Genomic DNA, 54,753 nt, shown 5'->3' with positions numbered 1-54,753 from the left:
TGCGGTCAACTTCGCGCATGCTCATGGTCACCAATCCCTGTCCGTGCATCGCTGCCTCCCGTAGCGCCCGGCGAAACTCGGAGCCTACGGGGAGACAGCCTCAGGTGACATCTCTAATCATCGCAAAGGTGACATTACTAATAATGGCCAACACAACAATGTCCGCATAATGATTAGAAAGTCGAATCAAGCTTTAGGCTGCTGTCAGCACGCTGGAACCCAGTCCCGGCGCGGCTTGACGAGTGACAGCAGCAACTTAAAACCCTTGGAAAAAATTTCCAATCCCTTGCGCTTTGCGTCCTCCGCCGCCAGGGTCATCAGAGCGTCGCGGGGGTCAACGCCTGCTTCTTTCGCTAGGACGAGTGCCTGGGCATATTCCGGCAGTCGGTCGCCTCGCACGTAGCGATTCAGCGTGACCTGCTGCATTCCCATGTCTCTCGCCGCCTGGTTGACGCTACGACCGTGTAGCGCCCTTTCGATCAGTTCTCGGTAGCTCATCTATTACCCCACTTTAGTTGGGCATTGTGCTGGTTATACCGCTTGGTTTAGCCTCGCGCTATACCAGTTGGTCTTAGACCGCCTGGCTATGGACCGAAGAATAACCGGTTTACGACCAAAGAGGGGTTGAACCATGATCCGCATCGAAATCGAGAGCACAGAAGTCAAGCAGCGTGGCGGCATCAGCAATGGCCGCGAATGGAAGATTCGCGCCCAACAGGGCTGGGCCTTCCTCTGTGACCAGGCCGGCCAGCCGAACCGCCACCCGACCCGCATTGAGGTCCGCATTGATGAGGGGCAGGCTCCCTACGCCGCTGGTGTCTACACGCTCTCGCCGGCCAGCTTCTGGGCCGACAAATATGGCAAGTTGACCGTTTCCCCGCGGCTGACCCCTGTCGCGGCCAACGTGAAGGCCGCTGCCTGATGCGCGCCGCCTTCCTTCCCCAGCTCGTCGGTCCCGTCTCCCAGGGGAGCACCGGGCCGCCCGAGGCACCTCGGATCGGCGGGAATCAGTAACACCCGCCGATCAGTCTCAATTTGAGACTGACACCTGAATCACCACTTTTTTCATGTGCACGGGCATTCGTGAGGGGAGCATGCAGCCTTCTGTTTTCATTGATTGGATCGACATCTCCCAAGACCACATGGCCGGGGGTCTTCCGATCGTCGCTGGCGGCTTCTTCGACAGGTTCGATGAGGATGCGGCATTCGAATTCCGGTCCTTCCAGCACTACCAGCACAAGGGGTCATACGACAGCACGGTCATCGTGAAGTGTGACGGCAGCCGGGTCAGGCTCTCGGGCAACGTGGGGCGCTTTAACCGCCCTGACAACGTGTTCAACCTGGACTTCGATCAGACCATCAAGAAGGCGAATTGGATTCTCAAGACCTTCGGCCTGCCGCCCTTCACGAAGGGCAGTTTCATGATGCGTGACGGGAAATCCGAGTGGACGGGGGCGAAGCTTTCGGAGCTTCACGTGACAGAGAACCGGGCGACGTTCTCAGAGGACAAGGCCAAAGCCTTTGTCGACTGGATCGCGGATCGGTCGTTCAGCCGGATGAAGTCCGGTGCTTACGGGGGTGAGTCGGCTTGGTTCGGCAATAGCCGCCAGTCGATCATGGCCTACAACAAGGCCAAAGAAATGGCGGACCACGGCACGGCACAGCGGTCCCCACAGCTGTATGAGTACTGCCGTGACTACGGCATCGTCCGCATCGAAATGAAGTTGCGGCGGCGCGCACTCAATGACCTTCATCTCAAGCATCTCGGAGCTATCACCATGGACCGCATCGTCAGCATTTTCCGCGAGAAAACCGCGCCTCTCTTCCAGGCTACCGCTAACCCTGACCTCGAGCTGCTCGAAGCGGTGCCGCAGAAAAGCCGCCTCGTCGCTGCTGCCTGGCTAAAGGGTGTTGACGTCCGCGAGGACATGAGTCGTGCGACCTATTTTCGCCATCGCAAAGTGCTTCTCGAATGCGGGATCGATATCAGCAGCCAGCGCAAGACTGCGACTTTGCATGTCATTCCGAAGGTGATCGAGATGCTGCCGGTTAGCGCTCCGGATTGGTATTGGGGGAGGGCTGCGTGATGTGGCGCGTGGTCTCGCTCCTGGTGATGTCTGCCTTCTCTGAGCGCGCTGCGCTTGAGCTCGTGCGCCGCACGCGGTCGCGGCGTTTGTACGCGCAGTACCGCACTGCAATTCGGTCGCGCAGGTGACGACGGGATGGGCGAGCTCGCGAGCCGGCCCGGCGTTACCGCAGCGCTCGCAGCAATTCCGTTACGTAACGATTTCTCATGCGGGGTGGGCCTGAACAATCCACCTCGTCTTTCCAACCCTAACCTTATGGGGGTCAAGATGTTCAAGTTCGGTAAGAAGGCAAAGCTCGCGGCTCTGGCTGTTCTGTCCACTGCTTCGATGTCGGCGATGGCTGCTGTTCCGGCGGAAGTTACGACCGCTCTGACGGACGCCAAGGCCGACGGCGCTACCGTGGCCGGTGCTGTCCTGGTGGTGATCGTGGGCATCGCGGTGTTCAAGTACATGCGTCGCGGTGTGTGACACATGGATGGGGCTCTGGTAGGCGCGCGTTGTTACGCCAGCCAGGACGATGCTGCTGATGCGTATTACAGCGCAGCGGCCCCATCACAGACGCCGGGGGGTACCACGTACCTCTCGGAGTTTGTGAAGGTGTCCGGGGCATGGAAGCTTAGGCGGTACCAAGTGGACGCGAGTGGGGGTGTAGCGATGCTCTCTGACGCCACAGTACCGGTGATGACATTTCCCACGTGTGACCCTGCAGGGGCGTTCAAAGACGGCATGACGGTAGGGTGGGGCGTCGTCGCTGCAATGGCCGTTGCGTGGGCTGTCGTGCAAGTACGAAGGGGGCTGTGATGCTCGCTACTGAATTCTGGCTCTGGGCCGGGTTCCTGCTGCCGGTGATGCCGGCAGTAATCATTTTCAGGGTGCAATGATGGTTCGCCGGTTGCTGGTGGCGTATGTCCTGGTGCTTGCTGGCGCGCTGCTGTGGGGACGCGTGGAAGCTGCTACGGTGCCTGCGCGCTTGCCTGTGAACGTGGCCTATAACGCCGGGGCCTATACCGTGAATGGTGCGGCTGCTGCCGGTGCGGTGGGTGCCGCTTCTACGGTGTCAGTGAGCGGCGCTATTGCCTCTATCCCGGTTTCGTATCGCTTGGGCGAGCTGGCGGGCTTAGCGGCGCGGACGGCGATTCGTGGGAACGCTATTTCGCTCGGTGTGCAGGTGGTCGCGGATTACTTGCTTCCCTATGGCATCAAGAAGTGTCAGGACAGCGGCTGGTGTAGCGGGGGGACGCCGGAGGTTGCGCCCAATGGCAAGCCTTATCCGGCTGCGGGTGGGTACTGGCAGACCGGTAGCACGCCGGCGTATTACGGGGGAACGCCTGAAGATGCTTGCAGTGCTTTTGCCGTTGGGAATAACTATGCCGCTACTGGGGTGGTGCTGGGGAGCGTCACGCCAAACGGTGGTAGTCGGATTTGTCATTGGTTGAGGAACGGTTCGGATGTGGGTAGTACTGCGGTGCTACCGGCTGCGGGGTGTGCACCGGGTGCTACGTTGTCCAATGGTCAGTGCATACCGGCGGGCTACGTGCCTGCGTTGCCGACAGGGCCTGCAGGGGATTCGGATTGGTCGAAGGTGCCGACCAACCTGCCGGACACGGTGCTGACTGCCGTGATGCAGGAGGGGAGGGTATGGCTACCGGCAGTGCCTGAGGTTTCCACGCAGGTGCAGACGGTCCCGCTGTCGGCGACCTACAAGGATCCGACCACAGGCGAGAGCTATCGCGACTATGCGTATGTCACCGGCAATCCGACCGACCCGCAAACGGCCACGTTGCAGATCGTGAAGACCAAGGTGGATCCGGCCACCGGTAATCCCGTGGTGGATCCCAACACTGGCAATACCACCGGGACCGTCAAGCCCGAGGACCCTTGTGCGGCGAACCCTAACCGCGTTGGTTGCATGGACAAGGGCGATATCCCTGCTGATCCTGATCTGCTGAAGTCTGAAAAGACGATCACGATTACGCCGGACACGGGGTGGGGCGCGGATACGGCGGCCTGCCCGGCCGACATCGTGGTGCCCATGCGGACACGCGGTGCACAGACTGCGGTGTTCTCCTACCAGCCGGTTTGCAAAGCAGCAGACATGTTCCGGCCTGTCGTTCTGGGCCTCGCCTGGGTCGCTGCTGTGTTGATTGCACTTGGGGTCGGTAGGAGGGGTGACTAATGGGCGGGCTTGCAGGCTTCTTGATGGCCCTAATCGGGCCTCTAGCGCGTCAGGCGCTGATATCTCTTGGCATTGGACTTATCACCTTCGTGGGCGTCGATACAGCCGTATCGAGCGCCCTTGGTGCTGCCAAGGGGTACATGGGGCAGGTTGCTGGCGACTATGCCGCGATCCTGGCGCGTGGAGGGCTGTTCACGGCGATGTCGATCATTGCCGGGGGCATCATCGCGCGTGTTTCGATGCTGGTTCTCAAACGGATGGGACGGGTCGTATGAGTGCAACACAACCGATTACGCTGATCACTGCGACACCAGGGGGCGGCAAGACTGCCCTGGCGGTAAAGCTCATGAAAGAGGCCGCCGACAAGGGCCGGCCTATCTTCCAGTTGGGCATTCCCGAGCTGAAGCTGCCGTATATTCCGACGCCTCCGGTGAAGGAGTGGACTGAAAAGCGGATCGACCCGGAGGACCCGGACCAGAATGAACTGGACTATTTCACCTTCCCGGAGAACTCGCTGATCGTCCTCGATGAGGCACAGCGGATTTTCCGGGTGCGCCCGACTGGGGCGAAGGTGCCGGACCATGTGGCGGCTTTCGAGACCGTGCGCCATACCGGCGTAACGTTTCTGCTCATGACGCAGAATCCGACCTTCCTGGACGCGCATATCCGCAAGCTGGTGGGTCAGCATATCCACCTGCGGGATGTGGGCCTGCTGGGCCGGTGGTACTACGAATGGCCCGAGTGTTCCAACCCGGAGACCTTCGCCAGTGCACCGATCAAAAAGAAGTACGTGCTGCCGAAAGAGAGCTTTCCGCTCTACAAGTCATCGAGCCTGCATATCAAGCGCCGGTACACCGTGCCGCCAACGCTCATGATGTTGATCGCGTGTATCGCGCTCGCGCTGTTTCTCGGCTGGCGCATGTACAGCAGCATTCAGCAGAAGACCACACCAGGTGAGGCGGCTCCTGCGGCTGGCTTGCAATCGGTGCTGGGGGCCTCATCGCCAGAGGCTGTTCCTGTGGTGAAGGGTGCAGCAGCTGCGCCGCCGAGCGTTCGGACGAACGATGGCGGAGAGTACTTGGCTGCGTTCGTCCCCGTGGTGTCGGGTCGGCCTGAGAGTGCGCCGGCCTACGCTGAGTTGCGGCAGGTTAAAGCCATGCCGATAGTGGTTGGCGGTGCTTGCACTGCATCGCACTGCAAGTGCTACAACCAGCAGGGCCGCGATGCCGGCCTGGATGAGATGCAGTGCCGCAACTGGCTCAAGAGTCCTCCATTCGACCCGTATCGCGATCCTGTGGCTTCGCCAGTTGACGCCCTTGCCGCGCCCGTTGCCGATGATCAAAGGGCCGCGCAGGGCGTTACCCTGCGTTCTGTGTCCGGTGCCTGATACCGTTCCCGGCGACGCCTTCGGCGGCGACGGGCTACGGCATGTTCACGTCACTCTCGAATTTTCGTTACGGACTGAAATGTAACGGTAATTTAATATTCGTTACGCGTAACGTAAAATACAAGTATTGGACGGGAGATGAATATGCGTGACGTAACGGATAATGTGACGGGCGAGCTCGACGTGGAAGTGAGGCGGGGTCGTGGCCGTCCGCGCAAGGCTGACGCGTTGAGCAATTCCGAGCGCCAGGCCGCCTACCGGGCTCGTAGGCGCGCCGAACGCGTATCGCCGATGCATCGACCTGTTGTCGACGAGGAAGCGCTCCTGGATGTCGCAGATCTCGAAGACGATATGGCTGAGCTGCGCGCTGAACTGGACGCCACCAAGGCCGAACTGGCCGAGGCGCACGAGACGATTGACGAGCTCAATGACGAGCTGATCCCGCTGCGTGCCATGAAGGATCGTATCGACGAGGCGGGCGAGGGCAAGCTGATCTCGGAGCTTGAGCTGGCTCTGGCTGAGAGCCGCCAGCATCGCCAGGACTTGATCGAAGGGAATCAGGACGCGTTTGCCACGATTGCGATGCTGCGTGCGGAACTGGCTAAGTTGAAGGGCAAGAAAATCGTTACGCGCAAGGCAGTAACGAAAAAGGGCGCCTAGCGTTAGGAGTGTCCGCGCCCAGGTCAAGGGCCGATGAACCCAGACCTGCTTATCCTCGCTGCGGTTGTCGAGCGACTCAGCGAGGCTGGCGGGGCCGAGTAGCGGGTAGCACCAGGTGCTTTCGCTTCGAGCTCGTGGCCAGCAGGCCAGCCACCCCTCTACAAGCCGGTTTTCAGCGAAATATCGGTGCGATGTGCTTGGCCAAAAGCAGCATAACCGTCGCGAAACCGCAGAATGCGAGGAGTTTTACTGTCCAGTGCCAATCAACGCCTGGCATGTCAGGCGGGCGCTTTGGTGGCAGATGCTGGACGTGTTGGAATGCGGTTTGTGTGTCCTGCTCGGGCTGCGGTTGCTTCCGCCCGTGGTGCTTGTTGTAGTGCTCGCGCCACCAGTCCCTATCGTAGATTCCCATTCCTGACCCCTTATTGTTTTCCGCATTCTAGCGCCCCAACTGAAAACAACTGGTGCCAAGCTTTCTCGCGCTCGTAGAGGTGAGCGCGGATTGTATCGAGTGTCCATGCAGGTATCGGGCGCCGCCCGGTTTGCCAATCTCGGATAGTTCTGTCGCATCTGCGCAATAGACGTGTTAGATGCTTTCGTGGTAGGCCGCTGGTGTAGTGTTCGAATTCGGATTGACTGACCCAGTGCCTGGACGGGTTTTTCATGACGTCTCCGGCAACAAAAAAGCCAGCACGGTATGGGCTGGCTTTTGCGCTTTCCACCCCCGACGCCGGGGGGCTTGACTGCTCATTTTCTGCTACTGCTTAAAACTCGATTCGACTCGCATAATGATTATTATGTTAAACGAAAGACGTAAGTAGAACCACCACACTCCGTCATCGCTGGTTTGCAATCGCTCTTCCCACCCCACTGACCAAACCAGCCCCGACCTCAGGCCTTGATCTCATTGGTAAGCGGCTCGCCGGACGCGAATTCGCTGACGTTTCGCAGCGTCGTCTGGCAGATCGTCGTCATGGCTTCCCGCGTGAAAAAGGCCTGGTGCCCGGTCACGATGACGTTGGGGAAAGACACCAGACGCTGCAGCACCTCGTCAGTAATGATGGTGCCGGAAAGATCGCGGAAAAACAGGTCTGCCTCCTGCTCGTACACGTCGAGGGCCAGCCCGCCCAGCTGGCCGCTCTTCAGCGCCTCGATCGCCGCCTCTGTATCGACCAGGCCGCCTCGGCTGGTGTTGACCAGCAATGCGCCGCGCTTTGCGCGCGCCAGCGAATCGGCATTGATGATGTGATACGTCTGCGGCGTCAGCGGACAGTGAAGCGAAATAATATCGGCGCTGGTGCCGATCTCACCGGGAACCGCATAGCGAGCACCCAGGGCCTCGAATTCTGGCGACGGAAATGCGTCGTAGCCGATGACTTCGCATCCGAAGCCGACCATGATCCTGGCAAATACACGGCCGATCTTGCCGGTGCCGACCACGGCGACGGTCTTGCCGCAGAAATCGAATCCCATCAGCCCGTCGAGAGAAAAATTGAAGTCGCGGGTACGGTTATAGGCCCGATGAATCTTGCGATTGACCGCCAGCAGCAACGCAACCGCATGCTCGGCAACCGCGTTGGGCGAGTAATTGACAACGCGTACCACCTTCGTGCCAAGGCGCTCCGCGGCTTTCAGGTCGACGTTGTTGAATCCGGTACAGCGCAGCGCCACCAGGTTCGTGCCGCCACGTTTGAGCGCTTCGAGAACGGCGGCATCTGCCTTGTCGTTGACGAAGATACAGACGGCGTCATGGCCTGCGGCAAGGCCGACCGTTTCTGCATCCAGCAGGTCATCGAAGTACCTGAGCTGATGCCCTTCTGCGACGTTGGCGGCATCGAGATACTCGCGGTCGTAGGGCTTGGCGCTGAATACGGCAATTTTCATGGCATGTCTCCCGGAAAGATGGAGGATGGCTCTTCCGAATATCCTGGCCGTCCGGCGCGGCTATCCGCCGGCTAATGCCACGGCGATCTGCGCAAACAGGATCTTTGCAATCGTCATCGAAGGAAAAATCATTGCATAGCCGAGATCCGGCTGGTCCGTCGGGGCGACACGATTGGCGAATGCCAGGATCGCCGGATTTCCCGTCGCGCCGGAAATAACGCCCACGGTGGTGTCGAACGGCAATTTGAAGACCCACAGGCAACACAACGCAGTAATCAGCACCAGCGCCAGCAGGATGACGACGCCATAAAGCAGGAACGAGGCGCCAGTCACGCTGATGGTGGCAAAGAACTTCGGCCCGGAGGCGATCCCGACTTGCGCAAGGAAAATGGTCAGGCCGAAATTGCGCAGGACCAGGTTGGCCGACAGGGGCATGGTCCAGACGAACGGCCCGGATCGGCGGATCTTGCCGAGACAGAGCGCCACTAGCAGTAGCGCGGCCAGCCCAAGGGTCAGCTTGCCGGTTCCCGGAATTGGCAACGGAATCATGCCGGCCAATAGCCCCAAGGCCGCGCCGATGCCAATCGATATAAAGCTCAACTCGGCAGTCCCCTTGATGGAATCGCCGAAAAGTTTGCGCATCGCCTTTACGTGCGCGCGATTCACCAGCAGACCCACGCGGTCGCCAACTTCGAGGATTTGCCCCGGGCCGGGCAGCATGTCCGCATCGCCCCTGCGCAACTGGACAATCGAGCATTCAACGCCCTCGGGAAAGCGGATATCTCCCAGCGCCAGCCCGACCACCGCACGGCTCGACGCGAATACGCGGATATAGTCGAGATCTTCCCGGTGGCTGCTGATTCGTCCCGGTTGCAACTCTCCGATCAGCGCCTCCGATTCCCGGAGTAATGCGGGGTCCGTCGCGGTAGCCAGCAGCACATCGTCTGCCTGCAGGATAAGGTCGTCGGCGGGCAACTGGTTATGGTGTTCGCGGCGCAGCGCGGCAATGGCCACGCCCGCAGGCAGACGCGCCTTCAGTTCGGACATCGGCAGCCCAATGAGGTCGCGGTTCCTCAGGCCGATTTCAGCCATCTCGATGGCCTTTTCCTGCGGGGCCTCGATCTTTGCGTTGAGCACTGCACCAAGGACATAGAGGAAGAGAATCGGACCGGCAACTCCGAAGGGATAGGCCACGCTGTAGCCAACCGCGGCACCGTCTCCATGCATGGCCGCGATGATCGCCTGCAAGGTCGCAGTGCTGGTTCCCGAACCGGCAAACATCCCTAGCGATTCATCGAGCTTGACGCCGAATAGCGGGATTAGCGCCAGGGAAACGAAGCCGGCACCCACGACACCCAGCGCTGCGGCGGCGTTGGCCTTGAGCCCTTTGGCACTGGTCAGGCCTGCAAAAAACTGGCCTCCGTACTGGATACCAATGCCATAGAGAAACAGCAGCAGGCCGAGCGTCCCGACCAGTGCCGGTGGCCCTGCCTTGGGTGCGAATCCCCCGATCGCCAATCCGACAAACAATACGGCTCCCGATCCGAGCGAGACCCCCTTTATGCTGAGTTCGCCGACGATATAGCCGAGGGCAACGGTAAGGAAGAGCGTGAACAACGGCTGGGCTTCGAGCAACGCCTTGACTGCATCCATACCCGGCTCCTTCTGATAGGAAAGGAGGATGCGCACATCGACGCGCATCCGGCTCAACCCAGGTTATTGCGCCCGCCCGGCCTGCTCAATCGGATGAGCCTTGCTCGAAAGGCTTACATCTTCCGGACCCACCCGCATCCATCACGCGTCTCCTGACCAACTACGGGAGTATCTGGAGTTCCGCTTTTCCCGAACGCCTGGAAAGTCGGGAATCGTTGGCCGATCTGGTGAGGGGGTGATCCGAGAGCCCTACCCTTGGCTCCTTCTGCTAGGAGAGTAGACGAAATACCCGGAGCGTCAAATGACGCGCGAGCATCGTGAAGCCCGGATATGCCTTGCCCGCCCGCAACGACGACGCGCCAGCCCGCGGTCAGGACCAAAGTCCAATATCCCCGCCCTGCCAGCCGCCCTACCCTGAGGCAATACGAACGAACATCAACGTGAACGCGTCTCCCTGATTGTTACGTCCGGACCCGATCCCTGGTTGGATCGGCACTCACGGAGGATGCGACCATGACCGAGGAACACGGTAGCGCCGACCAGGCCCCCAGCCAGGGGGAGCCGTCGCGCTGGCGTACGATCTTTCCTCCCGCGCAATGGCTGGCCACTTATCAGCCACAGTGGCTGGCGTATGACGTCGTGGCCGGAGTGACACTGGCCGCCTACGGCATTCCCGTGTCGCTCGCCTACGCGTTGCTCGCCGGCCTGCCACCACAAAGCGGCATCTACTGCTATCTGGCTGGTGGCCTTTTCTACGCCCTGTTCGGGTCGTCACGCCAGCTTGCGATCGGCCCCACCTCGGCGATATCGATGCTTGTCGGCGCCACGGTGGCGGGCATGGCGGACGGCGATCCCGCGCGATGGGCATCCATCGCGGCGCTGACGGCGATGCTCGTTGCCGGCATGTGCCTGCTGGCGTGGCTGCTGCGATTGAGCTCGCTCGTCAACTTCATCAGCGAAACCATATTGCTAGGCTTCAAGGCCGGCGCGGCGCTGACCATCGCCCTGACGCAGTTGCCCAAGCTGTTCGGGGTCAAGGGGGGCGGCGAATTCTTCTTCGAGCGTGTCGGCATACTGATCGGCCAGATACCGCATACCAACCTCGCCGTATTCACGTTTGGCGTTGCCGCGCTCGTGGTGCTTCTGCTTGGGGAAAAATTCCTGCCAGGGCGACCGGTTGCGCTGTTCGTGGTCGTGATCTCGATCGTCGTGATGTCCGTCACGCCCCTGGGTCAATCCGGCTTCAGCGTGGTCGGCGCATTGCCACAAGGCCTGCCCGAGTACCACATGCCCGGGCTGCGCGCGCGCGACGTGGATGGCGTTGTTGCCCTGGCGTTCGCGTGCCTGCTGCTGTCTTATGTCGAGAGTGTCTCCGCTGCGCGCGCGCTGGCGCAGGCGAACGGCTATGAGGTCGATCCGCGTCAGGAATTCCTCGGGCTGGGGGCGGCAAACCTGGCCGCAGGTCTTTTTCAGGGCTACCCCGTCGCCGGCGGACTGTCCCAGTCCTCGGTGAATGACAAGGCCGGCGCCAGGACGCCGCTTGCGCTGGTGTTCGCTTCGATCACAATCGGTCTGTGCCTGATGTTCCTGACTGGCTTGCTGGCCAACCTGCCGAACGTGGTTCTCGCGGCCATCGTGCTGGTTGCGGTCAAGGGATTGATCAACATCCCGGAACTGCGTCACGTTTGGCGCGTAAGCCGTTTCGAGTTCGTCGTATCGATGGCGGCGTTCGTCGCCGTACTGCTGCTCGGCATTCTCAAGGGCGTGATCGTGGCGGTGCTGGTCTCGATGCTGTTGCTCATTCGCCGCGCCGCCCACCCGCACGTGGCCTTTCTCGGCCGGGTCCCCGGCACCCGCCTCTACTCCGACCTCGAGCGCAGCCCCGACAATGAGTCCGTTCCCGGCGTACTGATTTTCCGTGTCGAGGCGTCGCTACTTTACTTCAATACCGAGCACGTGCGCGCCGCAGTCTGGCAGCGAATCCGCGACATTGGAAGGCCGATCGCACTGGTGATTTGCGATCTGTCCAGTGCGCCCATAGTCGATCTTGCGGGCGCTCGCATGCTGGCGACACTGCACGCGGATCTGAAGATCCATCAGATCGATCTGCGCGTGGTGGCCGCGCACGCGACCGTACGGGACATGCTGCGTGCCAATCAGCTGGAAAAGCTCGTTGGCGACTTCGAACGCCGAGTTTCCGTGGCCGACATGATCGACGAATATCTGGGCAACCCTGACAAGGGCATTCCGAAGGAAAGCGGGCCGCAGTCGGTCTGAAAGACCCGGCTCGGCCGCGTGGATTGCACAGGCTACGGAAGGCTGCTTTCTGAGCCCTCCTCCATCAGATGCAACGTGACCACCCGCAAGGTGGCGTCGTCGGGGCATTGCGTGTCGGCGAAACCGAGCCTGTGGGCCAGACCCCGCATCGAGCTGTTCGAGGCAAGCACATAACCCTCCATGGTCCGATACCCCCGCGCCCGGGCAGCACCGATCAGCACCTGCAACAGGCTTCGCGCGAGCCCGATTCCGTGCCAGTCATCGCCGACCGTCACGCCAAACTCGCAGATATCGCTACCAGCCGCCGCTGCGTAGCGAGCGCTGCCGACAATGCACTCCGCCTCGGCATCCGCGGTGACCGCAACCAGCGCGAACGCACGATCCGGCGCCGGATGCGTCGCCGACTCTAGCATCGCCTCCGGAAGATCGCGCATGGACGCCATGAAACGCGTATATCGGGAATCCGCGGAAAGGCGATGGAAGGCCGCCTGCAGCGCGGCCTTGTCCTCCGCCTGAATATTGCGCAGCACGACCTGCCTTCCATCGCGCAAAGTCACGCGGGCCGGCAAGGCGTCGGCGTCGGCAAATGGGTCGTTCGGCATGAGGGCCTCCCTTGTGCAGCGACGGGGCATCGAGCGGTCAGGGCAGCTCGGATGCGATCCTGGGATCGGGGGACGACAGTCGTCAGCACCGCTCCGGGATGTACCGGTAAGGATAGTCCGGCTGCCGGCAGCCACCCGCCTTCGGCCGCTCCGGCGGCTTCACCGTCTTGCCAGGCATCCGAACCTGTCACACGGGCTGATCTCCTAATTCAAGGGTTGTTTTTCTCCGACCCTTTTCTCGCATCACCACGTATACACTGGCTAACGCATCAAAAATACTCGTAGCAATGCCCTGATACCAGATCCCCAGGAATTCCGATTCATAGCTCCCGCCAGAAACTGAGAATTTCAGCGCCATAAAACCGCTGACAGACAAGGCCATGGCTCCGGCAAATTGTCCCACGGTGTTGATAATGCCCATCGTAAAACCCGCCGAGCGAACCGACCAGATTTCCGCTGCCGATGCGCTGATCAATGGGAAGATATGGCGACACCACTGACAAAGGACAGCACCATCAACAGGAACGGCGTGGGGATGCGGAGAGCAGGAAGAACAGCGCTGCAATCATCAGCAAACCTATGCCGATGCGCGGGATATTGCGTTTGAGCAGCCGATCCGAGATCTTTCCGACGACCGGCGTACCGAATACACGACCCAGGACATAAAGTGTTGCCATGAAGCCGCCGGCAATGATGGTCGACTCTTTCGACATCCCCTCCTGCTGGATATAGAAATCAGTGGCATAGAGCGGTAGCCATCCGGGGACCAGACGCGTCGCCACCATATAACATGAACTTTCAGGCCGAACCATTTCGCCAATACTGAAGTAATGGGTACATAGCCTGCGGCCGCGACGCTTCGACGTGCAGGTGGTGGCGCAACCGTGGGAGCTGGAAGTGGATGCACGGCGAGCCGCGCTCGACGTGCCAATTTACGGATGAGTGATCAGGGTCGCCCGGATGCGACCCTGGGATCGACGGACTGATTGTCGTCAGTAGCGTTCCGGGATGTACCGGTAAGGATAGTCCGGCTGCCGGTAGCCGCCCGCCTTCTGCCGCTCCGGTAGCTTCACCTTCTTGCGAGGCATGTGCTCGTAGGGAATCCTGTCCAGCAAATCGCGAATGATGTTGAGGCGCGCTCGGCGTTTGTTGTTCGAGTTGACCACAGACCACGGCGCATAGTCGGTGTCGGATGCGGTGAACATGTCGTCGCGGGCACGCGAATAGTCATACCAGCGGCTGTAAGACTTCAGGTCCATGTCGGTCAGCTTCCAGATCTTGCGGCCATCGTTGATGCGGGATTCAAGGCGCCGCGTCTGCTCTTCCGCGCTGACTTCCAGCCAGTATTTGATCAGGATGATGCCGGACCCGACGATGGCTCTCTCCACCAGCGGCACCGCATGCAGGAAGGACTCGGCCTGCTCCTCCGTGCAGAACCCCATGACCCGCTCCACGCCGGCGCGGTTGTACCAGCTGCGATCAAAGATGACCACTTCACCGGCCGCGGGGAGGTGTGGCAGGTAGCGTTGCACATACATCTGCGTCTTCTCGCGATTGGTCGGCGCCGGCAAGGCAACCACCCGGAAGACGCGCGGACTCACGCGTTCGGTGATGGCCTTGATGGCGCCGCCCTTGCCCGCGCCATCGCGCCCTTCGAAGACGATGCAGATCTTGCAGCCGGTTGCGATCACCCATTCCTGAAGCGCCACCAGTTCCGCATGCAGGCGGGAGAGTTCCTCTTCGTATGACTTCCTGCTCAGCTTCTGGTCGTCATCGGGCTGCCCAGTGGACTCCACGACCAATTCCGCTTCCGCGCCACGCTTCTTGGCTTTTGCCATGATTTTTCTCCCACGGTGCCGCTAGCACGCTGCAATGGATTGCGTAGCGTAGTCCCACTGGCCGAGTCAGTCCTTGATCAACCTCTTCTGCCAGTCTCCTTCCTTCTGCTGGCAGTACCAGCCTGTCCAGCGCTCGGATTTCCCGGTTTGCCTGAGATCGCTGCGAATCTTGCGGCAACGGTCGCCCTTGTCGGTCTTGGTCTTCAACGGCGTGAACGTACCCTCGGTGGCCTTCCCGCCCGCACTGGCCGGCAGGCTGAAGGGCACGCTGCGGCCATCTTCGGTATCGGAGAGCGTGGAATTGAACGTTTGCTTCAGTGCCGCGAACTGTTCCTTGTTTAGGGTGCCGATGATGGTGCCGTTCAGGAAGTGATCGAAGTATGCAAACGCAGGCCAGGCCAGGGCGGCCAGCACGGTGGCGCATCCCAGGCGTTTCATGCAGATGGATGACATGGCCGACTCCTACGAATATTGCCGGTGCCCTCCCCGTTTCACTAATTGAATCGTTCCGCGAGCACCAGCGCGTTGATCTGATGGCCCTTCCAGAACATGCCGTGAATGCGCGGCGCCAGCTTCCGCAAGGTATCCGGATCCAGCGCATGAAAGGTCAGCGTCGCGGCAGGCCGCGTGCCATCGCCTTCCGCACGCTCGATCTCGTCGAATGCCGGCAGGCCATACTTCAGGAGAAATTCCCGGATATCCTCGTCCGTGGCCCCGGGATCAATGTTTGAGAGCATCAGCAAAGCCATGATTGATCTCCGCTACCTGTCAATCAGCGATCGCGTGTGCCTGGCGATCATCAGTTCCTCTCGGGCTGGATGATCCACAGTCTGGATCAGACCCTTGGCTGCGGCCTAGACCGCACTTTTCAGGGAGCCAGTCATGCCGCAGGCATGGGCACCACCTTGCGGGACGCGCGGGCTCCTTCCAAGGGTGTATCCCGGGGCAGGTGATGACAATTGGACCAAAGTCCAACCCGTCGGCAACGCCAGCCGCAACATCGTGTCGCCGGACGCATTCCGGCAAAACGATCAGGTCGACGCGCGCTCCACGATTCGGAATCCCACGTCGATCACCGGCTGCGCAATGGCTTCCCCACGGCACCTGTCCAGCAACAGCCGAGCCGCGAGCGTGCCGATGGACGCACCGTCAACCTGCACGGTGGTCAGGGACGGATCCGTATGCGCGGCAAAATCCGCATCGCCGAATCCGCAAATGGCAAGATCCTCGGGAATACGCAGGCCCCGCGCGCGCGCTTCCACCATGACGCCCTGCGCAAGCTGGTCGGAGCTGCAGAAGATCGCTTCGATATGCGGGTCCTTTGCCAGCAGGTCGGCCAGCGCCTGCCGCCCCAGTGCCAGGCTGCTCGGTGCCGGCACCACTGCCGTCGGCACGTCATGGCCGACCGTCGTGAGAAATCCCTCGCGACGCACCGAGGCACGCTGATCGTCGCCGGTGGCAATCCCCAGCCGCCGCCATCCCTTACCCAGGAAAAATCCTGCGACGGCGCTACCCACTTTCACATGCGAGAAGCCCACCGCCATGTCGACGGGTCGATCGCTCAGGTCCCAGGTTTCCACCACCGGAATGCCTGACCGGCGCAGGCGGTCGCGCGATACCTGCGAATGGATCAGCCCCGTGACGACGATGCCGTCCGGACGGCGGCTGATCATCGTGCCAAGCAATGCCTCCTCGCGCGCGTGGTCATAGCCGGTCTGCCCCAGGATCAACTGATAGCCGGCGGCGTCCAGCGCGTCCGTCAGCGCCTTGACCGTCGGCAGAAACTGCGCGACGGCGATATTCGGCACGAGCGCGGCCACCATCAGGCTCTTGCGCGACTTCAGTCCCCCGGCCAGGAGATTCGGAATGTAGCCCGTCGCCTCCACCGCTAGGCGGACGCGCGCGATAGTCTTCTCGGACACCATCCCGGGGTTGCTGATCGCGCGGGACGCGGTGATCAACGAGACGCCCGCCTCGCGCGCCACGTCATGCAGCGTCACGGATTTCGGTGCATTGGTATCAGTCATGCGGGTTCGGAATCAGGGTAAATCTCTAGGGATGCAGGCCGCCGCAGCGGTTGACCAGCGAAAATGACAACGTTAGCATTCACCCATTCCACCGAGGTCCAGACCGGGCCATCACGGTGAAATGACAGCCCTCCTCCGGCCAAAACAGCCCGGGGTGTGGGGTGGACCGGATTATATCAGCGCTTTTCGCCTCGATATGACAACGTTGTCACTTACAGCGCTGTCGGCAGCAGGGGTCGGGGTGATTGGCCTACACGCATTGCAACGACCATGACGACATCCTCATCCCAGCCCGCCGCCGACACGATTGCGTGGGTTCGACTCTCCTCCTGCTACCTGCCGCTGGCCACGCCGATCAGCGACGCGAAAGTCCTGACGGGGCGCCAGAAGCCCATGACCGAGGTCGCGATCCTGTTTGCGGAGATTCGCACCGCGAACGGCCATGAGGGCCTGGGCTTCAGCTATTCCAAGCGCGCCGGCGGCCCCGGCCAGTTCGCGCACGCCAGCGAGATCGCCCCCACGCTGATTGGCGAGGACCCGAATGACATCGCGCGACTGTGGGACAAGCTTTGCTGGGCCGGGGCCTCGGTTGGACGCAGCGGCCTGTCGACGCAGGCGATTGGCGCCTTCGACGTAGCGCTCTGGGATCTCAAGGCCAAGCGTGCCGGCCTGTCGCTGGCCAAGCTCCTCGGCGCGCACCGTGATTCCGTACGCTGCTACAACACCTCGGGCGGATTCCTGCATACCCCGCTGGACCAGTTGCTGGTGAACGCCGCGATCTCGGTGGAACGGGGCATCGGCGGCATCAAGCTGAAAGTCGGCCAGCCGGACCGCGCGATTGACATCCAGCGCGTCGCCGCCGTGCGCGAACATCTTGGGGACGCGGTACCGCTGATGGTGGATGCCAATCAGCAATGGGATCGCCCGACCGCGCAGCGCATGTGCCGCACCTTCGAGTCGTTCAACCTCGTCTGGATCGAAGAGCCGCTCGACGCCTACGACCACGAGGGACACGCCGCCCTGGCGACGCAGTTCGACACGCCGATTGCCACCGGGGAAATGCTGACCAGCGCCGCCGAGCACTGGGATTTGATTCGCCATCGCGCGGCCGACTACCTGATGCCCGATGCGCCGCGCGTCGGCGGCATCACACCGTTTCTCAAGGTGGCCGCCCTCGCGGACCATGCCGGCCTGATGATCGCCCCGCACTTTGCGATGGAACTACACGTCCACCTGGCTGCCGCCTACCCGCGTGAGCCGTGGGTTGAGCATTTCGACTGGCTCGAGCCGCTGTTCAACGAGCGTCTCGAGATCCGCAACGGGCGTATCACGGTGCCCACCCTGCCCGGCCTGGGCGTCACGATCAGTGAGCAGGCTCGGGCCTGGACCCGGCAGCGCGCGGAGTTCGGCACGCAACCTTAAACCTGGGCCAAGGGTCCGCATCTCACTTACAACATCGCCCGCACGGGCACATACAAAAACCAGGAGACAACCGATGAAGAAGCTGATGGCATCCCTGCTGCTCGGCGCAGCGATGACGGCCGCCCAGGCCGCGTGGCCCGAAAAGCCCGTTACCCTGATCGTTCCCTTCCCTGCCGGCGGATCGACCGATAACGTCGCGCGGATCCTGAGCGCCAAGTTCCAGTCGCAGTTTGGCGGCAGCTTCGTCATCGACAACCGTCCGGGTGCAGCCGGCATGATCGGCGCCACCACGGCCAAACGCGCGCCGGCCGACGGTTACACGCTATTTGTCTCGTCGCTGGGGCCGTTCGTTATCGGGCCGCATCTTGTGAAGAGCCCCGGCTACGATCCGCTGAAGGACTTTGACTACATCAGCGTCGCGGTGCAGGCGCCGAATGTGCTGGCGGTGCCGGCCAATTCCCCCTACAAGACGCTGCAAGACGTCATCGCCTTCGCCAAGGCGAACCCCAACAAGATGACGTTTGCTTCCGCCGGCAACGGCACGAGCGATCACCTCACGGCCGCGCTGTTCTGGCAGCAGACCGGCACCACCGGCATCCACGTGCCATACAAGGGTGGCGCGCCCGCGATGAATGACCTGATCGGCGGGCAGGTGGACGCCACGTTCATGAATATCAACACCGCCGTGCCGCATATCCGCGCTGGCAAGCTGCGCGCGCTGGCGATCACCAGCACCAAGCGCTCGCCGATCCTGTCGGACGTGCCGACGATGGAAGAGTCCGGCGTCAAGGGCGTGACGGTGTATTCGTGGCAGGCGATCGCCGCGCCGAAGGGATTGCCGCCGGAGCTTAAGGCGAAACTGCACACGGCCGTGGTCGCCGCGCTCAACGATCCGTCGGTGAAGCCCAAGCTGCTTGACGTCGGCTTTGAAATCGTCGCCAGCACACCCGAGCAGTTCACGGCGTTCCAGGCGTCGGAGTATGCGCGCTGGAAGAAGGTCATCGAGGTCGGAAACATCACGGCCGACTGAACCCCCACGCCGGCCTGCCGGCGTGAATCGCTACACGTCTTTCCGTTTTCGGGTCCGAGCCTGTGTATGCCGATGACGCGCCGGGCCAGCACGATCGTGCCCGGCTGAGGATTGAGGTTTCACAGGAGTGGCCAGGGGGCGACGCCCCCCTGCTACTTCGCTGCAATCGTCGGCAAGTCGCTACGGGAGTAGCAAATCCCGGCGAGGAATACGCCGAGATGCGCGCTGCCTTCCTTGCTGCCAGCGGCGCGCGCCTGTTGCGCACTCGCCGCGAACTCCGTCAGGGAGATCAACCCCGGACTGATGGGATTGCCGCTTGCAACCAGCGCGCTCTTTGCCGACACGCCGCGTGCCTGCATGTCGGCGGCGGCCAGCAAGGCAACGCCCGCGTAGGCGCCGCAAGACACGTATCGCTCCTGGCTGAAGACTACCGGCGGCGTCGCCGGCGTGGCGGCAGGCTTGGCGGGCGCCGCACAGGCAAGCATCGGCATGGCAGCCGCGATGCCTGCCAGCATTTTTGTGAGCGTCATCGTTCCTCCCGGTTTCCCGTATATCCGCCCAGGATCGGCCGGTATGTTCGCCGTCGATTGGCCGTGGGTTGGCCATGGATTGGCCCCTGCATCGGACGGTTAACGGCCACTTTCCCTGAAGCTTGATACGAGGCGGTTCGCGCGCCCGCAATGGGAAGGATCAGTCAGGGCCCCAGCAGGTTGCCCACCCGGAAGGCCCGCGCGCCGGATACGCGGCCAATCTGGTCGCCCGGTTTGACCATGCGCACGTCGCGGCCCATATAGAAGATGCCCTCGGTCTTGCTGGACATCGTCGTGCGCGCGCCCGTGATCGGATCCACGATATCGAACAGCGCCTGGCCCGGCCTGACCACACCACCCACCTCGGTCCGATACACCAGCATGCCGGCCACCGGCGCCACCAGTTGCTCGCTGCAAGCCAGCGGCGTGGCCGGCCAGCGCAATGTGGGCAGCGGCGGAGCCTTGCCTTCAATCACGCCGATGTGCGTGAGGTAGTCGAGCAGCGCCTGCGTGTCCTGCTGGGCCAGCGGGTCCGACACGTCTCGTTGGCCGCGATGCTCCACGGTGACGGCGATGCTGCCCGACAGGATCGGATACCGTTCCCCGAAAGTCTGCTGGAGCTGATACCACGTGTAGCTGTGGGCTTCGTCGAAGGAATTCGCGCCGGAATCCAGCGCGAGCAAGCTGGCCGTCGCACCCAGATAGCGCGCCAGCGGCTCCACCTCGCGCCAGATGGCATCGCCCGTATAGAGGTGCATCGCCGCCTCGCGCGAGCAGTGCAGGTCGAGCACGTAGTCGGCATCGTGCGCCAGCAGCATCAGCGTCTGCTGCAGCGACGCGAATGCCGAGGCCGGCACGCGGGCGAGCAGCGCCTCGCGCCAGGCCGCGCGGATCACGCGCAGGTTTTCCTGCGCAGCCCCGCCACACGGGGCTGGCCCCTTCCCTCCCTCACCCTCCGGCCATGCTCCGGGCCCGCTGCAAGCGGAACTTAGGGCAGAGATTAGTGCGACTTACTTTGTAAGGCTGGTGAAACACCACGGGCCAGTGGCGACGGCACGCTTGCATCCCGCATCACATGGCCTATCTTTGCAGGCGACACCTGTCAGCAACCGGGACATCACAGTCGTGGGGTGAAGGGAGTTCACCATATGGCCAGCACAGCGGCAACGGATACGGGCGGCGACCGCTATGACGCCTTCATCTCGTACAAGCGCACCGACATCGCCTTTGCGCGGCTGCTGGAAAAGGCCCTGAACGCCTATGCTCCCCCAAAGGCGCTGGCGGTGCCGCAGCGCCGGCTTCGCATCTTTCGCGACGAAGGCGACCTCACCGGCACCGAGTACTTCAAATCGATCGACGGCTACCTGGCACGCGCCGACAAGCTGATCGTCATCTGCTCGCCAGCGGCCCGCCAGAGCACGTTCGTCGACGATGAAATCCGGCGCTATATCGCCCATCACGGCCCCGAGACGCTCATCCCGATCCTGCTGGCCGGAGTGCCGAACAACGAGGCAACCCCCGAGCAGGCTGCGGAGCAGGCCTTTCCCCAGGCGCTGACCGAGGCGCTGGAGATGCCGCTCGCCGTCAACTATCACAGCTTCGATCCGGCGCACGACAAGGTCGACCGGGGCAAGTTCGAAGGCAGCTGGTACACGCTGCTGGCCAATCTTTACGGGCTCCCCCGCGACGAGATCGAGCAGCGCGACCGCGTGCGTCGGCAGCGTCGCCGCAATCTGCTGATCGGCGTCATGGGGTCTGTCACGCTGGTGGTCAGCGCGCTGGCGGTCACGGCCTGGATGCAGAAATTGGCGGCCGACGAGCAACGCAACGTCGCCCTGCGCGGCCTGGCGAACTACCTTGCTGGCGTGTCCGGACAGGCCCGCGTGGACGCGCCGCAAACCGGACTCCTGCTGGCCGTGGAAGCCGTGCGCGCCACGCGCGATGCGGACGGCAGCGTCACCCCGCAGGCACAGGGCGCGCTGCGCGAAGCACTGGCGGGAGCGTCCGGCCAGCCGCTCGGCACCCGCGCCGGCCGCGTGTCGTCGGCCATGTTCAGCGCCGATGGCGGGCGCGTGGCCACGCTCGACCGTGACGGCCGGGTGGATGTGTGGGACCTCGCCACGCCCGACGAGCCGCCTCGCTCGCTGCAACTGGCACCGGGCAAGCCATCGCTGCGGGGCTTCAGCGCGGATGGGCGCCTGCTGCTGATGACGCAGGGCGACCAGGGCGAGCCGTTGCTGTGGGACCTTGCCGTGCCGGGGAACGCGCCGATCGCGGTTGGCCAGCGCATGGCCGGCGAACGGCTGCTGCGGCTGGCCAGCAATGGTCACTGGCTCGCCAGCGTCGACAACGATGCGCGCGTGCACCTGCGCCGCCCCGACGACCTTGCCGCGCCGCCGCTGGTGCTGTCGAAACACCAGCCGCGCCGCGACTATCGGGGCCAGCCCACCACGCTGCAAAGCGTCGCGTTCGATCCGGCCGCGCAATGGATGTTCAGCGCGGGGTACGACAAGGCGGTGTTCATGTGGGACCTCGGCGCACGCCCGCCGGCGCCGCAGCCGCTGGCAGGCGGCAACCCTGACGCCACGGCGGTGTTCAGCGCGGACGGCCTGTGGCTGGCGCAGATCGTCCGCGACGGCAACGCCAGCGACAAATCGCGGCTGGGCGTGTGGCGACTCGATCAAGGCCAGTGGCGCCCCGTTCCGCTTGCCTGGGACGCCGCCGCCAATGCCACCAACGCGGCCAGTGCAGCCGAAGCGCCAGCGGCGGGTGGCACCGTGCAAATCATCGGCTTCTTGCCAGGCGCAGGCGGCATCGCCGCCCTGGTACGCGACGAGGTACGGATATGGCAGCTCGACGCCAGCACGGGCGCGGCGCCGGCCGCGTACCGCGCGTGGCCCGCCACGGCCGCGGCGATTTCCCCCGATGGCGCCTGGCTTGCCACCGTCGTGCCCGGCCGGGGTGCGGGAGATCCCGCCTATTGGGTGCGCGTCCAGGCGCTGACGCATCAGGAGGACGCCGGAAACGTGGCAAAACTCGACGCTCGCGTGGCCGAGCTTGCTTTCGATGCGCACGGCCGGCGCCTCGCCATCGTGACCGAAGACGGCCGCGTGCGGATCGCCACACCGGGGAGCGAAGACGGTGCGGAAACGCTGCGCGGACCGGACGTCAAGATTGGCGAGGTGCGCTTCAGCGCCAATGGTCGCTGGCTGTTCGCGACGCCCAAGTATGGGGGCGCCGGCCCGTATTCGTGGCCCGTCCGCAAGGGCGGCGCCGATCCGCTGCAAATCCCCGCGGCGGCATTGCCGGAACTGGAATACAAGACGCCCAGCGGCGGTGGCGGCGGCGTGCCCACGGGCGGCCTGCCCAATGCCGTCGCGGTAGATCCCCAGGGTCGCTGGATCGCCATGCCGGGGCGGGAACATGGCACCGCGCAATGGGTGGATCTGGCCGACCCCGCTGCATCGCCACGCATCCTGCCGGGCCATTCGCACGATGTCACGGCGCTGGCGTTCGGGCCCGACGGCAAATGGCTGGCCACCGCCGACTGGAACCACACCGTGCGCATCTGGCGCCCGCCCGACCTGCGCCAGCCCGTTACCACGCTGGCCCGCGCGCGGGCGGAGCGCGAATCCAGTGTTTCCGCGCTGGCCGTGAGCCCGGATGGCAGCCTGATTGCCACCGGCGGCGAACAGGGCGAAGTCCTGCTGTGGAAGCCGGGCGATGCCCGCGCCGCGCCGCGCGTGCTGACCGGCCATGACGGCTGGATCACCAACCTAGACTTCAGCCCCGACGGCCGTCAGCTGCTCAGCGCCGGCGTGGATGGCAAGGTCCAGATGTGGACGCTCGATGCCCCCGCCACGGCCAGGCCGCTGCGGCTTGACGCCCATCAGGGCGTGATCTTCGAGGCAAGGTTCTTCGATGGCGGGCGCCGCTTCATGACAGCGGGCGAGGATTCGCTGATACGGATCTGGACGCCCTCGGCCAGCGGCGCATCGCCCGTCACGCTGCGCGGCCATGAAAGCGCGATTTCCAGCGTCGGACTGGATACGGGTGGCCGCTGGCTGGTGACCGGCAGCGAGGACGGCACCGTGCGTCTGTGGGACCTGCAGGCGCCGGACGCCGTGCCGCTGACCCTCGGCCTGCGCGGCGCCACGGTCAACGTCGTGAGCATCAGCCCGGACGGTGCATCGATTGCGGCAGGCTACCTCAACGGTTATGTCAGGGTCTGGCGGCGCGCCGAGCTTGTCGCCGGTACGCTGACCGACCCCACCCCACTACCCGCCACGTCGGACCCCGATGCGGGCAAACGCGGTGCGGCCTGGGCCCTGCGCTTTTCGCCGGACGGGCGCTGGCTGGCCGCGCTGGCCGGCGGCGATCTGCGCCTGTGGCACATGCGTATGGAGGAACAGCTTGCGCTGGCTTGCCGCATCGCCGGCCGCAACCTCAGGGAAGCCATCTGGCAGCGCCATCTCGAACGCGTGCCGTATCGGCTCTCCTGCCCGCCCAACGGCTTGCCTCCCGAGTGGATGGCCGACGCCGACCGCATTGCCGGCAACGGCGACGTCGCGCGGGCCACGGCGCTGTATGAAGCGGCGCGCAAGATCGACCCCTCCCTCAAGATCGATCCGAAGGCGCGCGCGACCCAACAGGCGGTGGAGGCCGAATTGTCGGAAGCGCGCTCGCTCGCGCGCCGGGGCGAGAAGGACGCGGCGCTCGCGGCCTATGCCGCCGCACGGCGCTTTGACCCGGCCGTGGCACCGGACCCCGCGGCGGAGATGGCGCGGCTGGCCAAAGCGCAGGCGCTGGTCGCGGAAGCCGGCAAGGTCGCCGCTGCTGGCAACGTGGAGCCCGCCGTCGGCTTGTACCAGCAGGCTCGCGCGCTGGACGACGGCCTCGACATCGATCCCGTCGCCACCGCCAGGAAGCTGGCGGCGCCGCGCTTCGTCAGGCAGGGCGACGCCCTCGCGCAGGAGGGCCGCATGGAGGAAGCCGTGGCCGCTTTCCAGCGCGCCGTCGCCTTCGGCGTGGAGAGCGATCTCGATCCGCAGGGCCGCGCCAACAACATGCGCGCGCACGTACTGGCCGCGCAGGCGGAAAAACTGGGCGGCCAGGGCGATCAGCAAGGCGCCACCCGCATGTATGAGGAAGCGATGGCGCTCGACCCTTCCCTGCGCATCGACCCGGTGGCCGCGGGCCGCAAGAGCGTTGTGGCGTACTACATCGAGCAAGCCGGCCAACTGGCCGGCAAGCGGGAGATTGCCGAGGCGGCCGCGATGTATCGCCATGTGCGGGAGCTGGACCCGGCCGCGACGCTGCCCGCGTATCAACTGAACGAACTGTGCTGGCAGGGTGGGCAGCAAAACCTGGCGCGCGAGGTGCTCGATATGTGCGATCTGGCTGTGCTGGCCCAGCCCGGCGACGGCGGCTACCGCGACAGCCGCGGCGTGGTACGCGCGCTGCTGAACGATCGGCGCGGGGCGATCGATGATTTCACCGCTTATCTTGGCTGGGCGTCGTCCGGTGGCCGGCCGGGCGCGGAGGTGGAATCGCGGCGGCGCTGGATCGCGTTCCTGCAGCGCGGCGGACAGGTGAAGAACTTCCAGCAGCTCGAAGCCATGGGGGCGAAGTAGCCAGGTGCCGGTGCCTTGGCGCACTGGCGACCGCAACAAGCGCCCTGCGATGGCAACGCGAGCGCCCGTGTGCCTGGCGGCCCGCGACGACATCGTCTATCGCGGACTGTCCGGCCGACGCTCGCGGCAATCCGCTTCAGCCGTTGCGGAACAGGAAGCTATAGGCGTTCAGCGCCGGCGCGCCGCCAAGGTGGGCGTAGAGCACCTTGGAGCCCACCGGAAACTCGCCCCGGCGCACCATATCGATCATCCCGTGCATCGATTTGCCCTCGTATACGGGGTCCGTCATCATGCCCTCGTACCGGGCGCTGAGGCGGATGGCTTCGAGCGTTCCCTCCGACGGCAAGCCATATTCGGGCCCGCCGTAGCGCGTATCCAGCACCACGTCGGCGTCGGTAATGTTGCGGCCGAGGTCCACCAGCTCGGCCGTGTTTTTGGCGATGCGCAGGATCTGCGCGCGCGTCTGCTCCGGCTTGGCCGATGCATCGATGCCGATCACGCGATCCGCGCGGCCATCCGCGGCAAATCCCACCACCATGCCGGCCTGCGTGCTGCCGGTCACCGAGCACACCACGATGTAGTCGAAGCGGAAGCCGAGTTCGGCCTCCTGCGCGCGGACTTCCTCGGCAAAGCCGACGAAACCGAGCCCGCCGAGCGGATGCTCCGAGCAACCGGCGGGGATCGGATAGGGCTTGCCGCCCTCCTTGCGCACGCTTTCCATCGCCTCTTCCCAGCTCTTGCGGATGCCGATGTCAAAGCCGTCGCTGACCAGGCGCACATCGGCACCCATCATGCGCGACATCTGGATATTGCCGACGCGGTCGTACACCGCATCGGAGTAGTTCACCCAGTTTTCCTGCACCAGCACGCACTTCAGGCCGAGATGCGCAGCCACGGCGGCCACCTGGCGCGTCTGGTTGGACTGGATGCCGCCGATGGAGACCAGCGTGTCACAGCCCTGCGCCAGGGCATCAGGAATGAGGTATTCGAGCTTGCGGGTCTTGTTGCCACCGAAGGCCAGGCCGCTGTTGCAGTCTTCGCGCTTGGCGTAGAGCTCGACCTTGCCGCCCAGATGCGCGGAGAGGCGCTTCAGCGGCTGGATGGGCGTGGGCCCGAAGGTCAGGGCATGGCGGGAAAAGCGCTTGAGGTTCATGTCGGCGACTCCAGGGTTGGCGGCGAGGATTTCGGGCATCCAGACATCGAGGTGAGCGAAACACACGGGCATCCGGTGCATCCCTTTCATCCATGCTGTGATGGCCTCAATCGTATGAAAAAACGCACGAAACGTGCTTGCAAAAATCTCGCTTTTTGCACAGCATTAGAAGGTTTCAATGCGCTTTCTATGATCTAAATTTTCCCGGGCGTCACCATGGACGAAACAAAATTAGGCACCAAAACGGAGCACGCGGCGCCCGCAGCGGAAGCCCTCGATCGCACCGACAAGGCGATCCTGCGCGCGCTCCAGCAAGATGCCTCGATCTCGAACGTAGCGCTGGCCGCGAAAGTCAACCTGAGCCCGCCCGCCTGCCTGCGGCGGGTGGAAAGGCTGAAGGAAATGGGCCTGATCCGCGGCATCGTGGCACTGCTGAATCCCGCCGCGCTCGATGCCGGCATGCTGGTGATGATCGGCGTGGTGCTGGACCGTTCCACGCCGGAGTCTTTCGCCCAGTTCGAGAAAGCCGCCCAGCAGGTATCGGGCTGCATGGAGTGCCACGTGGTGACTGGCGAATTCGACTATTTCATGTTGCTGCGCACCAAGGACAGCGAGAGCTTCAATCGCCTCCATGCGGAGCAACTGCTGTATCTGCCGGGCGTGCGACAGATTCGCTCGTTCATGGTCCTCAAGCAGGTCTTGTCGACCACGCAATTTCCGATCTGAGTCGCGCATCGACGCTTGCGCGTGATTGCGATGCAAGCCTGACGATCCACCGGGGTCTGGTGCCTGCCTGAACCCGGGCCGTTCCAGTTCGCGGAACATCCATGAAGATCTCGTCCCCTCGCCCAGAATCGATGCAGGCCACCCGGCCTGTCTGACGATAGCGAGGAGACGACAATGACGGAGCACATGCGAAGCGCGGCCACACGCGCATGGCGGGGCGTGTATTGGCTGCTATGCATCCTGGCATGCGCAGCAGCCACGACGGCCCACGCCGAGTACCCGGACCGGCCCATCCGGCTGGTGGTGGGATTTCCGCCCGGTGGCGGTGGCGACCTCTACGGCCGGCTGATCGCCGAACAACTTTCGCGCAAGCTGGGCCAGCCAGTGGTCGTGGAAAACAAGGGCGGTGCCGGGGGCATGATGGCGGCCGAACAGGTGGCGCGCAGCAAGCCTGACGGCTACACGCTGCTGATGGGGATGAGCAGCAACATGTCGCTGGCGGCGGCCATCCGCGGCAAGGACTTGCCTTACAAGGTGCCCGAGGACTTCGTCGCCATCGGCATGCTGGTTCAGGCGCCGCACGGGCTGTTCGCGGCAGCGGATAGCTACCCGAACGCGGCGGCGGCGCTCACCGCCGCCCGGGCGCGTCAACTCAGCTATGGCTCGTCGGGGCCCGGCAGCGTCGGCTACGTGACCATGGAAATGGTCAAGGCGAAGGCTGGCGTCGACATCTCGCCGATCCCCTATCGCGGCTCCGGCCCCGCCATCACGGACCTGCTCGGCGGCCACACCGACCTGTTCTTTGCTACGGCGCCTCCGATCATGGGCCAGGTGAAGGCCGGCAAGCTCAGGCTGCTGGCATTGACCGGAGAACAGCGCACGCCTGCCTTTCCTGACGTGCCGACCTTTCGCGAGATCGGCATCGACGTGACCGTGACGCAGTGGTACGGCCTGGTGGCGCCGGCAGGCACACCCGACGCGATCGTGCAGCGCCTGTCGCGCGCCGTGTCCGAAGGGCTGCGCAATGCCGAGCTGCGCCGCATCGTCCGGCAGGATGGCGCGCTCGAAGTCGACATGCCGACCGACAAGTTCCGCCAGTACATCGTCGATGACATCGCGCGCTATCGCGCCGGCATCAGCGACAAGCTGCTGAAGACGATGGAGGTGAAATGAACGCCGCCCCCCAACCTCACACGCAGCCCCAGGCGCTGACCCGTGAACTGGTTGCCCACAGCCTGGGCATCGCGGCCCACCCGCTGCCGTCGGATCTCGCGCGAATCGCCCGTCACAGCCTGCTCGACTGGTTCGCGGTGGCGCATGCCGCGTGGCAGGAGCCGCCCGTCCGCATCCTGCTGACCGAAGTGCGCGAGGAAGGCGCACTGCCATGCGCCACGCTGCTCGACGGATCGAAGGTCAGCGCGGTGCAGGCCGCACTGGTCAACGGCACGGCGTCACATGTGCTCGATTTCGACGATGCGCACCTGCAGTCGCGCGTGCATCCCTCCGTGCCGTTGTGGCCTGCCATCCTGGCGCAGGCCGAATCCGGCCGGCACAGCCGCCGCGAAGCGCTGGCGGCCTTTGCGGCAGGGGTCGAACTGCAGAGTCGGGTGGCGTCATGGATGGGCGAGGATCACTACCGGCGCGGCTGGCACAACACCGCCACGCTCGGCATGTTGGGCGCCACCGTCGCCGTGGCGTCGCTGCTCCAGCTCGACGTCAGCCAGACCGCGCATGCGCTGGGCATCGCGGCCACGCAGGCCGGCGGCATGCGCGCGCTGTTCGGCACCATGTGCAAGCCGTTGCACGCGGGCCAGGCGGCCGCGATGGGCCTGCGCGCCGCCCGGCTGGCCGCGCGCGGATTTACGGCGGTGCCCGACATTCTGGAACGCGAACAGGGCTTCGGGGCGCTGTATGCGGGCGTCCGGGATACCGCGAGCATCTGGCATGACGCGTCGATTTCGCGCTTGCACGGCATCGTCTACAAATACCACGCCTCGTGCTACGGCACGCAGGCGCCCATCGAGGCCTGCGTGCAGCTACGCCACGAACACGGATTCGCCGCCGCCGACATCGCCACCGTGGACGTGGCGATCGAGCAGCAATACCTCGATGTTTGCTGCATTCCCGAGCCGCGGACGCCGTCGGAAGCCAAATTCAGCATCGCACATATGGCTACGCTGGCGCTGTCGGGCCGCAGCACTGTCGCTGCGGAGAGTTTTACCGCTGCGCTGGATGACCCCGCGCTTGCCGCGCTGCGCGGCCGCATCCGCATGCATGGCGATGCCGCAATGCCACGCGCCAATGCGCAGGTGACGGTGACCCTGGCTAACGGTGTCGCCCATGTCAGTCACAGGGACGCCAGCCGACCCGAGACCGATCTCGGCCGGCAGGAGGCGCGCATCGTCAACAAGGCCCGCGCGCTGCTGCTGCCGGGCCTGGGTGCGGAACGTGCCGAAGCCTTGATTGCGACCGTGTTGGCATCTGACGGCGCTGATGACGTTGCCAGCTACTTCGCGCCGCTTCGGCAATAAGAGGTCGTTTCAAAAAGATCCTGGCGTCGTTGCGCGGCCTTGCCATACCACTTGTACTGTCTGCGGCCGCGCGCCTAGCTCCAGGCGGCTATAAGCAACCAACAAGCCAATAAAAAAAGCGGGTGCCGGAATCTTCCCCGGCACCCGCAGAACACCAACAACGTAGGCTGCGAAATCAACCCCTCGCGCCCTTCACTACCCGATCGACGAACACCCCGGCCATTCCCGTATAGGCGTGCGGGTCGAGCATCCGGTCGATCGTCTGCGCGTCGATCTCCCCCGCGACCTTCGGATTTGCAAGCAACGCCTCGCGGAAATCGCCGCCGCGCTCGAACACGTCCATGCACACCTCGTAGACGATCTCGTGCGCTTCCTGGCGTCCCAGACGATCGCCAAGGCCCATCATGACGGCCTCCGACATCAGCAGCCCGCGCTGGATAAACAGGTTCCTTTCCATATTGGCGGGGCGCACGGTCAGATTGGCGCATACGTAGCCCAGCTTGACGGCCGCCGCATCGCACATGCAGCACAGGCGCGAGATGAACTCGCGCTCCGTCTGCAGCACGATCTTGTCGCGCTCGTGCTCGGCCATGATCGACTCCAGCGCCATCGGCGCCGTATTCCGCACCAGGCGGGCCAGCGCAACCACGGTCTCGCAGGTCGGCGGATTGCGCTTGTGGGGCATGGTGCTGCTGCCCACCTTGCCCATCGCGAATGGCTCTTCCAGCTCGGCGGTCTCGGTCTTCTGCAAGCTGTACACCTCATGCGCGATCTTGCCGATGGTGCCGGTGCAGATCGCCAGCACACAGGCCAGCTCGGCGATGCTATCGCGCGAGACGTGCCAGTGAATGCGCGGGCAACCCAGCCCCAGGTCCTCGAACAGCGCCTCCTGCACCGCGATGCCCTTATCGCCGAGCGCCGCCAGCGTGCCGACGGCGCCGGAGAACTGCCCCACCAGCACGCGACGCTTCATTTCCTCGAAGCGCTCCATGTTCCGGCGCATCTCCTCCACCCAAACCGCGGCCTTGAAGCCAAACGTGATCGGCAATGCCTGCTGGCCGTGGCTGCGCGCGACCATGGTCAGGTCGCGATGTGTCTCCGCCAGGTTGACGAGGTGCGTCTGAAGATCCGCATAGCGCTTGCCGATGATGTCGAGCGCGTCGCGCACCTGGAGCATGGTGCCGGTGTCGATGATGTCCTGCGTGGTCGCGCCCCAGTGGATGTATTCGGCGGCGTCGCCGCTGCATACCTTCTTCATCGCGCGCAGCAGTGGCACGATCGGATGGCTGGTGCGGTCCATCTCGCGCTTCAGGTCGGGCAGGTCGATCAGTTCCGCCCGCGCCTTGGCACAGATCTCGTCGGCGGCGTGCTGGGGAATAATGCCAAGGCGCGCCTGCACCCTGGCAAGCGCGGCTTCCACATCGAGCCACCGTTGCACCGTTTGCTCATCGCTGAAAATCTCGCGCATCTGCGCAGTACTGAACTGGTCGCGGAACAGGGCGCTGTCGACCACATAGGCTGCCATGATTGTCTCCTCCTTGTTGATGCCGGCAGTCCGCCGGGTCAGGCTGCTTTGGCGGCTTCCTTGAGCTGGCCGACGGCTTCCATCGCCCGCAGCGAATAGACGTAGGCCGCGCCGGCGTTCAGTGCGATGGCGGTGCCGAGCGCATCGCTGATCTCGCTCTCCGTGGCGCCGGCCTTGACCGCCGCTGCCGCATGCGACGAGATGCAGCCGTCGCAGCGCGTGGTGACGGCCACGGCCAGCGCGATCAGTTCGCGCGTCTTGGCATCGAGCGCCCCGTTCGAGCCCTGAGCCGCAGCGAGGTTGCGGTAGGCTTCGAGCATCTTCGGATTGGTGTTGCCGAGGCGGTTGTAGGAACGCTTCAGCGTGTTCAGCAGATCGGGCCAGTTCATGAACATGGACATGCGGGTTCTCCTTTGGTGATAGCGGAAAGGTGGATGCTTATTCGACCTTGACGTTGCCGGTCTTCACGACCTGGCGCCAGCGAGCGATGTCGTCGGCCAGGAAGCGCTTGAAGTAGTCGGGCGAATCCGCCATCGTTTCCGCGCCTTCCGTCTGCATGCGTTCGCGGAACGCCGGATCGGCAACGGCCTTGTTGATGGCGGCATTGAGCCGGTTGACGATCTGCGGCGGCGTACCGGCCGGCGCCAGGACGCCGTACCAGGCCGCCATGGTCATGTGGGGCATGCCGGCCTCCGCCATGGTTGGCACGTTGGGCATCAATGGCGAGCGCTTCGCGCTGGTAATGGCCAGCACACGCATACGGTTGTTGGATTTCACGGCCATCACCGACGGGATGTTGATGAAGGTGTACTGCACCTCACCGCTCAGGATGGCGACGATCGACGGGGCCGATCCCTTGTAGGGCACGTGGCTGGCCTGGATGCCAGTCTCCTGCCTGAACAGCTCTCCGCCGAGATGCTGGGAACTGCCGGCACCCGATGACGAGAAGTTCACGCCCTGGGCACCCTTCTTCGCGTAGGCCACGAATTCGTCGACGGTGCTCACGCCGAGCGACGCCGGCACCACCATCAGGTTCGGGCTCTGCGCGAACACCGCCACGGGCGCAAAGCTCTTCACCGGGTCGTAGTCGAGCTTGTTGTAGAGACTGATATTCACCGCCAGTGCGCTGGAACTCAGGAACAGCGTATAGCCGTCCGCTGGGGATCGCGCCACATAGCTCGCCGCGATGTTCTGGCCCGCGCCCGGCTTGTTCTCTACGACGACAGGTTGACCCAGTGCCACGCCGATATGCTGGCCGATCAGACGCGCCATGATGTCCGTGCCGCCACCGGGCGCGTAACCCACCACGAGGTGAATCGGCTTGGATGGATAGGCGGCCTCGCCCTGTGCGCGGGCGTCCGTCGCGGCCCAACCGGACGTGACGATGGCCGCGGCAGCTGCCATACACGGGATGCTGTGGTTCATCTTGTGTCTCCTCCTTTTTTTGTCGCGCCGACTGCGCCGGACGCTAGCGGGTGCCTGTGGACCGTCGCGCCTGCGCTTGCCGTTGCACATAGGCCGTCAGCTGCTGCTGCAAGCCGACTCGCGCGGCCGACCGCACCAGCGCCGCCAGGTCGCGTGCGTCATCGACGTCGGCATTGCCATCGATGGCGTCCTCGATGGCGCGCGCAGTGAAGTCGTCAAGCTGGCTGCTTGCGCCATTGGCAGCAGGCTCCGGCGCGACGGCCCGCACTGCGTCCATGCACGCCGTGGCCAGCCCGGCCGCGACGGCCTCCGTATCGCTGATCACGCTCGCGCTTTCGATCCATGACCGCGCACGCTGTGCGCCGACACGTGCGGCAAGCCTGCGGCTGCCCAACACCAGCCCGAAGCCGCGCGCGCCCGGAAAGGCGAAGCTCGCCCCGGCTACCGCGATCCGTTGCGCACACGCGGTAAAGAGATCAGCGCCGGCACCCATGACGCGACCCTGCGCCACGGCCATCGTGGGAAACGGTGCGCGCGCCACGCGCTGCAACAACAGTTCGATGCGCGTGAAGCGCATCAGCAGGCTGTCGTCGGTTTCGGCCTCCAGACCGGACAGGTCGAATCCCGTACAGAAGTGGCGTCCGGCACCGTCGATGACGACCCGGGCCGGCTTGCGTGTCGCGCAGGCGTCCAGTGCCACGTCGAGCGCGTCCACCAGTTCGCGGGACAGCGCGTTGCCCTGTTCCGGCCGGTTCAGGGTCAGGTGGCACACCTCCCCTTCCCAGCGCTGCAACAACGGGGGCGCATTCATGCGGGGACCTTCTCCACATTGGCGTAGCCTGAAATGAACGTCTTGATGGCGCCAGTCGCCAGATCGAAAACATGCCGCGACTGCTTGCCAATATCCGTGCCGTACACATGAATGCTGATCGACACGCGGTCCTCGTACGCATTGCGCACCACGTGGATATCGCCAATCGTTGGCGAGACGAACGCCACATCGCCCGGCTCGAGCCGTTCGGGCGCGCCTGCCTCAATCATTCCCGCCTCCCCTTGCCGGTAGGCCTGCCCCACTTCGGCGCCTCGCAACATGCCGATGGCTCCCCAGGTGCAATGGTCGTGAATCGGCGTCTTCTGGCCAGGACCCCACACGAAGCTCACCACGCTGTAACGGTCCTGCGGGTCCGCGTGCAGCAGGTATTGCCGGTAGTACTCCGGATGCGGCACGGTGAATTGCGGTGCCAGCCAGTCGTCCCGCGCCACCAGTTCGCCCAGCGCCTGCCCCACTCTTTCAAGCGTTGTTGCTTCGACCTGATGGGTATCGGTGACGATGGCGTCCATCTTGGAGATGAAGCGCGCCAGGGCCTGACTCTCTGCGGTGGATGCGTTTTTCATGGTTTACCCCAGGTGATTGACTTGGGCGGCGTTGCCGACGGCTTCGCGTACGGATTCCGAATGCGCGCCCAGCGCGGGTGGTGCGCTACGCACCGGCACCCCTTGGCCATCGATGCGGACGGGCGACGAGAACGTGCGCGTCTGCGTGCCGCCCGGCAGTTCGATATCGCGAATCCAGCCCATGTGATCGACCTGTGGATCTTCCAGCGCGCGGGCGTAGTCGTTGATGCGCGAGTGCGGCACGCCGGCTTCGCGAAACACGGCAATCCAGTGATCGACCGGCTGGCGAACAAAGACCTCCTCCAGCAGCGCCTTCAGTTCCACCTGATGGCGTGCGCGCAGCGTCGGCGACAGAAAGCGGGGGTCTTCGGCCAGCGGCGCCATCCCCACCGCGCCCAGCACGGCGCGCCAGAGGCTGTCGTTGCCGGCGGCAATGGCGAAGTAGCCGTCCGCGGCCCGATACGCCTGGTATGGCGCATTGCGCGGATGCGCGGAGCCGAGCTTGCCCGGGCTGCGGCCCGTGCCAAAGTACTCGCTGGTTTGCAGCGCGCCGATCGCCAGCGTGCAACCGAACATCGGCACATCGAGATGGACGCCGCGCCCACGCGCGCGGGCCTGCAGCAGCGCACTGGCAATCGAGAACGCCCCATAAAGTCCCGACGCGAAATCCGACACCGGCACGCCACACTTGACGGGGGCATCGGAGTCGCCCGTGACGCTCATCACGCCTGCGGCCGCCTGGATCGTCAGGTCAAAGCCGCCCTCCCCGGCGCGCGGTCCGGACTGGCCGTAAGCGGAGATCGAGCAATAGACCAGCGCCGGGCGTAGCGCGCGTAGCTGTTCGTACCCCAGGCCCAGCCGATCCATCACGCCGGGGCGGTTGTTCTCGATCACCACGTCCGACTGCGCACACAGCGCGAGGGCCACGTCGAGGTCTTCCGGGCGCTTGAGGTCCAGCACGACCGAACGCTTGTTCCGGTTCAGCGACGCGAAGTTCTCGCTGAATCCCGCCGTGATCGGCGGCCAGCTGCGCAGCGTATCGCCGCCGGGTGGTTCGATCTTGATCACGTCGGCGCCCATGTCGGCCAGCAGCATGGCGCAGAACGGGCCTGCAGCCACCGTGCAGAACTCCAGCACGCGGATGCCGGCGAGGGGCAAGTCTTCGGTTCGGATATCGGTCATTGTGGTGTCGTGTGTCGTCGACTGGATGCGTGACTGGGTGCGTGACTTCAGGACCGAGTCTAGGACCGTTCCTCATTTCGGCGGGGGTGTTCTAAACTGTGGAACAGTTGCCCGGGCCATCCCGGGCGTCAGATGCTCCGAGCCATGAACAACACGCTGATCAAAGGTCTCCACCTGCTCGACATCATGGCGCGCCATGGCAAGCCGGTTGGCGTGAGCGAGCTGGCAAACATGGCCGGCATGCCCAAGAGCGGCGCGCATCGGCTGCTGCAGGCGCTGGTGGACGAGCACTACGTGGTACGTGTACCGCCGGCGAGCTACACCGTATCGATCAAGCTGTGGGAACTGGGGTCGGCGGCGCTGTGGAGCTTCGACCTGCGCCGCCACGCGGATGCGCTGATGGAGGCGCTGATGCAGTCCACAGGGGAGTCGGTCCACCTGTCGGTGCTGGACGGGCGGGAAGTCGTCTACGTGCACAAGGTGGAATGCCCGAATCCGATTCGCGCCTACAGCCAGATTGGTGGCCGCGCGCAGGCGCACTGCGTGGCCACCGGCAAGGCCATGCTGGCCTTCAGGAATCTGCAATGGCTGGCCGAGATCGCCCAGGACCTCAGCGCCGCCACGGCCCGCACGATCACGGACCCCGAAGCGTTCCTGCATGAAATGCAACGTATCCGCCGCATGGGCCATGCGATCAACCGTGGCGAATGGCGCCCCGCCGTCAATGGCCTGGCGGCACCCATCTTCGACGGCACGGGCGCCGTCATCGCCGCACTCGGTATCTCGGGCCCGGACACCCGGCTGCGGCCGGCACGCCTTCGTGACCTGGCCGGCCCCGTCCGCGAAGCGGCCGAGCAACTTTCGACCGGCCTCGGCGAAATCGGCCCGCACGCATCGCTGCTACGCGTCACCAATCACTGGGGCGCGTTGCGGTAGGGGGAGATTGGGGGGGGCAGCATTTGCGGGTGCGAAGGCACGCATCAGGCAGGATTCGGTGAAGTAAACCGAGATCTCGCCCGTGCAAAGAACGGAGTTTTGTAGATTGATTGCGATAAGGCCGGATATCGCAAATCCGCCCTATCGAACCTCCGCCAGATCACTCGCGCATCCGCAACAGATCGGCGTAAGAGACCAGCTTGCGTTTCTCATTTGCAAGCGTCTTTCGCTTGGACGCCGAGCGGGTTGGTTGGCCGTGCTCGAACTTGGCGGCGGCGCGTGCGTCCTCCCGCGCGTGGGCCTGCGCGGCCTTGGCTTCCGCCTTCAGGCGTTCAGCTTCCAGCCGCGCAGCAGCGCGTTCCTCTCGGGCAACATCCTGCGCGACCGACATGATTTCGGCTCTTAGTAGATCGCGCCTTTGCCTGGCAGCGGCACGGGCAGCCTGCAGTTGCTCTTTCCTCTGGCGCAGCCAGTCTTTCCCGTTGACCGGCGCAGGCCTGGCCTCCGGCGGCACGCTCAGGCGCAAAGCCCTGCTGATTGACACTCTCTCGGTCCGCAGCGTGCGCCGCGTTTCCTGCTCCGCATCAGTCACGTTGCATCACTTTCCCAGAACTGCATAGGTGCGCCCCATGCATCACCCGTTGAAGTCCACGAATTCATCTCGCCAACCTTACCATGGGACTCCATCTCGGGCCTGGGTGAAGGCGGCCAGACACCGGCATACTGCGTTGACCGGTTGAATCTGCAGCCCATCATCGGCCTGTTTCTTTATGTTTCGACGCCATCCGCTCCTGCTGGTTGGGGGGCATCGGATCGTAGTGGCTGATCTGGATGCTGTAGTTGCCGTGTCCGCCAGCGATCGCGTTCAGACGCGATTGATAGTCGTTGAGTTCGGACAATGGGACCTTTCCAACAATGACCACGGCGTTGCCGGCGGCCGTGCGTGTGCCGTGAACCTGCCCGCGCTTGGCGGACAGGTCGCCGATGATGTCGCCCATTGACGCTTCCGGCGTCATCACCTCAATGTCCACGATAGGCTCAAGCAGGATGGGCTGGGCTTTCAGCACCGCATCGATGAAGGCCTTGCGCCCGGCGGAGACGAACGCCACTTCCTTGGAGTCGACTGGATGGCTCTTGCCGTCGAAGATGGTGACGCGTACGTCCTGCATCGGGAAGCCAGCCAGCGGTCCGCTGTCGATGACCTGCAGGATGCCCTTTTCCACGGCGGGCATGAACTGGCCCGGGATGGCGCCGCCCTTGACAGCATCGACGAACTCGAAACCTGTGCCTCGCGGCAATGGCTCGACGCGCAGCATCACTTCGCCGAATTGCCCGGCTCCCCCGGTTTGCTTCTTGTGGCGACAATGCCCCTCGGCCCGGGCGCCGATGGTTTCCCGATAGGCGATCGTCGGTGGCCGTGTCACGACCTCTAGCTTGTACTGCTCGGAGAGTCGCTCCAGCATGAGGCGCAGGTGCAACTCGCCCAGGCCCCGGACCACCGTCTCGTTGGTGCCAGGCGGGTGTTCGATGCGCAGGCACGGATCTTCCGCACTCAGCTTTTGCAGCGTCTCCCAGAGGCGCTGCTCGTTGCCTCGGCGCGCAGGCTCGATCGCCAAACCATAGATGGGCGTGGGGAAGTGGAGCGGAGTCAGGTGGATGTTGCCATCCTCGGGGGCGTCGTGCAGCACGGCATCGAAGCCGATCTCGTCGACCTTGGCCGTGGCGCAGATATCACCTGGCCCGGCTTGCGGGACGTCCACGTGCTCCTTGCCCTGCAGCATCATGAGATGAGCGACCCGGAATGGCTGGCGCCGGTCACCGATATAAAGCTGGCTATCGCGCTTGATAGTGCCCTGATGGATGCGAAACACGGCCATCTTGCCAATGTAAGGGTCCATGACAATCTTGAAGGCATGGGCCAATACATGCCCGTCCGCAACCGGCTCGGCGCGCACGACTTCCTTGCGGCCGCCAGCGTCCCGATAGAAGAGCGGCGGGTTGCCCTCCAAGGGAGTGGGCAGGAGCCGGACGAACACGTCGAGCAATTCCGCGATGCCGGTGCCATTGATCGCTGACGTGAAGCAGATCGGCACCAGATGACCTTCGCGCAGCGCCCGTTCGAAGGGCTCGTGCAACTGCTCCGGGTTGATGGCCTCGCCTTGCTCCAGGTAAAGCTCCATCAGGGCGGGGTCGATCTCGACCACTTGATCGACCAGCGCATTGTGCGCGGCCGCAACAGACAGGAAATCGGCATCGCCAACAGGGTTGAAAAAGCAATCCACCACCTCCCGGCCGCCTTGCGCCGGCAGATTGATGGGAAGGCATCCCTTGCCGAAGGTCGCCTGGATTTGCGTCAGGAGCCCCGGAAGGTCGACCTTTTCGCCATCAATACCGTTCACGATGATCATTCTGCAGAGCTTGCGTTCCTCCGCCCACGCCATCATGCGCCGGGTGGTCATTTCGATGCCGGTCTGTGAATTGATGACGATGGCGGCCGTCTCCACTGCCGGCAGGGCACTGATCGACAGCCCTGAAAAATCCGGATACCCGGGCGTATCCAGCAGATAGATGCGCGTGTCCTTATAGTGCAGATGGGCGACGGCAGAGTTCAGCGAGTGGTGGTATTTGCGCTCGAACGGGTCGAAATCGCAGACCGTGGTGCCGCGCTCCACGCTGCCGGGCGCGTGTATCGCGCCGCCCTGGTGCAGCAGCGCTTCGACAAGCGATGTCTTGCCGCATCCGGCATGCCCGACCAGGGCGACGGTGCGGATGGCGTCGGGACTGTACCGCATGGTCACCCTCGTCCAGTGGTGGATGTTGGGCCATTATTGGCGAAAACGGACCTGTGTGCCATACGGGGTGATCGTCCCATTCGTCGTTACGCCTCCCCCTGCGTTGGACGACGCACTGAACTCTCGGCAGGTTGGGTCGACGCACGCGTCCGGCAGGGAGCGGTCGATAGTGTTGAAAAACTCACTGGCAGCCGGCCGGACAGCTGCTCCGCTCGCTGGCACCACGCCCGCTGGCAGGGTCTTCGTGCGTGCCTTTCATCACACCAGCACGTCAGGGTAAATACTGACTCCATCGGACTTGGCCTGCATACGCTGTTCGCCCTACTATTTATCAACCGATCATTGATCAATTGATAATTTGAAGGAGGCAGCGATGGTAATCACCAAGCTCGCACACTATTCGATCCGCACGACGGATCTCGAACGGTCGTGCGCATTCTACGAACGCATTCTGGGTTTCCGGCAGGGATACCGCCCGCCTTTCGACTTCCCGGGGGCGTGGCTCTATATGGGCGACGACGAGAGGGACTTCGGCACCGTGCACGTCATTGGCATCGATCCGAATAATCCTGCGGGCCTTACTGCTTATCTGGGCGACAAGGCGCTGCCACAGACCGGAACGGGCACGGTCGACCATATCGCCTTCCTGGCGACGGGCGTCACCGAGATGTGGGAAACGCTGCGTGCCGAAGGCATTGCCTGGCGCGATCGCACTGTACCCAGTCTGGGCTTGCACCAGGTGTTCATCGAAGATCCGTCCGGCGTCACCATCGAACTCAACTACCCTGCTGAAGAAGTGGCAGGCCTGACGCTGCCACAACGCTCACAAGCCAAGTCGGGAGCCATGGCATGAGTCCCGCGCAACCCTCTGCACGCAAGGCAATCATCATCGGCGGCTCCGTCGGCGGGCTGTTTGCCGCGAACCTCCTCTCTCGCAACGGCTGGGAGGTCGAGATCTTCGAGCGCACGCCTGAAGCACTCACCGGGCGAGGCGCCGGCATTGTCACGCATCCGGAACTGTTCGAGGCGCTCGCCGCCGCGGGCGTGACCGTGGACGACAGCATCGGTGTCTCCGTCAATACCCGGGTCACGCTGGCTCGCGACGGCAGTGCTGATTCCGATCGCGAACTGCCGCAGACCCTGACCGCCTGGGGAAAAATGTACGAGGTGCTGGGCAACGCATTTCCTGGCGGCTATCGCACCGGCGCTCACGTGACAGCAGTTGCTTCGCACGGCGACCATGCCGAGATCACGCTTCAGGATGGCTCGACACACTGTGCTGACATGGTGATTGCTGCCGACGGTTTCCGATCCGCCGTGCGGGAACAGTTGCTACCGTCAGCACAGCTCGAGTACGCGGGCTATATCGCCTGGCGCGGCCTGGTCGATGAAGCCGACCTCACGTCAGCCACGCACGCCGCGATTTTCGACAAGTTCGCGTTCTGCCTGCCACCGCGCGAGCAGATTCTCGGCTACCCGGTCGCGGGCGACCGCAACAGCACGGCGCCCGGCCATCGGCGCTTCAATTTCGTCTGGTATCGCGCGACGGGCGAGCGCGAACTCGCCAACCTGCTGACCGATGCGAATGGTAAATGCTGGTCCACTGGCATTCCTCCGGGGTTGATCCGCCCTGGCGTCATTGCCGACATGGAGAGTGCGGCTGCCGACCTGTTGGCGCCTCAATTCGCTGAAGTCGTGGCCCGTACGGCCCAGCCCTTGTTTCAACCGATCTACGACCTGACCGTGTCGCGTATGGCGTTTGGCCGGATTGCGCTGCTTGGCGACGCCGCCTTTGTGGCACGACCGCATTGCGGCATGGGCGTAACCAAAGCCGCCGGTGACGCCATGGCACTCGTGCGAGCGCTTTCGGCATCCCCCGCCATCGAAGCCGGGCTGGAAACCTACAGCGCCGAGCGTGTGCAGGTTGGCCAGGCCATTGTCGAGCATGCCCGCCATCTGGGTGCCTATATGCAGGCGCAGCTGAAAAGCGACGAAGACCGCGCGATGGCCGAGCGCTATCGCACACCGGAAGCTGTCATGCGGGAAACCGCCGTGTCGCGCCGGTTCTGAAATTCCCGGATCAGAACACTAGGAGACAACCCATGCCTCAAGCCGCCCCCCAACCTGTACCGGACGCCGTGTCATACGGCGCTCATATCGATGTCGAAGGTATCGATGCACCGTTGGCACCGCACCCTATGCTTTGCCGCTCCGACTTCGAGCAACTGCACCGTACGCGCCGGCGGTTCTCGTGGTCGCTGACTGCCGCCATGCTGCTGGTCTACTTCGGGTTCATCCTGACGCTGGCCTTCCGTCCTGACCTGCTCGCCCTGCGACTTGTGGCAGACCAGCCTATGAGCGTTGGCATTCCAATCGGCTTCGGCATGTTCGCGTTCACCTTCGCGCTCGTGGCCGTCTATGTGTATCGCACCAACACCGTCTACGACCGGATGATCGCGGACATCCGCAACGGAGAACCATCATGAGCCGCATCCTGGCAGCTATCGCCGTGCTTGCGGCAACTTCTCCCGCCATGGCCGCCACGCCTCCCGTGGGCCAGGGATTGAATGGCATCGCGATTGCGATGTTCGTGGTCTTCGTGATCGCTACCCTGGCCATCACGCGGTGGGCGGCACGTCGCAACAACAGCGTGGCCGATCACTACGCCGCCGGCGGCAAGATCACGGCCATGCAAAACGGCTGGGCCATCGCGGGCGACTATATGTCCGCGGCATCCTTGCTGGGCATCTCGGCGCTGGTGTTTACGAGCGGCTATGACGGCCTGATCTACTCGATCGGCTTCCTGGCAAGCTGGCCCATCATCCTGTTCCTGATTGCCGAGCCGTTGCGCAACCTTGGACGCTACACGCTGGCCGATGTGCTGTCGTACCGGCTGCGGCAGCGGCCGATCCGTGCCTTCTCCGCGTCGAGTTCCATCGTCATCGTGCTGCTGTACCTGGTCTCGCAGATGGTCGGCGCCGGCAAGCTCGTGGAACTGCTTTTCGGGTTCAACTACACCTCGGCCGTGGTGCTCGTGGGCGTGCTGATGGTGGTGTACGTGTTCTTTGGCGGCATGCTGGCCACGACGTGGATCCAGATCATCAAGGCCGTCATGCTGCTGGCGGGCTGTGCGTTCATGGCGTTCATGGTACTGAGCCGCTTCGGTTTCAGCCTGAACAGCCTGTTCGAGCACGCCATCGCGGCACACGGCAAGCAGGAAGCGATCATGCGTCCGGGCGGCCTCGTGTCCGACCCGGTCTCGGCGGTCTCGCTCGGGCTCGCGCTGATCTTCGGCACGGCCGGGCTGCCGCACATCCTGATGCGCTTCTTCACGGTCAGCAACGTCAAGGCCGCGCGCAAGAGCGTGCTGTACGCAACGGGCATCGTAGGCATTGGATACGCCCTCATTATTGTGATCGGCTTCGGCACGATTGCGCTGGTGGCAAAGGATCCCCTGTACCACAACAGCGCGGGCGCCGTCATTGGCGGGGTCAACATGGTGGCTGTGCATCTTGCCCATGCGGTGGGCGGGAATATCTTCCTGGGTTTTATCTGTGCAGTGGCTTTCTCGACGATCCTGGCCGTGGTGGCGGGACTGACGCTGGCGGGTTCGTCCGCCATCTCCCATGACCTCTATGCCACGGTCATCCGCAAGGGCAAGGCATCGGACATGGACGAGATGCGCGTGTCACGCGTGACTACACTGGTTCTCGGCGTGCTGTCGATCCTGCTCGGCATCCTGTTCGAGAAGCAAACCATTGCCTTCATCGTGAGCCTCACGTTCTCGATCGCAGCGAGCTCCAACTTCCCCGTGCTCCTGTTGTCGATCTACTGGCGCGGCCTGACCACTCGCGGCGCAGTGATCGGCGGCACGATGGGGCTGGTCACGGCCGTGGTGCTGACAATCCTGAGTCCGACGGTCTGGGTGCAAGTGTTGGGCCATGCCACCGCGATCTACCCATACGAGTATCCGGCCCTGTTCTCGATGCTTGTGGCGTTTGCGGGAATCTATGTCTTCTCGGTAACCGACCGATCGGCCCGCGGCGCCTGGGAGCGCGTTGCCTATCAGAACCAGCGCGTTGACTGTGAGCTTGGTATCGCCGGAAAGACTGGTGGCTAACCGAACCTATTGATATCGCGCGGGCAGGCGGCACGCCACAGTGGCATGCCGTCTGTTCTCATTTATCGATCGATTGGTAGAATACGGGCAGCCTCCGAACAGCAACGGCGAGAGAGAATCATGGACCCACGCGCAGCCGCAACGCCCGACGAACCTCCCACCCTTCCATCCCGGCGGTTGCTGCCCGAGGAGCGGGAGCAGCAAATTGTCGAGAAGGCCATCGAACACTTCACCCGCAACGGGTTCGGCGGCAGCACGCGCGAATTGGCGCGACAGATTGGCGTCACGCAGCCGCTGCTCTATCGCTATTTCGCAAGCAAGGAGGCGCTGATCGAACGCGTCTACAACGAGGTCTTTCAATGGCGCCCGGACTGGGACCGGCAGATCATCGACCGCTCGCTCCCCTTGCCGGAGCGACTCCATGCCTTCTACCTCGACTATTCATCGGTCATTCTCAGAGAGGAATGGATCAGACTCTTCATCTTTTCCGGCCTGGCGCACGAAGGCATCAATAACAAGTACCTCAGCAAGCTGCGCACCAGGGTGTTCCTGCCAGTGCTGGCGGAGGTGCGAGAAGCCTACGGGATTGCCGCACCACGCAGTGCCGCTGAGACAGATGCCGAGATCGAGATGATCTGGAGTCTTCACGCCGCGATTTTCTACATCGGCGTGCGCAAGTGGGTCTACGGACTCAAGGTCCCGACTGACCTGGATGCGGTCATTCGCCAGAAGGTAGACATGTTCCTGAATGGCGCACCAGCCGCCATGAAAAAGATACGTGACAACGGAAACACCGTTGGCCACGTCGCTCAAGGCAGCAACAGCCGGAAAGCTCGAAACCAATAAGCCACGGCCGTCTCCCCTCTACCTGCCCAATCAGCGCGGCTCGCGCCCGCATTGGGGCGTTCCTGAAGTTCCTGTCCGGACTGCCGTACCCGACGCATCGCTCGTAGTGCGGTGTGGCGCCCGCTTTGTCCTCCACGCAACGCTGTGTTGCGGCGCCGTCCTATTCCCCGCGGCGCGGCGCGTCCTTAAGCTGACTCACTTCATCTGAAAGGACGCATCATGCAGACCCGACTTTTCGCGGGCATCAAGGTAGGCCCGTTCACGTTGCGCAATCGCATCGCCATGGCCCCGCTCACCCGCTCACGTGCCGGCCAGCCGGGGAACGTACCCACTGCGATGAATGTTGAGTACTATCGCCAGCGCGCCTCCGCCGGCCTCATCATCTCCGAGGCCGCGCAGATCTCGCAGCAGGGCCAAGGCTATGCCTGGACGCCGGGGATCCACTCCGCGGAGCAGATCGAAGGCTGGCGTCATGTAGCCGATGCCGTGCATGGCGCGGGTGGCACGATGTTCCTGCAGTTGTGGCATGTGGGCCGTGTTTCGCATCCGGTGTTCCAGCCCGCCGGCGCGCTGCCCGTCGCGCCGAGCGCCGTGCCCGTGCCGGGCAAGACGTTTATTGTCGATGACGAGGGCAGGGGCGTGTGGAGCGAGATCCCCGTGCCGCAGGCACTGAGCGTCAACGGCATCGCGGCGATCATCGCCGACTACCGCCAGGCCGCGCGCAACGCCATCGCCGCCGGCATGGACGGCGTGGAGATCCATGCCGGCAATGGCTACCTGCTCGACCAATTCATCGACTCGCAAAGCAACCATCGTGACGATGACTATGGCGGCACCGTTGCCAAACGTGCCCGGCTGCTGCTGGAAGTCGTAGCGGCAGTCACTGACGAGATCGGCGCGGAGCGCGTTGGAGTGCGGTTGACGCCGATGGGCCGCTTCATGGGCATGGGAGATGCCACGCCGGAAGCGACGTTCACCTATATCGCGCAACGGCTCAACGACTGGCCGCTGGCCTATCTGCATCTGGTCGAACCGGCGATGGTCGGCACTGTCAAGGACGAGGCGGCCGATCCGCGCTGGGACGCGATGATCCGCGTCATGCGGGAGAGCTACCACGGCGTACTGATGCTGGCCGGTGGCTACGAAGGCGCTACGGCCGAACAGGCCTTGGCCGATGGCCGCGCCGACATCATTGCATTCGGCCGTCCTTTCATCGCCAACCCGGACCTGCCGGCCCGGCTCAAGGCGTCGCTGCCGCTCCACAGGCCCGACCCGGCGACGTTCTTCGGCGGCGACGCGGCGGGCTATATCGACTACCCCGCGCTGACGGCGTAGCCACCGCATCCTCCCGAGCCCTGTCGATATTCAATTTTTTTGATGAATAGTTTCAGGATTCGAATAGGTAGCGCGGAAGACGCACCCGTATAGTTCGTTCCCATCAACAGCGGCACAACGAGGACGACTCGATAGCCACCTGTTGAATAACATCAAACAAACTGAATCAGCGTACCGGAGAAAATCATGTCGAATGCCAAACTGCAAGTCCTGACCCCGCGTAACAGCCAACTGATCTTCATCGACCACCAGCCCCAGATGGCCTTCGGTGTCCAGTCGATGGACCGCCAGACCATGAAGAACAACGTTGTCGGGCTGGCCAAGGCGGCCAAGATCTTCGACGTGCCGACCACCATCACCACCGTCGAGTCCGACTCGTTTTCCGGCTATACCTACCCCGAACTGCTTGACGTCTTCCCCGGCAAGGAAACGCTCGAGCGCACTTCGATGAATTCCTGGGACGACCAGAAGGTGCGCGACGCGCTGGCTGCCAACGGCCGCAAGAAGATCGTCGTGGCCGGCCTGTGGACCGAAGTCTGCAACACCACGTTTGCCCTGAGCGCGATGCTCGAAGGCGACTACGAGATCTACATGGTGGCGGATGCCTCGGGTGGCACTACCAAGGAAGCGCACGACTACGCGATGCAGCGCATGATTCAGGCCGGCGTGGTGCCGGTGACCTGGCAGCAGGTGCTGCTCGAATGGCAGCGGGACTGGAAGAATCGCGAAACGTATGACGCGGTGACGGCGCTGGCCAAGGAACACTCGGGCGGCTACGGCATGGGCATCGACTACGCCTACACGATGGTGCACAAGGCTGCGCAACGTACGACAACCACGCACGAATCGATCGCACCCGTGCACGCACCGGTCATCGAGCGCTAAAGCCCCTCGAGCGAGAGCCGCCATGCGCGGCTTTCGCCGAACAAGTCAGACGTCGATGCCTGCAGGTCTCTGCGGCGGCTTGAAAGCGGACTGCGAGGAAGTCTCGAATGGGTGATGGAGATGCGCCTAGGTGACGGCGGGCGAAGGCGGACTCATGCACTGCCAAGATAACGCTTGAACCATTGCGCGGCCAGTCGCGCGACCGACTCCAGCGCGCCGGGCTCCTCGAACAAGTGCGTAGCGCCGGGCACAATCGCCAATTCCTTCGCGCATGCAAGCATCGCAAACGCGAACTCGTTGCGTTCGATGACGCTGGTGTCCAAGCCGCCAACAATCAGCAAGGTCGGCGCAGGCAACTTCGCCAGGGCATCGGGGCCGGCCAGATCGACCCTGCCACCGCGCGAGACAATCGCGCCGATGCGGATGGGAGACAGGCTTGCGGCGCGGATCGACGCGGCAGCGCCAATGCTGGCGCCAAAGTAGCCCAATGGCAGCGGTGTGGCCAACTGGCGCGTTAACCACTCTGTTGCCTGCAAGAGCCGTCCGGCCAGCAGGCCGACGTCGAATCGGATGGCCTGCACGCTGTCCTCCTCGGGCGTGAGCAGGTCCATCAGCAACGTTCCTATGCCGCATCGATTGAGCTCGGCGGCCACGAATTTGTTGCGCGGGCTGTGTCGGGAACTGCCGCTGCCATGCGCGAACAATACAAAGGCGCTTGCGCCTGGCGGCAGCGCGAGTATGCCGTGCAGGCCCAGGCTGCCGGCCGGCAGCACAACTTCCCTTGTGTCGGAGCGAATTCCCACGCCAGTTTCTCCGTTTGATCAGCTCCTCCGTCTGATCGCACTCCCCCCGTGTTCACCCTTCCCTGCCACTCCACTATCGAGCGGCAGTCGAACCAGTGGATCGCACCGACTCACCCTATGTCTTTGGCGTGTCCAGCGTTACCTTGGCCGGAGCGATTGCGCCGACATCGCTCCACGACTTTGTGTCGTAGCGGAACTCAGCGACCGCGCAAGTCGGCATTTCCAGGTTGCCGTCCGATAACCCGCTTGCGAGTTCGCTCATCCCGGGATTGTGGCCAAACAGCATGGCACTGCCCAGTTTGTTGTCGAGTGTGCGGACCACCGCTAGCAGGCTCTCGGCGCTGCTGGCATACAACCTTTCGTCGACGGCTATGTCCTGCGTTGCGTAGCCGATTTCACCGGCGACCAGTTGCGCGGTCTTCAGTGCACGTAGCGCCGGGCTGGAGAGGATCACGTCGGGCTTCACGTTACGGCCGGCCAGGCGCTTGCCCATTTCCGGCGCCTGGCGCCAGCCGCGCTCGTTCAAGGGACGATCGTGGTCCGACAACCCGGGGTCGTCGCGGCTCGATTTGGCGTGCCGGAATAGATACAGTGTTTTCATGGCGAGTGGTGGGTGGACCGCAAACATTCCGGTCGTGAGGCAGGGTCATGTCACGATGACAACGGCTTCAATTCAGCCCTGCCAGGATCCACTCTAGGTCAGCTTGCTGACACTGGGGGTGCATCAGAGTTCGGAAGAAGTCGCTCGTTTGCGACGGCCGTCACCACCAGTTCGCCCCTCATTCCAACCGATGCGCTGCCAACTCCAGCGTTTCCGTGACTTGCGCGGTGCCGGCCTCGAACCGTACGATGCGGCCGATGTCGGGGGCATACCAGGCGACTGCCTTGTACTGTTGGGTGAAGCGGGCCCCCGATATCGGTTGCAGCCTGTAGCCGCGATACGCGATGCGGATAGCGCGGTACGTTCCGCCCAGTACCGTGATATCCGACTCGCCCGTGGCGATACCCTCAAGGTCAGTCTGGGCACCACTGCCGTGCTGTCGATACGAATACTTCCAGCGGGCACCAACCTTGACACCGGCAGGTACCCATCCCGATGGCGGTGATGCCACATCGAATTCGCCGGCGCTTGGCGTATTGATACGCTCGAGCGTACCGTCAGCACGTTCGATCCGAGCGCCCTGGTTGAAGATCACGCGCTCATTCTCGATACGATCGACCCGGTAGGTGACATCCGTGCGCTTGCGGGTGAGATTGTCGGTCAGAACGTACTGCCAGACTTCTCCGACGCGTGGCGAGTCACCGCTGGCCCTGGCATCTGAAGCGGTTGTCCCGGCTGCCACCGCGGCGGTGTTGTTTGCAGCGGGACGGTAGCTTGCCAAAGCTGCCGCACCGCGTGCACTGATGTCTCGTACCCATACGGCCGGCACGGCGCGTTGCCGCCCGTTCGCCGAGGTATAGTCACTGACGAGGATGCCGACAAGGCGGCCGCCGTCGTCGAACATGGCGCCGCCGTTGGCGCCCGCTTCGGGCGTGCCGGACAGTTCGATTGCCGACAGCCTGCCGTCGTCTCCTGCCTGCAGGCCAACGACCGTGGACTCGCGCACGGCAATCGCCTGACCCAACAGCGCTGCGATCACCATCTTCTGCCCCAGCACCGGCACGGCCGGGGTTGCCGACAGCGCAACGCCGTTTCCAGGCAGATTCGGTACGTTGACCAAGCACAGGTTGCGCTCGGTGTCCGGCGCCGCCAGCGCGGCTTCGTAGGTCACTTTGTCGCGTACCACCGCAATCGATCGCGCGCCGGCCAGCAGGCTGCACGCCGTGACTACCTGATTCGGACCTACCGCCACGCCAGATCCGGTGCGTGCCTGCGCTGCCTGTGCGCCTTGGGCGCGCACCGCGTACACGTTTGCAGTGTAATGCCCAAGCCCGACTGCTCCGGCGGGCATGGCTGAAGCGACAAGGAAGCTGAACAGTAGGGATCGGCAGGAAAGGAGCATGGTCTGAAAAAACGAGAGTGATCAGGCGGACGTCCGGGCACGCCGACGTCCCACATCATGAAATTGCTGCAGGGCTTCAGCGCGATGGCAACAGGTAATGGACGCGCAGCCACCCGCCAGGCTGACGCTGGCGGCGACCAGACACACAGATACCCGCATGTTTCCCTGAGAACTTACTGTGAGTTGTTATTGGTTTGGCATACCCAGCGTGTCGCGGGTGGCAAGTAATGTAGCAAGAGCGCCAACCCCGCCATCCCCCCGCTAACGAGGGGTGGCGATCGGTGGCTTGCCGCAGCCGGGTCGCGGCATTGGTAACCGCCTGACACACCGGCAACGCCGCGTAACAATGCGCATACACAACGGTGCCTGGCAGTGCGGAGAATGGTGGCCCTCCACCGCGTTCGACGTCGAGACCTGACAATGCGCCGCCCCCTTCTCCTCCGGCTTGCCATCGCCGCGGCAGTGGCAACGCCAAGCTTCGTGCTTGCGCAGCAGTCGTCTGTCGGCACCGCCAACACTGACGACAATGACCAGGCGATGCGCAACATTCAAAGCAATTTTGCGCACATCACACCCCCTCCACGCACGATCGAAACGATTAATCAGGAGCTCAAACAGAGCCGGGCATCCGCGTTCGCCGCCGGGACTGCCCAGCGTGGCGGAGGCAGAAACGGACGAAGGTCGCAGAACCGGTCCGAGCCGACCAATGGCCAGGATCCGGCGCCAGGAACGGCATCCGTGCCAGACAATGCTGCAGCGCAGGCAACGCAACCTGCATCAATAAGTGGGGAATGACGATCGGTGCTGCGACGGTCGGCGCACGGCGACCATCATTCTCAATTGCCCGCGAGAACAGGTCGGAACCAACCACAAGCGGCCGATCGGGCGATAATCGCGACGGTTCCGCTCTCCGTCAACAACATGAAAATCGAGTTCCGGCAAGCGCCGTTGCAGTTGGATTGGGCCGAAATTCGCAGCGATGCTGCGGTCGCGTGGCACTCGGCGGAAGTGGAGATCGGCGGCTGGATGATTCCACTCGATCCGGGCTCGAACGCAGCCGACTATTTCGTGCTCGCCGCGTCGGAGCCTTGCTGTGGCAGTTGCCCCCCGTGCGATCCACTAACCAGCCTGGAAGTCTTCGCAAGCGGCAACGTCGCGCTGCACGCGGGGCCGCTTCGTCTGCGTGGCCGGCTTCTGCGCCTGCAGGATGATCCGGCCGACTGGCGATATCGACTGGAGGGAGCGGAGCTCGCGCAGGAACCCGGCACTATCACGACGTCGACCCTCGAACCGACGTGCGTTTCTTGCCTTGGGGGCTGCGCTAGGCCTCGCTGCATGCGCACCCGGACGTTCCGCCGGCCACGCCGAGCCGCGCGAAGGCGAGTCGGCGCCGTGGCGCGCGTCCGCAGGTGTCGTGACAATTGACATGCACAGCCATGCCGGGTCGCGTGACGATGTCGCGCGACCCGGCGATTGGCGCGCATCGTCCGTTCACGCCCTTGAGCGCACCAATGGTCGCAGGTGGCATGAACGTGATTTGCCTTGCGATCGTGACGGATACCCTCGTCACGCGTGTCTCCGCCGATCGCAGGCGCTTCGAGGCGTGGCGCAAGCCGGAGCCGGGCGAGCTCTATCGGCTTAGGACGCATTCGAGCGCGCGAAGGCGCTCGCCGAGCATGAAAGGATCAGCGTCGTCACGCATGCGGGCGCGCTTGCGTCAGCCGAGGCAGCCGGGCCTCGCGCGATCATTTCGGCGGAAGGTGCGGATTTTCTCGAAGGCAGACTTGAGCGTGCCGACGAAGCCTTTACGCTGCATCAGCTGCGACACCTGCAGTTGACCCACTATCGCGTCAACGAACTCGGCGACATCCAGACGGAAGCCCCGGTTCACGGCGGCCTGACTGATTTCGGCGCCGATGTGGTGCGCCGCTGCAATGCGCTGGGTATCGTGGTCGACGTGGCGCACGGCACCTTCGATCTCGTGAGGCGTGCGGCCGTCGTGACGACGAAGCCGCTGGTCCTGTCGCATACCGCGCTGGCTACGCGTGCGACTGGGCGAGGCCGATTGATCTCAGCCGATCATGCGCGCGCGGTAGCGGAAACGGGCGGCGTGATTGGCGTGTGGCCTAGCTCCAGTTCGTTCCACAACCTGCAGGACATGGCACATGGCTTCAGGCGCATGGCCGACGTCGTAGGCGTCGACCACTAGGGCTTGGCACGGACATGCTCGGCTTCATTTCCCCACCTGTGTTCACCAGCTACGCGCAGTTGCCATCCCTCGGCAGCGCCTTGCTCGCTGCCGGGTTCTCGCAATCTGAAACCGAGCTGATCCTGGGTGGCAACTATCGACGCATCTTCGCGGCTTCGGTAGCGAACTAGGACGCGTGGGGATGCCGCGAAGGCAGGCATTGGTGTCCGGTACATTGACCGTAGTATCGAGACAGCTCGGAAAGAACTTGCCGTAAAAACAAGAGCTTACGCTCGACACAATCTATCTCTACTAATATGCATGTCCGGACGCCGGCGTCCGTTGATTACCTGTTAGGCGTCTACACGGAGGCAAACGATGGCACGAGTTCGCGTTAACGGCTTCACCATTTCGCTCGACGGATACGGAGCAGGCCTGAATCAAGACATCAACAATCCGCTCGGCGTTGGCGGGACGGAACTGCACCAGTGGCTACTCCCGACACGCACGTTCCAGCGGACCTTGTTCGGCAAGGACGGCGGTACGACCGGGGTTGACGATGATTTCGCCGCCCGTGGCTTTCAGAATGTTGGGGCCTGGATTCTTGGAAGGAACATGTTCGGACCCATTCGTGGGGACTGGCCGGACACAAACTGGAAAGGCTGGTGGGGAGACAATCCACCGTATCACGCTTCAGTCTTCATCTTGACCCATCATGCTCGTCCCCCCATCGAGATGGAAGGCGACACGACGTTCCACTTCATAACAGAAGGCATTCGCGAGGCGCTCGACCGTGCACGCGAGGCCGCTGCCGGCATGGACGTGCGGATCGGCGGTGGGCCGGACACCATCCGGCAGTATCTTCGTGAGGGCCTCATCGATGAACTGCACATTGCTATCGCCCCGGTCCTGCTCGGCCGGGGCGAATCGCTGTTCGAAGGGGTTGACTTGCGGGCTCTGGGATACGAATGCGTTGAATCCGTAGCGTCGGAGAAGGCCACGCATGTCGTCCTACGGCGCCAAGGGCACACGGACGCCTGACCACTCGTTGAACACTCGTTGAAGGCGATCGGCTTCCGGCCATGACGCGTCGTTCGCCTGCATCGTCATTTGGACATTCGGACGTCTAATCCGCGCCCTTCTTCCCGGCATCGGGGAAACACTGAGGCCCAGCCGAGCAGGCCAACATCATCAGATGTCGAACCAACGTCGAGCCGAATTCGTGCCCTTGGAGCGGAGGGAACCTTTATGAGAAGATTGTGCGCCACAAGTGCCGCGAAAAGATGTCCGGGTGCCGTGTTGCGCCCGGTGCTTCTCATCCTTGCCAAAACCAACCATAGGCAAGGTTATTCATTGGCGTCTTGTGCGATGTCGTTAGCAGGATTCGCTTACGCAGCATTCATCAGGAGACTCCATGAATCCGAAGTCAGGATTGCGGTGGTTCACCGCGATTGCATCCATTTGTCTGACGACGAGCTTCGCGCCGTCGTCGTACGCAGCTTCCGTGGCGCCGGTCGCCGCCGAGAACGGCATGGTCGTCACCGCGCAGCACCTGGCTACCAGGGTTGGAGTCGATGTACTCAAGCGCGGTGGCAACGCTGTCGACGCCGCCGTGGCGGTGGGTTACGCGCTGGCCGTGGTGTATCCGGCCGCGGGCAACCTGGGTGGTGGTGGATTCATGACCATCCAGCTGGCCGACGGCCGCAAGACATTCCTTGACTTCCGGGAGGTAGCGCCAAAGGGTGCCACCGCGAACATGTACCTGGACAAGGACGGCAACGTGATCAAGGGCGCCTCCACCAAGGGACATCTGGCCGTGGGCGTGCCCGGCACCGTGTCCGGCATGGAGTACGCTCGCCGGAAGTATGGAACGATGAAGCGCACGGACCTGATTGCCCCTGCCATCAAGTTCGCCGAGAACGGCTTCACGCTCCAGCAGGGAGACGTGGATATGCTGCTCACCGCAACCAAGGACTTCCAGGAAGACCCTGCCTCCGGCGCAATCTTCCTGAACAAGGGGCAACCGTTCCAGGTGGGCCAGAAGCTGGTTCAACGCGACCTGGCCAAGACGCTGCGCGCGATCAGCAACGGCGGCACCGAAGGCTTCTACCAGGGCTGGGTGGGGAAAGCGATCGTCGCCTCCAGCCAGGCTGGGAAGGGCCTGATCACGCAGGCAGATCTTGATGCCTACAAGACGCGCGAACTGGCGCCGGTCGAGTGCGACTACCGTGGCTATCACGTCGTCTCGGCACCGCCGCCGAGCTCGGGCGGCGTGGTCATCTGCGAGATGCTGAACATTCTGGAAGGCTACCCGCTCAAGGACCTCGGCTACCACTCCGCGCAGGCCGTGCACTACCAGATCGAAGCCATGCGCCACGCCTATGTGGATCGCAACAGCTACCTGGGCGATCCGGATTTCGTGAAAAACCCGCTGGACCGCCTCCTGGACAAGAACTACGCCGCCAGGATTCGCGCGGCGATCGACCCGAAGAAGGCAGGCGTTTCGAAGGACATCAAGCCCGGCGTGGAGCCGCATGAAGGCAGCAACACCACGCATTACTCGATTGCCGACAAGGATGGCAACGCCGTTTCCGTCACGTACACGCTCAACGACTGGTTTGGCGCGAAAGTCACTGCGGCAACGACAGGCGTGGTCCTGAACGATGAGATGGACGACTTCACTGCCAAGGTTGGCGTGCCGAACCTGTATGGCCTTGTCCAGGGCGAGGCCAACTCCATTGCCCCAGGCAAGCGCCCGCTGTCCTCGATGAGTCCGACCATCGTGACCAAGGACGGCAAGCCGGTGATGGTGGTGGGCACGCCAGGCGGCAGTCGTATCATCACGGCTGTACTGCTGACCATGATCAATGCCATCGACTACGACATGAACGTGCAGGAAGCCGTCGACATGCCGCGCTTCCATCAGCAATGGCTGCCGGATCTGACCAATGTGGAGGACTACGCATTGTCCCCAGATACGCGCAAGATCCTGGAGGACATGGGGCATCGCTTCGGCCCCCCACAGCCTGCCAACCACCTAGCGACGATCATCGTCGGCGCACCTGCTCTCGGTGGCAAGCCGGTCGGCAACAACCGCTTCTATGGCGCCAACGACCCGCGCCGCAACACCGGGCTGGCGGCCGGTTATTGATTCGGCATTGCACGTTGGTTGCCTGCTTTCGCGGGTAAGAAAGATGCAAATGGCGCGAGACCAGTCGGCTCGCGCCGTTTGCTTTTCAGCGCCACTCATCGATGGAATCTGGGAATGCCCCCCGAAATGAAGCGCACTTTGCCATGCGATTGCGATAATGCATCGGCGGGCAACCGAAATTTATGTCAAATACGGCGTGTAGGTCGGAATCGCGTTTCGAACACTCCGATCCTCGATCAAATAGACAGGCAAGCGAAGTTACTCCGCCGGCGCCCTGCCGCCATCGCCAAATGTTAACGGACGCGAAGCAGACAAGCTCTGATCCTACGTATCCAAGAACGGTGAACGTTTGACGCGCAAATAGCATTGTTGCCAGGCCTGCTCGTCGGAGCTCTGTCCCACGCTAGTGTCCTGTCCCGCAAATAACTGGCATTAGTCTTGCATCCCGTTTCGGCATTTTGGGAACGGAGATATCGCGATGATTACGGGCAGACCGAAGGCCGAATTGGTGTTGAGCGAAGATGAACGCGCGCAGTTGCAGGCGTTCGCGC

At 63.5% G+C, this 54,753-nt stretch carries 52 protein-coding genes; 28 read left to right on the top strand and 24 right to left on the bottom strand.

Annotated elements, in window-relative coordinates; genetic code table 11:
- Positions 1-204: 204 nt before the first annotated feature.
- Positions 205-498, bottom strand: coding sequence for a helix-turn-helix domain-containing protein (locus AC1DOX_RS27275; protein ID WP_477101597.1), 294 nt, complete (start codon positions 496-498; stop codon positions 205-207).
- A 133-nt stretch (positions 499-631) separates the two neighbouring features.
- On the opposite strand from AC1DOX_RS27275, the gene AC1DOX_RS27270 reads away from it, so the two are divergent.
- The 7 genes from AC1DOX_RS27270 (at position 632) to AC1DOX_RS27240 (ending at position 6,310) form a co-directional block, all read left to right on the top strand.
- Entirely contained in the window at positions 632-922 is a 291-nt protein-coding gene (locus tag AC1DOX_RS27270) for a single-stranded DNA-binding protein (RefSeq protein ID WP_477101596.1), read from the top strand.
- 172 nt (positions 923-1,094) lie between these two features.
- Positions 1,095-2,087 (top strand): phage/plasmid replication domain-containing protein, encoded by a 993-nt coding sequence (locus AC1DOX_RS27265; protein ID WP_477101595.1) that lies wholly within the window; start codon positions 1,095-1,097, stop codon positions 2,085-2,087.
- Between the two features lie 135 nt (positions 2,088-2,222).
- Positions 2,223-2,555 (top strand): major capsid protein, encoded by a 333-nt coding sequence (locus AC1DOX_RS27260; protein WP_477101594.1) that lies wholly within the window; start codon positions 2,223-2,225, stop codon positions 2,553-2,555.
- 409 nt (positions 2,556-2,964) lie between these two features.
- Positions 2,965-4,263, top strand: a complete 1,299-nt coding sequence (locus AC1DOX_RS27255; protein ID WP_477101593.1) for a virulence factor TspB C-terminal domain-related protein — start codon at positions 2,965-2,967, stop codon at positions 4,261-4,263.
- Positions 4,263-4,538 (top strand): DUF2523 family protein, encoded by a 276-nt coding sequence (locus tag AC1DOX_RS27250; protein WP_477114074.1) that lies wholly within the window; start codon positions 4,263-4,265, stop codon positions 4,536-4,538. Before AC1DOX_RS27255 ends, AC1DOX_RS27250 begins: the two co-directional genes overlap by 1 nt.
- Positions 4,535-5,650 carry a zonular occludens toxin domain-containing protein gene (locus AC1DOX_RS27245; protein ID WP_477101591.1) on the top strand — a complete coding sequence of 372 codons (1,116 nt, stop codon included), beginning with the start codon at positions 4,535-4,537 and terminating at the stop codon, positions 5,648-5,650. Before AC1DOX_RS27250 ends, AC1DOX_RS27245 begins: the two co-directional genes overlap by 4 nt.
- Positions 5,651-5,794: 144 nt before the next feature.
- Complete coding sequence (locus AC1DOX_RS27240; RefSeq protein ID WP_477101590.1) at positions 5,795-6,310, top strand: hypothetical protein; 516 nt, start codon at positions 5,795-5,797, stop codon at positions 6,308-6,310.
- Positions 6,311-7,201: 891 nt separating this feature from the next.
- On the opposite strand, the gene AC1DOX_RS27235 is transcribed toward AC1DOX_RS27240, so the two are convergent.
- Positions 7,202-8,194: a 2-hydroxyacid dehydrogenase gene (locus AC1DOX_RS27235; protein ID WP_441623249.1), complete on the bottom strand. Its 993-nt coding sequence runs from the start codon at positions 8,192-8,194 to the stop codon at positions 7,202-7,204.
- Positions 8,195-8,254: 60 nt separating this feature from the next.
- The gene (locus AC1DOX_RS27230) at positions 8,255-9,847 is read right to left on the bottom strand and encodes an aspartate:alanine exchanger family transporter (RefSeq protein WP_441623247.1); all 1,593 of its coding nucleotides are present in this window, start codon (positions 9,845-9,847) and stop codon (positions 8,255-8,257) included.
- A gap of 513 nt (positions 9,848-10,360) precedes the next feature.
- Here AC1DOX_RS27230 and AC1DOX_RS27225 point away from each other — a divergent pair.
- Positions 10,361-12,124 carry a SulP family inorganic anion transporter gene (locus AC1DOX_RS27225; protein WP_477114073.1) on the top strand — a complete coding sequence of 588 codons (1,764 nt, stop codon included), beginning with the start codon at positions 10,361-10,363 and terminating at the stop codon, positions 12,122-12,124.
- Between the two features lie 32 nt (positions 12,125-12,156).
- Here AC1DOX_RS27225 and AC1DOX_RS27220 read toward each other — a convergent pair whose 3' ends face one another.
- The 7 genes from AC1DOX_RS27220 to AC1DOX_RS27190 form a co-directional block, all read right to left on the bottom strand.
- Positions 12,157-12,726, bottom strand: a complete 570-nt coding sequence (locus AC1DOX_RS27220; protein WP_441623243.1) for a GNAT family N-acetyltransferase — start codon at positions 12,724-12,726, stop codon at positions 12,157-12,159.
- Between the two features lie 187 nt (positions 12,727-12,913).
- Positions 12,914-13,147 (bottom strand): hypothetical protein, encoded by a 234-nt coding sequence (locus AC1DOX_RS27215; protein WP_441623241.1) that lies wholly within the window; start codon positions 13,145-13,147, stop codon positions 12,914-12,916.
- Positions 13,148-13,241: 94 nt separating this feature from the next.
- Entirely contained in the window at positions 13,242-13,511 is a 270-nt protein-coding gene (locus AC1DOX_RS27210) for an MFS transporter (RefSeq protein ID WP_441623239.1), read from the bottom strand.
- 207 nt (positions 13,512-13,718) lie between these two features.
- Positions 13,719-14,564, bottom strand: a complete 846-nt coding sequence (gene ppk2 / locus AC1DOX_RS27205; protein ID WP_441623237.1) for a polyphosphate kinase 2 — start codon at positions 14,562-14,564, stop codon at positions 13,719-13,721.
- 66 nt (positions 14,565-14,630) lie between these two features.
- Positions 14,631-15,017: a hypothetical protein gene (locus tag AC1DOX_RS27200; protein ID WP_441623235.1), complete on the bottom strand. Its 387-nt coding sequence runs from the start codon at positions 15,015-15,017 to the stop codon at positions 14,631-14,633.
- A 41-nt stretch (positions 15,018-15,058) separates the two neighbouring features.
- Entirely contained in the window at positions 15,059-15,313 is a 255-nt protein-coding gene (locus AC1DOX_RS27195; protein WP_441623233.1) for an RNA-binding protein, read from the bottom strand.
- Positions 15,314-15,595: 282 nt separating this feature from the next.
- Positions 15,596-16,591, bottom strand: a complete 996-nt coding sequence (locus AC1DOX_RS27190; RefSeq protein WP_092133588.1) for a LacI family DNA-binding transcriptional regulator — start codon at positions 16,589-16,591, stop codon at positions 15,596-15,598.
- 270 nt (positions 16,592-16,861) lie between these two features.
- On the opposite strand from AC1DOX_RS27190, the gene AC1DOX_RS27185 reads away from it, so the two are divergent.
- Together AC1DOX_RS27185 and AC1DOX_RS27180 are read left to right on the top strand one after the other, a co-directional pair.
- Positions 16,862-18,013, top strand: coding sequence for an L-talarate/galactarate dehydratase (locus AC1DOX_RS27185; protein WP_441623230.1), 1,152 nt, complete (start codon positions 16,862-16,864; stop codon positions 18,011-18,013).
- Positions 18,014-18,086: 73 nt separating this feature from the next.
- The gene (locus AC1DOX_RS27180; RefSeq protein ID WP_092133592.1) at positions 18,087-19,043 is read left to right on the top strand and encodes a Bug family tripartite tricarboxylate transporter substrate binding protein; all 957 of its coding nucleotides are present in this window, start codon (positions 18,087-18,089) and stop codon (positions 19,041-19,043) included.
- 152 nt (positions 19,044-19,195) lie between these two features.
- Here AC1DOX_RS27180 and AC1DOX_RS27175 read toward each other — a convergent pair whose 3' ends face one another.
- The gene (locus AC1DOX_RS27175; protein ID WP_441623228.1) at positions 19,196-19,573 is read right to left on the bottom strand and encodes a hypothetical protein; all 378 of its coding nucleotides are present in this window, start codon (positions 19,571-19,573) and stop codon (positions 19,196-19,198) included.
- A gap of 164 nt (positions 19,574-19,737) precedes the next feature.
- Positions 19,738-20,469: a M14 family metallopeptidase gene (locus AC1DOX_RS27170; RefSeq protein WP_441623226.1), complete on the bottom strand. Its 732-nt coding sequence runs from the start codon at positions 20,467-20,469 to the stop codon at positions 19,738-19,740.
- A gap of 252 nt (positions 20,470-20,721) precedes the next feature.
- Here AC1DOX_RS27170 and AC1DOX_RS27165 point away from each other — a divergent pair, with 252 nt between their 5' ends.
- Positions 20,722-25,206 carry a TIR domain-containing protein gene (locus AC1DOX_RS27165; protein ID WP_477101588.1) on the top strand — a complete coding sequence of 1,495 codons (4,485 nt, stop codon included), beginning with the start codon at positions 20,722-20,724 and terminating at the stop codon, positions 25,204-25,206.
- Positions 25,207-25,342: 136 nt separating this feature from the next.
- Here AC1DOX_RS27165 and AC1DOX_RS27160 read toward each other — a convergent pair whose 3' ends face one another.
- Positions 25,343-26,359 (bottom strand): 1-aminocyclopropane-1-carboxylate deaminase, encoded by a 1,017-nt coding sequence (locus AC1DOX_RS27160; RefSeq protein WP_441623256.1) that lies wholly within the window; start codon positions 26,357-26,359, stop codon positions 25,343-25,345.
- Positions 26,360-26,575: 216 nt separating this feature from the next.
- Here AC1DOX_RS27160 and AC1DOX_RS27155 point away from each other — a divergent pair, with 216 nt between their 5' ends.
- The 3 genes from AC1DOX_RS27155 (at position 26,576) to AC1DOX_RS27145 (ending at position 29,616) form a co-directional block, all read left to right on the top strand.
- Positions 26,576-27,085 (top strand): Lrp/AsnC family transcriptional regulator, encoded by a 510-nt coding sequence (locus AC1DOX_RS27155; protein WP_092133617.1) that lies wholly within the window; start codon positions 26,576-26,578, stop codon positions 27,083-27,085.
- A 174-nt stretch (positions 27,086-27,259) separates the two neighbouring features.
- Positions 27,260-28,258 carry a Bug family tripartite tricarboxylate transporter substrate binding protein gene (locus tag AC1DOX_RS27150; RefSeq protein ID WP_441623222.1) on the top strand — a complete coding sequence of 333 codons (999 nt, stop codon included), beginning with the start codon at positions 27,260-27,262 and terminating at the stop codon, positions 28,256-28,258.
- A complete protein-coding gene (locus AC1DOX_RS27145) occupies positions 28,255-29,616 on the top strand; it encodes an MmgE/PrpD family protein (protein ID WP_441623220.1) in 1,362 nt (453 codons plus the stop codon). Before AC1DOX_RS27150 ends, AC1DOX_RS27145 begins: the two co-directional genes overlap by 4 nt.
- A 175-nt stretch (positions 29,617-29,791) precedes the next feature.
- Here AC1DOX_RS27145 and purB read toward each other — a convergent pair whose 3' ends face one another.
- Genes purB through AC1DOX_RS27115 form a run of 6 tightly spaced genes read right to left on the bottom strand, consistent with a single transcriptional unit; the run spans position 29,792 to position 35,143 of the window.
- Positions 29,792-31,141: an adenylosuccinate lyase gene (purB, locus tag AC1DOX_RS27140; RefSeq protein ID WP_441623218.1), complete on the bottom strand. Its 1,350-nt coding sequence runs from the start codon at positions 31,139-31,141 to the stop codon at positions 29,792-29,794.
- Positions 31,142-31,179: 38 nt separating this feature from the next.
- Positions 31,180-31,536 (bottom strand): carboxymuconolactone decarboxylase family protein, encoded by a 357-nt coding sequence (locus tag AC1DOX_RS27135; protein ID WP_092135336.1) that lies wholly within the window; start codon positions 31,534-31,536, stop codon positions 31,180-31,182.
- 43 nt (positions 31,537-31,579) lie between these two features.
- Positions 31,580-32,566, bottom strand: a complete 987-nt coding sequence (locus AC1DOX_RS27130) for a tripartite tricarboxylate transporter substrate binding protein (protein WP_441623216.1) — start codon at positions 32,564-32,566, stop codon at positions 31,580-31,582.
- Positions 32,567-32,609: 43 nt separating this feature from the next.
- Positions 32,610-33,377 carry an enoyl-CoA hydratase/isomerase family protein gene (locus AC1DOX_RS27125; RefSeq protein WP_441623214.1) on the bottom strand — a complete coding sequence of 256 codons (768 nt, stop codon included), beginning with the start codon at positions 33,375-33,377 and terminating at the stop codon, positions 32,610-32,612.
- Positions 33,374-33,961 carry a cysteine dioxygenase family protein gene (locus AC1DOX_RS27120; protein ID WP_477101587.1) on the bottom strand — a complete coding sequence of 196 codons (588 nt, stop codon included), beginning with the start codon at positions 33,959-33,961 and terminating at the stop codon, positions 33,374-33,376. The genes AC1DOX_RS27125 and AC1DOX_RS27120 overlap by 4 nt, the downstream gene beginning before the upstream one ends.
- A 3-nt stretch (positions 33,962-33,964) precedes the next feature.
- Positions 33,965-35,143, bottom strand: coding sequence for a CaiB/BaiF CoA transferase family protein (locus AC1DOX_RS27115; RefSeq protein WP_477112650.1), 1,179 nt, complete (start codon positions 35,141-35,143; stop codon positions 33,965-33,967).
- A 144-nt stretch (positions 35,144-35,287) separates the two neighbouring features.
- Here AC1DOX_RS27115 and AC1DOX_RS27110 point away from each other — a divergent pair, with 144 nt between their 5' ends.
- Positions 35,288-36,079, top strand: coding sequence for an IclR family transcriptional regulator (locus tag AC1DOX_RS27110; protein ID WP_441623208.1), 792 nt, complete (start codon positions 35,288-35,290; stop codon positions 36,077-36,079).
- A gap of 160 nt (positions 36,080-36,239) precedes the next feature.
- Here the strand turns inward: AC1DOX_RS27110 and AC1DOX_RS27105 are convergent, their stop codons facing one another.
- Together AC1DOX_RS27105 and fusA are read right to left on the bottom strand one after the other, a co-directional pair.
- Positions 36,240-36,671, bottom strand: a complete 432-nt coding sequence (locus AC1DOX_RS27105) for a hypothetical protein (protein WP_441623206.1) — start codon at positions 36,669-36,671, stop codon at positions 36,240-36,242.
- A 160-nt stretch (positions 36,672-36,831) separates the two neighbouring features.
- Positions 36,832-38,871: an elongation factor G gene (gene fusA / locus AC1DOX_RS27100; RefSeq protein WP_441623204.1), complete on the bottom strand. Its 2,040-nt coding sequence runs from the start codon at positions 38,869-38,871 to the stop codon at positions 36,832-36,834.
- 373 nt (positions 38,872-39,244) lie between these two features.
- On the opposite strand from fusA, the gene AC1DOX_RS27095 reads away from it, so the two are divergent.
- The 7 genes from AC1DOX_RS27095 (at position 39,245) to AC1DOX_RS27065 (ending at position 46,057) form a co-directional block, all read left to right on the top strand.
- The gene (locus AC1DOX_RS27095) at positions 39,245-39,724 is read left to right on the top strand and encodes a VOC family protein (RefSeq protein WP_441623202.1); all 480 of its coding nucleotides are present in this window, start codon (positions 39,245-39,247) and stop codon (positions 39,722-39,724) included.
- Positions 39,721-40,941: an FAD binding domain-containing protein gene (locus tag AC1DOX_RS27090; RefSeq protein WP_441623200.1), complete on the top strand. Its 1,221-nt coding sequence runs from the start codon at positions 39,721-39,723 to the stop codon at positions 40,939-40,941. Before AC1DOX_RS27095 ends, AC1DOX_RS27090 begins: the two co-directional genes overlap by 4 nt.
- A 32-nt stretch (positions 40,942-40,973) precedes the next feature.
- The gene (locus AC1DOX_RS27085) at positions 40,974-41,357 is read left to right on the top strand and encodes a DUF485 domain-containing protein (RefSeq protein WP_441623198.1); all 384 of its coding nucleotides are present in this window, start codon (positions 40,974-40,976) and stop codon (positions 41,355-41,357) included.
- Positions 41,354-42,991: a cation acetate symporter gene (locus AC1DOX_RS27080; protein ID WP_441623196.1), complete on the top strand. Its 1,638-nt coding sequence runs from the start codon at positions 41,354-41,356 to the stop codon at positions 42,989-42,991. The genes AC1DOX_RS27085 and AC1DOX_RS27080 overlap by 4 nt, the downstream gene beginning before the upstream one ends.
- Before the next feature lie 120 nt (positions 42,992-43,111).
- Positions 43,112-43,837 (top strand): TetR/AcrR family transcriptional regulator, encoded by a 726-nt coding sequence (locus AC1DOX_RS27075; protein WP_441623194.1) that lies wholly within the window; start codon positions 43,112-43,114, stop codon positions 43,835-43,837.
- A 219-nt stretch (positions 43,838-44,056) separates the two neighbouring features.
- On the top strand, positions 44,057-45,172 hold the full coding sequence (locus AC1DOX_RS27070) for an alkene reductase (protein ID WP_441623192.1): 1,116 nt from the start codon (positions 44,057-44,059) through the stop codon (positions 45,170-45,172).
- A gap of 186 nt (positions 45,173-45,358) precedes the next feature.
- Positions 45,359-46,057, top strand: coding sequence for a hydrolase (locus AC1DOX_RS27065; protein WP_441623190.1), 699 nt, complete (start codon positions 45,359-45,361; stop codon positions 46,055-46,057).
- A 152-nt stretch (positions 46,058-46,209) separates the two neighbouring features.
- On the opposite strand, the gene AC1DOX_RS27060 is transcribed toward AC1DOX_RS27065, so the two are convergent.
- The 3 genes from AC1DOX_RS27060 to AC1DOX_RS27050 all read right to left on the bottom strand — a co-directional run bounded on the left by AC1DOX_RS27060 (position 46,210) and on the right by AC1DOX_RS27050 (position 48,812).
- Positions 46,210-46,830 (bottom strand): dienelactone hydrolase family protein, encoded by a 621-nt coding sequence (locus AC1DOX_RS27060; protein ID WP_441623188.1) that lies wholly within the window; start codon positions 46,828-46,830, stop codon positions 46,210-46,212.
- A 145-nt stretch (positions 46,831-46,975) separates the two neighbouring features.
- Positions 46,976-47,461, bottom strand: a complete 486-nt coding sequence (locus tag AC1DOX_RS27055; RefSeq protein ID WP_441623253.1) for a SixA phosphatase family protein — start codon at positions 47,459-47,461, stop codon at positions 46,976-46,978.
- Between the two features lie 178 nt (positions 47,462-47,639).
- The gene (locus AC1DOX_RS27050; protein ID WP_477101598.1) at positions 47,640-48,812 is read right to left on the bottom strand and encodes a S1 family peptidase; all 1,173 of its coding nucleotides are present in this window, start codon (positions 48,810-48,812) and stop codon (positions 47,640-47,642) included.
- Between the two features lie 471 nt (positions 48,813-49,283).
- Between AC1DOX_RS27050 and AC1DOX_RS27045 the strand changes: the two genes are divergently transcribed.
- From AC1DOX_RS27045 to ggt, 6 genes are all read left to right on the top strand, one after another.
- Positions 49,284-49,658, top strand: coding sequence for a hypothetical protein (locus tag AC1DOX_RS27045; RefSeq protein ID WP_441623184.1), 375 nt, complete (start codon positions 49,284-49,286; stop codon positions 49,656-49,658).
- A gap of 126 nt (positions 49,659-49,784) precedes the next feature.
- Positions 49,785-50,288 (top strand): hypothetical protein, encoded by a 504-nt coding sequence (locus tag AC1DOX_RS27040; protein ID WP_441623182.1) that lies wholly within the window; start codon positions 49,785-49,787, stop codon positions 50,286-50,288.
- 259 nt (positions 50,289-50,547) lie between these two features.
- On the top strand, positions 50,548-51,072 hold the full coding sequence (locus tag AC1DOX_RS27035; protein ID WP_441623251.1) for a membrane dipeptidase: 525 nt from the start codon (positions 50,548-50,550) through the stop codon (positions 51,070-51,072).
- 14 nt (positions 51,073-51,086) lie between these two features.
- Positions 51,087-51,242 carry a hypothetical protein gene (locus tag AC1DOX_RS27030; RefSeq protein WP_441623180.1) on the top strand — a complete coding sequence of 52 codons (156 nt, stop codon included), beginning with the start codon at positions 51,087-51,089 and terminating at the stop codon, positions 51,240-51,242.
- Positions 51,243-51,429: 187 nt separating this feature from the next.
- Positions 51,430-52,092: a dihydrofolate reductase family protein gene (locus tag AC1DOX_RS27025; protein ID WP_441623178.1), complete on the top strand. Its 663-nt coding sequence runs from the start codon at positions 51,430-51,432 to the stop codon at positions 52,090-52,092.
- A 373-nt stretch (positions 52,093-52,465) separates the two neighbouring features.
- Positions 52,466-54,202, top strand: coding sequence for a gamma-glutamyltransferase (gene ggt, locus AC1DOX_RS27020; RefSeq protein WP_441623176.1), 1,737 nt, complete (start codon positions 52,466-52,468; stop codon positions 54,200-54,202).
- Positions 54,203-54,753: the final 551 nt, after the last annotated feature.

It is taken from the genome of Cupriavidus sp. 01L415, from assembly GCF_056400065.1.
This window is presented reverse-complemented; position numbering and strand designations above follow the sequence as displayed.

Excerpts from the sequence above, each read along its gene's own strand:
- AC1DOX_RS27275 (WP_477101597.1), bottom strand. The coding sequence starts at position 498 with ATGAGCTACCGAGAACTGATCGAAAGGGCGCTACACGGTCGTAGCGTC.
- AC1DOX_RS27270 (WP_477101596.1), top strand. The coding sequence starts at position 632 with ATGATCCGCATCGAAATCGAGAGCACAGAAGTCAAGCAGCGTGGCGGC.
- AC1DOX_RS27265 (WP_477101595.1), top strand. The coding sequence starts at position 1,095 with ATGCAGCCTTCTGTTTTCATTGATTGGATCGACATCTCCCAAGACCAC.
- AC1DOX_RS27260 (WP_477101594.1), top strand. The coding sequence starts at position 2,223 with ATGGGCGAGCTCGCGAGCCGGCCCGGCGTTACCGCAGCGCTCGCAGCA.
- AC1DOX_RS27255 (WP_477101593.1), top strand. The coding sequence starts at position 2,965 with ATGATGGTTCGCCGGTTGCTGGTGGCGTATGTCCTGGTGCTTGCTGGC.
- AC1DOX_RS27250 (WP_477114074.1), top strand. The coding sequence starts at position 4,263 with ATGGGCGGGCTTGCAGGCTTCTTGATGGCCCTAATCGGGCCTCTAGCG.
- AC1DOX_RS27245 (WP_477101591.1), top strand. The coding sequence starts at position 4,535 with ATGAGTGCAACACAACCGATTACGCTGATCACTGCGACACCAGGGGGC.
- AC1DOX_RS27240 (WP_477101590.1), top strand. The coding sequence starts at position 5,795 with ATGCGTGACGTAACGGATAATGTGACGGGCGAGCTCGACGTGGAAGTG.
- AC1DOX_RS27235 (WP_441623249.1), bottom strand. The coding sequence starts at position 8,194 with ATGAAAATTGCCGTATTCAGCGCCAAGCCCTACGACCGCGAGTATCTC.
- AC1DOX_RS27230 (WP_441623247.1), bottom strand. The coding sequence starts at position 9,847 with ATGGATGCAGTCAAGGCGTTGCTCGAAGCCCAGCCGTTGTTCACGCTC.
- AC1DOX_RS27225 (WP_477114073.1), top strand. The coding sequence starts at position 10,361 with ATGACCGAGGAACACGGTAGCGCCGACCAGGCCCCCAGCCAGGGGGAG.
- AC1DOX_RS27220 (WP_441623243.1), bottom strand. The coding sequence starts at position 12,726 with ATGCCGAACGACCCATTTGCCGACGCCGACGCCTTGCCGGCCCGCGTG.
- AC1DOX_RS27215 (WP_441623241.1), bottom strand. The coding sequence starts at position 13,147 with ATGGGCATTATCAACACCGTGGGACAATTTGCCGGAGCCATGGCCTTG.
- AC1DOX_RS27210 (WP_441623239.1), bottom strand. The coding sequence starts at position 13,511 with ATGGTGGCGACGCGTCTGGTCCCCGGATGGCTACCGCTCTATGCCACT.
- ppk2 (WP_441623237.1), bottom strand. The coding sequence starts at position 14,564 with ATGGCAAAAGCCAAGAAGCGTGGCGCGGAAGCGGAATTGGTCGTGGAG.
- AC1DOX_RS27200 (WP_441623235.1), bottom strand. The coding sequence starts at position 15,017 with ATGTCATCCATCTGCATGAAACGCCTGGGATGCGCCACCGTGCTGGCC.
- AC1DOX_RS27195 (WP_441623233.1), bottom strand. The coding sequence starts at position 15,313 with ATGGCTTTGCTGATGCTCTCAAACATTGATCCCGGGGCCACGGACGAG.
- AC1DOX_RS27190 (WP_092133588.1), bottom strand. The coding sequence starts at position 16,591 with ATGACTGATACCAATGCACCGAAATCCGTGACGCTGCATGACGTGGCG.
- AC1DOX_RS27185 (WP_441623230.1), top strand. The coding sequence starts at position 16,862 with ATGACGACATCCTCATCCCAGCCCGCCGCCGACACGATTGCGTGGGTT.
- AC1DOX_RS27180 (WP_092133592.1), top strand. The coding sequence starts at position 18,087 with ATGAAGAAGCTGATGGCATCCCTGCTGCTCGGCGCAGCGATGACGGCC.
- AC1DOX_RS27175 (WP_441623228.1), bottom strand. The coding sequence starts at position 19,573 with ATGACGCTCACAAAAATGCTGGCAGGCATCGCGGCTGCCATGCCGATG.
- AC1DOX_RS27165 (WP_477101588.1), top strand. The coding sequence starts at position 20,722 with ATGGCCAGCACAGCGGCAACGGATACGGGCGGCGACCGCTATGACGCC.
- AC1DOX_RS27160 (WP_441623256.1), bottom strand. The coding sequence starts at position 26,359 with ATGAACCTCAAGCGCTTTTCCCGCCATGCCCTGACCTTCGGGCCCACG.
- AC1DOX_RS27155 (WP_092133617.1), top strand. The coding sequence starts at position 26,576 with ATGGACGAAACAAAATTAGGCACCAAAACGGAGCACGCGGCGCCCGCA.
- AC1DOX_RS27150 (WP_441623222.1), top strand. The coding sequence starts at position 27,260 with ATGACGGAGCACATGCGAAGCGCGGCCACACGCGCATGGCGGGGCGTG.
- AC1DOX_RS27145 (WP_441623220.1), top strand. The coding sequence starts at position 28,255 with ATGAACGCCGCCCCCCAACCTCACACGCAGCCCCAGGCGCTGACCCGT.
- purB (WP_441623218.1), bottom strand. The coding sequence starts at position 31,141 with ATGGCAGCCTATGTGGTCGACAGCGCCCTGTTCCGCGACCAGTTCAGT.
- AC1DOX_RS27135 (WP_092135336.1), bottom strand. The coding sequence starts at position 31,536 with ATGTTCATGAACTGGCCCGATCTGCTGAACACGCTGAAGCGTTCCTAC.
- AC1DOX_RS27130 (WP_441623216.1), bottom strand. The coding sequence starts at position 32,566 with ATGAACCACAGCATCCCGTGTATGGCAGCTGCCGCGGCCATCGTCACG.
- AC1DOX_RS27125 (WP_441623214.1), bottom strand. The coding sequence starts at position 33,377 with ATGAATGCGCCCCCGTTGTTGCAGCGCTGGGAAGGGGAGGTGTGCCAC.
- AC1DOX_RS27120 (WP_477101587.1), bottom strand. The coding sequence starts at position 33,961 with ATGAAAAACGCATCCACCGCAGAGAGTCAGGCCCTGGCGCGCTTCATC.
- AC1DOX_RS27115 (WP_477112650.1), bottom strand. The coding sequence starts at position 35,143 with ATGACCGATATCCGAACCGAAGACTTGCCCCTCGCCGGCATCCGCGTG.
- AC1DOX_RS27110 (WP_441623208.1), top strand. The coding sequence starts at position 35,288 with ATGAACAACACGCTGATCAAAGGTCTCCACCTGCTCGACATCATGGCG.
- fusA (WP_441623204.1), bottom strand. The coding sequence starts at position 38,871 with ATGCGGTACAGTCCCGACGCCATCCGCACCGTCGCCCTGGTCGGGCAT.
- AC1DOX_RS27095 (WP_441623202.1), top strand. The coding sequence starts at position 39,245 with ATGGTAATCACCAAGCTCGCACACTATTCGATCCGCACGACGGATCTC.
- AC1DOX_RS27090 (WP_441623200.1), top strand. The coding sequence starts at position 39,721 with ATGAGTCCCGCGCAACCCTCTGCACGCAAGGCAATCATCATCGGCGGC.
- AC1DOX_RS27085 (WP_441623198.1), top strand. The coding sequence starts at position 40,974 with ATGCCTCAAGCCGCCCCCCAACCTGTACCGGACGCCGTGTCATACGGC.
- AC1DOX_RS27080 (WP_441623196.1), top strand. The coding sequence starts at position 41,354 with ATGAGCCGCATCCTGGCAGCTATCGCCGTGCTTGCGGCAACTTCTCCC.
- AC1DOX_RS27075 (WP_441623194.1), top strand. The coding sequence starts at position 43,112 with ATGGACCCACGCGCAGCCGCAACGCCCGACGAACCTCCCACCCTTCCA.
- AC1DOX_RS27070 (WP_441623192.1), top strand. The coding sequence starts at position 44,057 with ATGCAGACCCGACTTTTCGCGGGCATCAAGGTAGGCCCGTTCACGTTG.
- AC1DOX_RS27065 (WP_441623190.1), top strand. The coding sequence starts at position 45,359 with ATGTCGAATGCCAAACTGCAAGTCCTGACCCCGCGTAACAGCCAACTG.
- AC1DOX_RS27055 (WP_441623253.1), bottom strand. The coding sequence starts at position 47,461 with ATGAAAACACTGTATCTATTCCGGCACGCCAAATCGAGCCGCGACGAC.
- AC1DOX_RS27050 (WP_477101598.1), bottom strand. The coding sequence starts at position 48,812 with ATGCCCGCCGGAGCAGTCGGGCTTGGGCATTACACTGCAAACGTGTAC.
- AC1DOX_RS27045 (WP_441623184.1), top strand. The coding sequence starts at position 49,284 with ATGCGCCGCCCCCTTCTCCTCCGGCTTGCCATCGCCGCGGCAGTGGCA.
- AC1DOX_RS27040 (WP_441623182.1), top strand. The coding sequence starts at position 49,785 with ATGAAAATCGAGTTCCGGCAAGCGCCGTTGCAGTTGGATTGGGCCGAA.
- AC1DOX_RS27030 (WP_441623180.1), top strand. The coding sequence starts at position 51,087 with ATGCTCGGCTTCATTTCCCCACCTGTGTTCACCAGCTACGCGCAGTTG.
- AC1DOX_RS27025 (WP_441623178.1), top strand. The coding sequence starts at position 51,430 with ATGGCACGAGTTCGCGTTAACGGCTTCACCATTTCGCTCGACGGATAC.
- ggt (WP_441623176.1), top strand. The coding sequence starts at position 52,466 with ATGAATCCGAAGTCAGGATTGCGGTGGTTCACCGCGATTGCATCCATT.